The sequence below is a fragment of the Asaia sp. Ae19-3 genome (assembly GCF_059801175.1).
In genome coordinates, this window is sequence record NZ_JBCHWF010000001.1 from 1375611 (window position 1) to 1433281 (window position 57671).

The 57671-nt window shown below is 60.3% G+C and carries 51 protein-coding genes and 1 tRNA gene (2 of these 52 cut by a window edge); 19 read left to right on the forward strand and 33 right to left on the reverse strand.

What is annotated here, in order from left to right; translation table 11 throughout:
• Both AAID99_RS05830 and AAID99_RS05835 read right to left on the reverse strand, forming a co-directional pair.
• On the reverse strand, window positions 1–470 hold the beginning of the coding sequence (locus AAID99_RS05830) for an NAD(P)H-dependent flavin oxidoreductase (RefSeq protein ID WP_498494268.1). It extends 607 nt beyond the left edge of the window; 470 of the gene's 1077 nt are visible here — the first part of the coding sequence; the start codon lies at window positions 468–470; the stop codon falls past the left edge of the window.
• 2 nt (window positions 471–472) lie between these two features.
• The gene (locus tag AAID99_RS05835; protein WP_188426868.1) at window positions 473–1720 is read right to left on the reverse strand and encodes an aspartate kinase; all 1248 of its coding nucleotides are present in this window, start codon (window positions 1718–1720) and stop codon (window positions 473–475) included.
• Between the two features lie 172 nt (window positions 1721–1892).
• Here AAID99_RS05835 and ubiG point away from each other — a divergent pair, with 172 nt between their 5' ends.
• On the forward strand, window positions 1893–2627 hold the full coding sequence (gene ubiG, locus AAID99_RS05840) for a bifunctional 2-polyprenyl-6-hydroxyphenol methylase/3-demethylubiquinol 3-O-methyltransferase UbiG (protein ID WP_498493404.1): 735 nt from the start codon (window positions 1893–1895) through the stop codon (window positions 2625–2627).
• A gap of 113 nt (window positions 2628–2740) precedes the next feature.
• Here ubiG and AAID99_RS05845 read toward each other — a convergent pair whose 3' ends face one another.
• From AAID99_RS05845 to AAID99_RS05885, 9 genes are all read right to left on the reverse strand, one after another.
• Window positions 2741–4003, reverse strand: coding sequence for a lactonase family protein (locus tag AAID99_RS05845; protein WP_188426870.1), 1263 nt, complete (start codon window positions 4001–4003; stop codon window positions 2741–2743).
• Window positions 4004–4038: 35 nt separating this feature from the next.
• A complete protein-coding gene (locus AAID99_RS05850) occupies window positions 4039–4503 on the reverse strand; it encodes a DUF2147 domain-containing protein (RefSeq protein ID WP_498493405.1) in 465 nt (154 codons plus the stop codon).
• Between the two features lie 22 nt (window positions 4504–4525).
• On the reverse strand, window positions 4526–4951 hold the full coding sequence (locus AAID99_RS05855; protein ID WP_188426872.1) for a DUF1178 family protein: 426 nt from the start codon (window positions 4949–4951) through the stop codon (window positions 4526–4528).
• Window positions 4948–5208, reverse strand: coding sequence for a glutaredoxin 3 (gene grxC / locus AAID99_RS05860; protein WP_188427092.1), 261 nt, complete (start codon window positions 5206–5208; stop codon window positions 4948–4950). The genes AAID99_RS05855 and grxC overlap by 4 nt, the downstream gene beginning before the upstream one ends.
• A gap of 23 nt (window positions 5209–5231) precedes the next feature.
• Window positions 5232–5996 carry a double zinc ribbon domain-containing protein gene (locus AAID99_RS05865; protein ID WP_498493406.1) on the reverse strand — a complete coding sequence of 255 codons (765 nt, stop codon included), beginning with the start codon at window positions 5994–5996 and terminating at the stop codon, window positions 5232–5234.
• A 16-nt stretch (window positions 5997–6012) separates the two neighbouring features.
• A complete protein-coding gene (locus tag AAID99_RS05870) occupies window positions 6013–6189 on the reverse strand; it encodes a DUF3553 domain-containing protein (protein WP_498493407.1) in 177 nt (58 codons plus the stop codon).
• Window positions 6186–7616, reverse strand: a complete 1431-nt coding sequence (locus tag AAID99_RS05875; RefSeq protein WP_498493408.1) for a phosphomannomutase/phosphoglucomutase — start codon at window positions 7614–7616, stop codon at window positions 6186–6188. Before AAID99_RS05875 ends, AAID99_RS05870 begins: the two co-directional genes overlap by 4 nt.
• Window positions 7616–8491 carry a UTP--glucose-1-phosphate uridylyltransferase GalU gene (gene galU / locus AAID99_RS05880; RefSeq protein ID WP_498493409.1) on the reverse strand — a complete coding sequence of 292 codons (876 nt, stop codon included), beginning with the start codon at window positions 8489–8491 and terminating at the stop codon, window positions 7616–7618. Before galU ends, AAID99_RS05875 begins: the two co-directional genes overlap by 1 nt.
• 278 nt (window positions 8492–8769) lie before the next feature.
• Window positions 8770–8855: transfer RNA gene (locus AAID99_RS05885), tRNA-Leu, on the reverse strand.
• Between the two features lie 57 nt (window positions 8856–8912).
• On the opposite strand from AAID99_RS05885, the gene lipB reads away from it, so the two are divergent.
• The gene (gene lipB, locus AAID99_RS05890; protein WP_188426876.1) at window positions 8913–9677 is read left to right on the forward strand and encodes a lipoyl(octanoyl) transferase LipB; all 765 of its coding nucleotides are present in this window, start codon (window positions 8913–8915) and stop codon (window positions 9675–9677) included.
• Here lipB and AAID99_RS05895 read toward each other — a convergent pair.
• Window positions 9581–10171 carry a LolA family protein gene (locus AAID99_RS05895; protein WP_498493411.1) on the reverse strand — a complete coding sequence of 197 codons (591 nt, stop codon included), beginning with the start codon at window positions 10169–10171 and terminating at the stop codon, window positions 9581–9583. The genes lipB and AAID99_RS05895 overlap by 97 nt on opposite strands.
• A complete protein-coding gene (locus tag AAID99_RS05900) occupies window positions 10168–10455 on the reverse strand; it encodes a BolA family protein (RefSeq protein WP_188426878.1) in 288 nt (95 codons plus the stop codon). Before AAID99_RS05900 ends, AAID99_RS05895 begins: the two co-directional genes overlap by 4 nt.
• Before the next feature lie 51 nt (window positions 10456–10506).
• On the opposite strand from AAID99_RS05900, the gene AAID99_RS05905 reads away from it, so the two are divergent.
• The 3 genes from AAID99_RS05905 to AAID99_RS05915 all read left to right on the forward strand — a co-directional run bounded on the left by AAID99_RS05905 (window position 10507) and on the right by AAID99_RS05915 (window position 14099).
• Entirely contained in the window at window positions 10507–11094 is a 588-nt protein-coding gene (locus tag AAID99_RS05905) for a J domain-containing protein (protein ID WP_498493412.1), read from the forward strand.
• 112 nt (window positions 11095–11206) lie between these two features.
• Complete coding sequence (locus AAID99_RS05910; protein ID WP_267310065.1) at window positions 11207–12223, forward strand: AAA family ATPase; 1017 nt, start codon at window positions 11207–11209, stop codon at window positions 12221–12223.
• A 13-nt stretch (window positions 12224–12236) separates the two neighbouring features.
• On the forward strand, window positions 12237–14099 hold the full coding sequence (locus AAID99_RS05915; RefSeq protein WP_498493414.1) for a cobaltochelatase CobT-related protein: 1863 nt from the start codon (window positions 12237–12239) through the stop codon (window positions 14097–14099).
• Window positions 14100–14527: 428 nt separating this feature from the next.
• On the opposite strand, the gene AAID99_RS05920 is transcribed toward AAID99_RS05915, so the two are convergent.
• Complete coding sequence (locus AAID99_RS05920) at window positions 14528–15940, reverse strand: pyridoxal phosphate-dependent decarboxylase family protein (RefSeq protein WP_498493415.1); 1413 nt, start codon at window positions 15938–15940, stop codon at window positions 14528–14530.
• 201 nt (window positions 15941–16141) lie between these two features.
• Here AAID99_RS05920 and AAID99_RS05925 point away from each other — a divergent pair, with 201 nt between their 5' ends.
• Window positions 16142–17053: a hypothetical protein gene (locus AAID99_RS05925; protein ID WP_188426883.1), complete on the forward strand. Its 912-nt coding sequence runs from the start codon at window positions 16142–16144 to the stop codon at window positions 17051–17053.
• A 52-nt stretch (window positions 17054–17105) separates the two neighbouring features.
• On the opposite strand, the gene AAID99_RS05930 is transcribed toward AAID99_RS05925, so the two are convergent.
• Window positions 17106–17900 carry an SDR family NAD(P)-dependent oxidoreductase gene (locus AAID99_RS05930; protein WP_498494269.1) on the reverse strand — a complete coding sequence of 265 codons (795 nt, stop codon included), beginning with the start codon at window positions 17898–17900 and terminating at the stop codon, window positions 17106–17108.
• A gap of 163 nt (window positions 17901–18063) precedes the next feature.
• A complete protein-coding gene (mfd, locus tag AAID99_RS05935) occupies window positions 18064–21519 on the reverse strand; it encodes a transcription-repair coupling factor (protein ID WP_498493416.1) in 3456 nt (1151 codons plus the stop codon).
• Between the two features lie 127 nt (window positions 21520–21646).
• Here mfd and recG point away from each other — a divergent pair, with 127 nt between their 5' ends.
• A complete protein-coding gene (gene recG / locus AAID99_RS05940) occupies window positions 21647–23737 on the forward strand; it encodes an ATP-dependent DNA helicase RecG (protein ID WP_188426885.1) in 2091 nt (696 codons plus the stop codon).
• 141 nt (window positions 23738–23878) lie between these two features.
• Entirely contained in the window at window positions 23879–25480 is a 1602-nt protein-coding gene (locus AAID99_RS05945; RefSeq protein WP_498493417.1) for a putative bifunctional diguanylate cyclase/phosphodiesterase, read from the forward strand.
• A gap of 103 nt (window positions 25481–25583) precedes the next feature.
• On the opposite strand, the gene AAID99_RS05950 is transcribed toward AAID99_RS05945, so the two are convergent.
• Window positions 25584–26618, reverse strand: a complete 1035-nt coding sequence (locus AAID99_RS05950; RefSeq protein ID WP_498493418.1) for a lipid A deacylase LpxR family protein — start codon at window positions 26616–26618, stop codon at window positions 25584–25586.
• 299 nt (window positions 26619–26917) lie between these two features.
• Here AAID99_RS05950 and AAID99_RS05955 point away from each other — a divergent pair, with 299 nt between their 5' ends.
• A complete protein-coding gene (locus AAID99_RS05955) occupies window positions 26918–27595 on the forward strand; it encodes a cold-shock protein (protein ID WP_498493419.1) in 678 nt (225 codons plus the stop codon).
• A gap of 244 nt (window positions 27596–27839) precedes the next feature.
• Here AAID99_RS05955 and smpB read toward each other — a convergent pair whose 3' ends face one another.
• The 4 genes from smpB to AAID99_RS05975 all read right to left on the reverse strand — a co-directional run bounded on the left by smpB (window position 27840) and on the right by AAID99_RS05975 (window position 30884).
• Entirely contained in the window at window positions 27840–28334 is a 495-nt protein-coding gene (smpB, locus tag AAID99_RS05960; RefSeq protein WP_188427095.1) for an SsrA-binding protein SmpB, read from the reverse strand.
• Window positions 28335–29231 carry a 4-hydroxy-tetrahydrodipicolinate synthase gene (dapA, locus tag AAID99_RS05965; RefSeq protein WP_188426889.1) on the reverse strand — a complete coding sequence of 299 codons (897 nt, stop codon included), beginning with the start codon at window positions 29229–29231 and terminating at the stop codon, window positions 28335–28337.
• 85 nt (window positions 29232–29316) lie between these two features.
• Complete coding sequence (locus AAID99_RS05970; RefSeq protein WP_188426890.1) at window positions 29317–30156, reverse strand: prephenate dehydratase; 840 nt, start codon at window positions 30154–30156, stop codon at window positions 29317–29319.
• A complete protein-coding gene (locus AAID99_RS05975; RefSeq protein WP_188427096.1) occupies window positions 30153–30884 on the reverse strand; it encodes a 3-deoxy-manno-octulosonate cytidylyltransferase in 732 nt (243 codons plus the stop codon). The genes AAID99_RS05970 and AAID99_RS05975 overlap by 4 nt, the downstream gene beginning before the upstream one ends.
• A 128-nt stretch (window positions 30885–31012) precedes the next feature.
• Here AAID99_RS05975 and AAID99_RS05980 point away from each other — a divergent pair, with 128 nt between their 5' ends.
• The 3 genes from AAID99_RS05980 to AAID99_RS05990 all read left to right on the forward strand — a co-directional run bounded on the left by AAID99_RS05980 (window position 31013) and on the right by AAID99_RS05990 (window position 34689).
• Window positions 31013–31813, forward strand: coding sequence for an inositol monophosphatase family protein (locus AAID99_RS05980; protein WP_498493421.1), 801 nt, complete (start codon window positions 31013–31015; stop codon window positions 31811–31813).
• A 55-nt stretch (window positions 31814–31868) separates the two neighbouring features.
• The gene (gene serA, locus AAID99_RS05985) at window positions 31869–33119 is read left to right on the forward strand and encodes a phosphoglycerate dehydrogenase (protein WP_188426892.1); all 1251 of its coding nucleotides are present in this window, start codon (window positions 31869–31871) and stop codon (window positions 33117–33119) included.
• Between the two features lie 79 nt (window positions 33120–33198).
• A complete protein-coding gene (locus tag AAID99_RS05990) occupies window positions 33199–34689 on the forward strand; it encodes a YifB family Mg chelatase-like AAA ATPase (protein ID WP_498493422.1) in 1491 nt (496 codons plus the stop codon).
• A gap of 8 nt (window positions 34690–34697) precedes the next feature.
• Here AAID99_RS05990 and metC read toward each other — a convergent pair whose 3' ends face one another.
• Window positions 34698–35921: a cystathionine beta-lyase gene (metC, locus tag AAID99_RS05995; protein WP_188426894.1), complete on the reverse strand. Its 1224-nt coding sequence runs from the start codon at window positions 35919–35921 to the stop codon at window positions 34698–34700.
• Between the two features lie 13 nt (window positions 35922–35934).
• Complete coding sequence (locus AAID99_RS06000) at window positions 35935–36777, reverse strand: sulfurtransferase (protein ID WP_498493423.1); 843 nt, start codon at window positions 36775–36777, stop codon at window positions 35935–35937.
• A 94-nt stretch (window positions 36778–36871) separates the two neighbouring features.
• Here AAID99_RS06000 and AAID99_RS06005 point away from each other — a divergent pair, with 94 nt between their 5' ends.
• Both AAID99_RS06005 and AAID99_RS06010 read left to right on the forward strand, forming a co-directional pair.
• Entirely contained in the window at window positions 36872–37927 is a 1056-nt protein-coding gene (locus AAID99_RS06005) for an AI-2E family transporter (protein WP_188426896.1), read from the forward strand.
• Window positions 37924–38658 (forward strand): endonuclease/exonuclease/phosphatase family protein, encoded by a 735-nt coding sequence (locus AAID99_RS06010; RefSeq protein ID WP_229719844.1) that lies wholly within the window; start codon window positions 37924–37926, stop codon window positions 38656–38658. The genes AAID99_RS06005 and AAID99_RS06010 overlap by 4 nt, the downstream gene beginning before the upstream one ends.
• Here the strand turns inward: AAID99_RS06010 and cls are convergent.
• Window positions 38642–40060, reverse strand: coding sequence for a cardiolipin synthase (gene cls, locus AAID99_RS06015; protein ID WP_498493424.1), 1419 nt, complete (start codon window positions 40058–40060; stop codon window positions 38642–38644). The two genes, AAID99_RS06010 and cls, sit on opposite strands and share 17 nt — an antisense overlap.
• A 78-nt stretch (window positions 40061–40138) precedes the next feature.
• On the opposite strand from cls, the gene AAID99_RS06020 reads away from it, so the two are divergent.
• Window positions 40139–40918: an arginyltransferase gene (locus AAID99_RS06020; RefSeq protein WP_498493425.1), complete on the forward strand. Its 780-nt coding sequence runs from the start codon at window positions 40139–40141 to the stop codon at window positions 40916–40918.
• Between the two features lie 15 nt (window positions 40919–40933).
• Here AAID99_RS06020 and parC read toward each other — a convergent pair whose 3' ends face one another.
• Complete coding sequence (parC, locus tag AAID99_RS06025; RefSeq protein WP_188426899.1) at window positions 40934–43156, reverse strand: DNA topoisomerase IV subunit A; 2223 nt, start codon at window positions 43154–43156, stop codon at window positions 40934–40936.
• 243 nt (window positions 43157–43399) lie between these two features.
• On the opposite strand from parC, the gene AAID99_RS06030 reads away from it, so the two are divergent.
• Together AAID99_RS06030 and AAID99_RS06035 are read left to right on the forward strand one after the other, a co-directional pair.
• Window positions 43400–44110, forward strand: coding sequence for a bacteriorhodopsin (locus AAID99_RS06030; RefSeq protein ID WP_188426900.1), 711 nt, complete (start codon window positions 43400–43402; stop codon window positions 44108–44110).
• A 31-nt stretch (window positions 44111–44141) separates the two neighbouring features.
• Window positions 44142–45041: a Brp/Blh family beta-carotene 15,15'-dioxygenase gene (locus AAID99_RS06035; protein WP_188426901.1), complete on the forward strand. Its 900-nt coding sequence runs from the start codon at window positions 44142–44144 to the stop codon at window positions 45039–45041.
• Here AAID99_RS06035 and recO read toward each other — a convergent pair.
• The 3 genes from recO to rpsB all read right to left on the reverse strand — a co-directional run bounded on the left by recO (window position 45021) and on the right by rpsB (window position 47656).
• Window positions 45021–45830, reverse strand: a complete 810-nt coding sequence (gene recO / locus AAID99_RS06040; protein ID WP_498493426.1) for a DNA repair protein RecO — start codon at window positions 45828–45830, stop codon at window positions 45021–45023. The genes AAID99_RS06035 and recO overlap by 21 nt on opposite strands.
• Window positions 45831–45863: 33 nt before the next feature.
• Window positions 45864–46769 (reverse strand): translation elongation factor Ts, encoded by a 906-nt coding sequence (gene tsf, locus AAID99_RS06045; protein ID WP_188426903.1) that lies wholly within the window; start codon window positions 46767–46769, stop codon window positions 45864–45866.
• Window positions 46770–46873: 104 nt separating this feature from the next.
• Entirely contained in the window at window positions 46874–47656 is a 783-nt protein-coding gene (rpsB, locus tag AAID99_RS06050) for a 30S ribosomal protein S2 (RefSeq protein ID WP_188426904.1), read from the reverse strand.
• 519 nt (window positions 47657–48175) lie between these two features.
• On the opposite strand from rpsB, the gene AAID99_RS06055 reads away from it, so the two are divergent.
• Both AAID99_RS06055 and AAID99_RS06060 read left to right on the forward strand, forming a co-directional pair.
• A complete protein-coding gene (locus AAID99_RS06055) occupies window positions 48176–48847 on the forward strand; it encodes a response regulator transcription factor (RefSeq protein WP_498493427.1) in 672 nt (223 codons plus the stop codon).
• The gene (locus AAID99_RS06060; RefSeq protein WP_188426906.1) at window positions 48848–50221 is read left to right on the forward strand and encodes a sensor histidine kinase; all 1374 of its coding nucleotides are present in this window, start codon (window positions 48848–48850) and stop codon (window positions 50219–50221) included.
• A 497-nt stretch (window positions 50222–50718) separates the two neighbouring features.
• Here the strand turns inward: AAID99_RS06060 and AAID99_RS06065 are convergent, their stop codons facing one another.
• The 5 genes from AAID99_RS06065 to proS form a co-directional block, all read right to left on the reverse strand.
• Window positions 50719–50913: a hypothetical protein gene (locus tag AAID99_RS06065; RefSeq protein WP_188426907.1), complete on the reverse strand. Its 195-nt coding sequence runs from the start codon at window positions 50911–50913 to the stop codon at window positions 50719–50721.
• A 248-nt stretch (window positions 50914–51161) separates the two neighbouring features.
• The gene (dnaE, locus tag AAID99_RS06070; RefSeq protein ID WP_188426908.1) at window positions 51162–54581 is read right to left on the reverse strand and encodes a DNA polymerase III subunit alpha; all 3420 of its coding nucleotides are present in this window, start codon (window positions 54579–54581) and stop codon (window positions 51162–51164) included.
• 44 nt (window positions 54582–54625) lie between these two features.
• Entirely contained in the window at window positions 54626–55309 is a 684-nt protein-coding gene (locus AAID99_RS06075; protein WP_188426910.1) for an ABC transporter ATP-binding protein, read from the reverse strand.
• Window positions 55302–56549: a lipoprotein-releasing ABC transporter permease subunit gene (locus AAID99_RS06080; RefSeq protein ID WP_188426911.1), complete on the reverse strand. Its 1248-nt coding sequence runs from the start codon at window positions 56547–56549 to the stop codon at window positions 55302–55304. Before AAID99_RS06080 ends, AAID99_RS06075 begins: the two co-directional genes overlap by 8 nt.
• Before the next feature lie 2 nt (window positions 56550–56551).
• Window positions 56552–57671, reverse strand: partial view of a proline--tRNA ligase gene (proS, locus tag AAID99_RS06085; protein ID WP_188426913.1) — the 3' portion only. 221 nt of this gene lie beyond the right edge of the window; 1120 of the gene's 1341 nt are visible here — the last part of the coding sequence; its start codon lies off the right edge, out of view — the gene reads right to left on this strand; its stop codon occupies window positions 56552–56554.

Consider the following 57671-nt stretch of genomic DNA (forward strand, 5'->3'; position numbering starts at 1 on the left):
GACCCTTCGATCACAAGGGCTTCAATACCCTGTTTGACCAGACGCTTGCCGAGGGCAAGGGCCGGGGCAAAACCGATGGCACGGGCGCCACCGTCACGCACCTGCTTGATGGTCGCACCGCTCGGTACCCCACCCGCCAGAACGATATGGCCGACCTTGTGCTCGAGGCAGACATCAACCAGACGGTCCAGTTCAGGATGCATGGTGATGAGGTTCACGCCAAACGGCTTGTCCGTCAGCGCCTGCGTTGCTGCAATTTCCTCGGCAAGACGATCGGGCATCATCGCGCCACAGGCGATCACACCAAATCCACCCGCATTGGAGATGGCCGATACGAGGTTGCGCTCACTCACCCAGGACATGGCGCCGCCAAGAATGGCTGTCGGCGTTCCAAGGAAGGCGCAACCGGGCGCCCAGAGACGATCAAGCGTTTCGCGGGCTTTCTGACGGGTCTGATCAGCGATTGTCATGGTCATTCACCATCCAGCCCATAGGCCGTGTGCAGGGCGCGCATGGCGAGTTCCATATATTCAGCATCGATCAGGACGGAGATCTTGATTTCGCTGGTCGAAATGACCTGAACATTGATGCCGCGCTCGGCGAGCGTCTGGAACATCGTGCTGGCCATACCCGAATGCGAGCGCATGCCAATGCCCACAACGCTGATCTTCACCACATCATTGGCCGTATGGATCTCGCCATACTGAATATCACCGCGTGCCGCTTCGAGCGCGGCGAGCGCGCGGGCCTGATCGCCCTTCGGCACGGTGAAGGTCATGTTGGTCGAGCCGTCAGAGCCAACGCTCTGGACGATCATGTCCACATTGACGCGCGCTGCGGTGAGCGGGCTGAAAATGGCGGCAGCGATGCCCGGACGGTCCGGGATACGGCTCACCGAGATCTTTGCCTCGTCCAGGGAATAGGCGATCCCCGTGACCAGTTCCTTTTCCATCATCTCGTCCTCATCCACCACCAGCGACCCGGAGAGTTCCGTCTCGGGCTCAAAACTCGACAACACGCGTACGCGCACTTTTTCTTTCATCGCCAGCCCAACCGAACGGGTCTGGAGTACCTTGGCCCCGACCGAAGCCAGCTCAAGCATCTCCTCGAAGGTGATGCGATCCAGCTTCTTTGCCTTTTTCACGATACGCGGGTCGGTCGTATAGATGCCATCGACATCGGTATAAATGTCGCACCGATCCGCCTTGATGGCAGCCGCCACGGCCACAGCAGACGTATCCGAGCCGCCGCGACCGAGTGTGCTGATGCGCTCACCCGGCGCCACGCCCTGAAAACCTGCGATGACCGGCACCTCACCACGCTCCATGCAGGCAATCAGCGCCGCGCCTTCGACATCGCCGATGCGCGCCTTGCCATGGGCGTCATCCGTACGGAAAGGGATTTGCCAGCCCTGCCACGAGCGTGACGGCACACCAAGCGTCTGAAGTGCAATCGCCGTAAGGCCACTCGTCACCTGCTCGCCACTTGCCACCACGGCATCATATTCGCGGGCATCGGCCATGGGGTCGAGCGCCTGAACGTAGCCCACCATCTGATTGGTGACACCGGCCATGGCCGACACCACCACGGCAACCTGATGCCCCTTGTCGCGCTCAATACGCACGCGCTCGGCGACGGCACGAATGCGGTCCAGATCGGCCACAGAGGTTCCACCGAACTTCATGACGATCCGGGTTGGGCGCTGGTCTGATGACGTCATAATGGTGCACCTGGCTCCGTACGTAGCAGAAAGCGGTCAATCACAGAGCGCCGGGATCGGATTTTCCAGCCTGCGATGTTGCGCAAGGAAAGGCCGGTCACATACTAAGTCCGGATCGCGCCGTCCAGATACTCTGGTAAAACGGACTCATTTCTGTCTTTTTGGAACCACAATGCCAGATCACGCCGCTTCTTCCGTCTCCGATCGCGAGATCGCCCATTTCGACCAACTGGCTGCGACCTGGTGGGACCCCAAAGGGCCGATGAAGCCCCTGCATGACATGAACCCCATGCGCACCGAGTGGGTAAATGGCCATCTCAGGCGTCTGGAAGGCCTGCGTGGCGGCACACTGTCTCTGCTCGACATTGGCTGCGGCGCCGGTCTGGCCAGCGAGGCTTTTGCGCGTATGGGCCATGATGTTCTGGGGCTCGATGCATCACCAGAGGGAATCCGGGCTGCCGAGGCGCATCTCGCCGCGAACCCGCTGCCGGAAAACTCGGGCAGCCTCACTTACCGCAAGGGCAGCGCAGAAGAGCTGGTGCGCGAAGGACAGGGCTTTGACGTGATCTCGGCACTCGAAGTGATCGAACACGTGAACGACCCCCAGGAGTTTCTGGCGCTGCTGCGTTCGCTTACCCGACCCGGCGGACTGATTGCGGTCTCCACCCTCAATCGCACCCTGCGTTCCCTGGCCGTGGCCAAGATCGGTGCCGAGTATATTGCGCGGCTTCTGCCGGTAGGCACGCATGACTGGAAGAAATTCATCAAGCCTGAAGAGCTGCACCGCATGGGGCGCGCTGTCGGGCTGCGAATGATCGATGTCGCCGGAATGAGTTACCGCCCGATGCATTGGCGCATCACACGCGACACAAGCATCAACTACATCACGATGTTCGTGCGCGACTAAAAGCGTTGCCGCTCAGGGAGGAGGCGAAAAAATCGCCTCCTGCGCGACCCTCAATTCGTAACGGTCGCGGTTGAGGAGGAACGGGTAAGCCCGCTCCTCCCCAACGTATTTCCTCAGACTTCCGTATCCATGAACGCGAAAGTCGTCGGGCTGCCGACAGGGGTAAAGTTTTCGGTAAAGCCGAGCTGGCCGCTCGCCTTGTCGATGCGGAACGACGTCACGGCATCGCTGCGCTGATTGGCGCAGAACAGGAAATTACCCGAGGGGTCGAACATCATGGCGCGGCCATAATCGGCATGCATCCATGCTTCGTCCTGCAGGGTAAGGGTACCATCTTCACCAACCTTGAACACGGCAAGCGAATCACCAAGGCGGTTGGAGGCATAGACAAAGCGGTCATCGGCAGAAATCAGGATTTCTGCCGCCAAGGTGCTTCCACGGAAATGCGAGGTAACCGTGCTGACCGATTGAAGATTATTGATGGCACCGGTCTGCGGATCAAAGGCGCTGACAACGATCTTCGAGTCCTGCTCGCAGAGATTGTACATCAGCTTGCCCGAGCGATTGAACTGGAAGTGACGCGGCGCACTGCCAGGCGTCATGTCGTAATAGGGCACCTTGGCTGGCACGAGCTTGCCCGTCTGCAGGTTCAGCGTCCAGACATAGACACGGTCGAGCCCGGCATCATCAGCGATGACAAACTTGCCGCTCGGGTCGCTCTGGATCATATGCGGGTGCGACCCGGAGTGATCGGAAACAGCGAAATTTCCCTGAGGGTTATCGGCGGCACGCTCAGGCTGACGCGGCCCGGTGTTATGCACCACATCCGTTGCGGGGCCGAGCGAGCCGTCGGGACGGATCGGCAGCACGCCGACAGAACCGCCCATATAATTGGCGACTAGCACGTAACGACCCGAATGATGCACGCTCAGATGGGCTGGCACCGCACCGCCGGAGCTGACGGTGTTCAGCTTCTTGAGCGAGCCTGTCTTGCGATCAACGGCGAAGGCCGTGACAGAGCCGTCACCATCCTTGTTGAAATCGTCAATCTCGCTCAGCGCGTAAAGAAAGCGCTTGTCATGCGAGAGCGTGATGAAGGACGGGCTGGCGATATCGGTAAAGGTCGTTACAGGCGTCAGAACGCCGGTTTCACGATCCATCTCGAATACGGCGATCCCTTCGCCGTTACCGGCACCACCCGGAGGAGCATGCTTGGTATAGCCCCCGACGAAACAGATCGTCTTGGATACCGGCTTGGGCGGCGGTGGCGGCACGGCCGGTGTCTTGTCGGTGGCATCCTGCGCGTGCGCCGTGGCGCATCCCAGCAGGCCAAGGGTACCCAACGCGAAGCTGCGGCGGGAAAGGATCGTCTTCATTGTCTAATCTCAAGCTCCTCGGGTGGCGTTCCGGTTCAGGGCAATTTGCACTCAGGCCCGATCGTGCCGTGATAACGGGTCCAGGTCTGCGTCTTGCCGAAAAGGGGAATTCCCAGAATGAAACCGCGCAGCTTCAGCACCTCGGCAGACTCGGCATGGATACGGGCGTCATAGGTACGTCCTGTTTCCGGGTCGAGAATATGCCCCCGCCACACGTTTTCGTCCTTGCTTAATCGGAAATCGGTCAGCATGACCAGCCCACATTGTGAACGCCCCCACACATCCTTAGGAACGGGACCGTCATAAAGCATACCGATCAGGCGCCCGCAGAGCGTATCGCCGCAATGACCGATCTGAAACACACCATCGTGATCCTGTGCGAGCCAGAGTCCCTCTTCGGGTGCGGGCGGATTACCTGCGGTCTGGGCCATCGCCTGCGACACCCCCAGAAGGGCAAGAAGCGGCACGAGCCGTATCAGATGGGCGGCACTTGCAAGCACGCCACGCCCCGTCGTTTGCCCTTCACGACTCCGAGCGGTCGATCCAGGGAATCGGGGTAAAATCGACGCCTTCATCTTCGAGCCTTTCCCTTTCGGAGTCGCTCATCGTGCCATAGATGCCACGCTCGGACCGGCGCTCCCCGTCGTCGCGCGCATCATGACGCTTCAACGCTTCTTCGGCAAATCGGTCGCCCACATTGTCACAGTGCGATTCAACCTCTTTCCTGATCGCTCGCAGCGCCATCAGGACCTGATCAGCTGGCTCGATCGAGGGGGCTTTGGCAGAGCGCGCCAGGGCTGGCGCCATAAGGCTTTTCTCGACAGTACTGACACCGCATTGCGGGCAAACCACAAGACCGCGCGCTTTCTGCGTGTCAAAGGAATCCGCATCGGGAAACCAGCCCTCGAACTCATGCCCGACTGTGCAATGCAGTCTATAACAAATCATTTCTTGCCAAGAATCGTATCAAGCTGACCGCTGGCATCGAGCTGCATCAGGTCTGTGCAGCCGCCAAGCGCCTGCTCGTCGACAAAGATCTGCGGGACGGTACGCCCGCCTCCCGAGCGACGGATCGCGTCCTGACGTTCGGGAGTGCCATGCGGTGCGTTGATCTCTTCAAAAGCAACGTTTTTGGACGCCAGAATCTGCACGGCGCGTACGCAATAGGGGCAACCCGGCTGGGTGTAGATCTCGATTTTCTGCACGGTGAACTCAATCCTTACTGCCATTAAGCGTGAAGCCTGTCGGAGTCATCTGCCAGCTTGACAGTACGCGCTGCCACCAGAAGATCCACACGCTTGGCCCCCGCCTGTCGGAGATGCCTAGCGCAAATGGAGGCGGTCGCCCCCGTGGTCAAGATATCGTCGATCAGAACGATATGTCGGCCGACAAGAAGATCACGCTTCGACGCCGCAACGCTGAAGGCATTTTCCAGCATCTGCGCGCGCTGATCGTGAAACAGGCTGGCAAGATTCTGCGTCGCGCGATGGCGGATCAGGGCGTCGGGTAGAACACGCAGGCCAGGCTGCAAGCGCGCAATATGTCGCGCCAGAAGCACAGCCTGATTATAGCGACGATGCCAGAAACGATGCCGGTGCAGCGGTACAGGAACAAGATAATCTGCATGTGCCAGCATACGACCGGCCGAGGCCATCATACCTTGCGCGAGGAATGAGGCACTTTCCAGCCGATCGCCGTATTTGAAGTGCAGGATCAGGCGACGCGCCGTACCCTCATACAGCCACGCCGCCTGCGCCTCGTCCCAACAGCCGGAGGGAGGGGCGCATTTTGCACAATGGCCGCTTATGTTGAGGTAAGCCTCCGACGCCACCGGCAGGGCGCAATGTCGACATGAGAGAACCACCGGATGCAGATGCTGGAAGCAGTCGAGACAGACCAGTCCTGATTGAGTTGTTTCGCCACCGCAGGAAAGGCAAATAGGGGGAAAAAACAGATCGAGCCCTGCCCTGCCTAGAGCACGCAGCCCCCTCACCTTTCTTGCCCTCGTCTCACTCAATAACAATCAGGTCGATCATCTGGGCGTTGATAAGGACCTTGCCCCTGTTCTCGAAATTGATCGTCACACGGTGGCCTGTCACACTCTGGATCTGCCCTACGCCCCAGTCAGGACAGTCGGGATGCGTCACAAACTGGCCCGGCTCATAGAAAGCGATTTCCGGTCTCATGAACGGGCCTCGTCACGACCAGGGTTGAAACCTTCAATCGACGGCAAGGCGACATTCTCGTCTCGGAGCAGGGCCGAGAGACGGGTGATCATATCATGGCAGGCCTCTTGATCGACGCCTTCGATACGAGCGACGAGCGCAGGCTGGGTGTTGGAGGCCCTCAACAGCCACCATCCGCCAGCCGCCTTCACACGCATGCCATCTGTCAGCACGATGTCATCGCCTTCCGCACGACAGCGAGCGATGATCCTGTCGACTATCCCGAACTTGAGATCATCCTCACAATCGAAACGAATCTCTGGCGTCGACACAAGACGGGGCAGAGCCCCGCAGAGTGCCGAGAGTGATTTTTCCTGCCCGGCCAGAAGATCGATCAATCGCATAGCGGCATAAAGCCCATCATCGAAGCCCGGCCAGCGATCGGCAAAAAAGAAATGCCCCGACATTTCCCCGGCAAAAGCCGCGCCTGATTCGCGCATGGCTGCCTTGACCTCGGAATGACCGCTCGGACACATCCCAACACGCCCGCCGGCAGATTCGACGCCATCGAAAAACACCTGCGACATTTTTACGTCACCCAGTATCATCGCACCAGGCCGTTCCTTGAGAATGGCCTGAGCGAAAAGCAGGCTCAACCGGTCTGCCGGAATGAGGGCACCCTCTTCATCGACGGCACCAACTCGATCCGCATCGCCATCAAAGGCGACGCCAAGATCGGCAGAATTTTCCTGCACGGCAAGCTGCAGCTGCACCATGTTCTCGAGCATTGTCGGGTCAGGATGATGCGCAGGAAACAGTCCATCCACGGTCCCGTTCAGCACGATATGCTCGCCGGGGAGCTGTTTCAGAAGCCGCCCCAGCGCATGAGCCGCCGAGGAATGGCTGTTATCCCAGACGACACGTAGTTGACGCCCATGCTGACGCAGACCTTCCGCCAAGGCTGCCTCATAGCGCCCATCAGCAGAATAATCGCTCGCTTGACCGATCTGACGGCCAGCCTGCACACCCTCGCGCAGGCTCTGCGCAATTTCCTGAAGGGAGGCGCCGAAGAAAGGCTGATTATCGAGCAGGATCTTGAAGCCATTATACCCTATCGGGTTATGGCTTCCCGTCACCATGATCGCGCCTGACGCCTGCTCGCGAAAGGACGCGTGATAAAGCTCTGGCGTGGCGCAGCAACCGAGGCGCCTTACATTCATTCCACCTGTTACGAGCCCAGCAACCAAGGCCTGCTCCAGACGGGGCGAGCTGTCACGACCGTCATGCCCGACGAGAACATAATCAAGACCCCGCTTGCGCAGCACTGACGCAAAAACGACGCCCAGAGCCTGAGCGTCGTTCTCGAAAAGCGTCTTATCAACCAACCCGCGAATATCATATTCCCGCAGGATGGAAGGATGGAACTCATGACGAAGCAGAGTGTCCATCAGGCATCGGCGTATTTCTTGATGAACCCGCGCATGGCGTCGCGCAGGTCCGGGCGCTCGAGTGCGAAGGCGATCTGTGCTTCCAGATAACCGGCCTTGTCGCCGCAATCATAACGGATGCCGTCATAACGCAGACCGTGGAACGGCGCGTGGCCGATCATCTTGGCCATCGCATCTGTCAGCTGCACTTCACCACCTGCGCCACGCTCCAGCTTGGAAAGATAGGTCATGATCTCGGGCAGCAGCACATAGCGACCGATGATGGAGAGATTGGAAGGGGCGTCTTCAGGGTTCGGCTTTTCAACCAGCCCCTTGACCTCAACCAGCTTGCCGTCATCCTTGCCTACATCAAGAATGCCGTAGCGGTTGGTGTGCTCCTTAGGCACTTCGGAAACAGCAACGACGTTACCGCCCGTCTGGTTATATACTTCGACCAGCTGTGCGACGCAGCCCTTCTCGCCCTGCACGATGTCGTCCGGCAGAAGAATGGCAAACGGATCGTCACCGATAAACGAGCGGGCACACCAGATAGCATGACCGAGACCGAGCGGTTCCTGCTGACGAACGGCCGCGAGCGAGCCTGCCTCGATGGAGCTGGGCTGCAGCGTTTCAAGCAAGGAATTCTTGCCGCGCTCCTTGAGGGTTGTTTCGAGCTCGAATGCGACGTCGAAATAGTCGATCAGGCTGTCCTTGCCGCGACCGGTAATCAGGCAGAACTGATCGATACCAGCCTTGCGTGCTTCATCAACGGCATACTGGATCAGAGGGCGGTCAACGACCGGCAGCATCTCTTTCGGCATGGCCTTGGTGGCAGGGAGAAAGCGCGTCCCCATGCCAGCGACGGGGAGTACAGCTTTTCTGAGCGGCTTGATCACGTTTTCCGACCTTTGGATCTCTGTAGAGTATGCAGCGCAATCTTGGGCATCTTGACCAGAACTATACCCGAAGATTGTGCCCCAGATTACACGATGATTGTCTCACATCCAGTATCTGAGGCCAGAACTTCGGCAAAGTGATGGCAGGAACACAAAATTTCACAAACACCATGGCGATAGAAAGCCAATAGGTTAATGAAAGTTCATTCCGCTTGCATTAGATTTTTTGAGAGATTTCCGGTGGACTGGCACCCCCCGAAGGGGGTGCTTCCAGTTCATGGTGCGGTCGAGAAGACTCGAACTTCCACGGGGTTGCCCCCACAAGCACCTCAAGCTTGCGCGTCTACCATTCCGCCACGACCGCATCGTGACAAGCGGCCCGCTCTGGGCGATACCGCTCGTGTGAAGGGGGCTATAGCCGATGACTGATGAGCAGGCAATCGCCGAAAAGGCAATTTTCGACAAAATATCCTGGAAAAGGGAAAAAGAGCTGATTCCCTATGAACTTGCGTTTGAGGCGATGCAGCAACGTGCCGCAGCCATAAGAACTGGCGAGACAGGGGAAATCCTGTGGTTTCTGGAGCACCCGCGTCTCTACACGGCAGGCACCTCGGCAAAACCGGCCGATCTGATCAACCCGGACGGTCTACCCACCTATGATGCCGGGCGCGGCGGGCAATGGACCTATCATGGGCCCGGTCAGCGAATCGTTTATGTCATGCTTGATCTGCAGCGTGACCACGGCCCGACACCGGCGCGCGATCTGCGTGCCTTCGTGCAGAGCCTGGAGAGATGGGTGGTTACGAGCCTTGCCCGGCTTGGAATCAAGGGGCGCACCGAATGCGGACGAATCGGCGTATGGGTCGATGACCCCCTCTCAGGACTGGAAACAAAGATCGCCGCTATCGGCATAAGAGTAAGCCGTTGGGTGTCCTGGCACGGAATCTCGATCAATTTCGATCCGCTTTTGAGCGATTTCGATGGAATCATCCCCTGCGGCATTAGGGAATATGGGGTCACGAGCGTGAAGCGCTTCGATCCGGACCTCACAATGGAAGATCTGGATGAAGCGCTCCTTGCCACATGGCCTCAGTTCTTCGGTGCCACACCCGTTTCCGTGACATCAGAAAGCGACAATACGATTCGGTTGCCACGCGCATCGACGCCGTCGAGCGTGGAAAGCTGAAGCCTTCCCTCGTTCTCGATCAGTTGCAGGGTCAGCAGACCCTGTGACGGGTTATTCGCCTCTGCGAGCGAAATCTGCGCTGCACCCGCACTGGTCCGGATATCCGTCACACGGATCGCACCGGCAAAACGCACCGGCACATGCAGAAGCAGGCCCAGCGGATTGCGCGCCAGACTGATTTTGGTCACAGACCCGGTCTGTGAATCGTCGATCACGAGATGCGCACCGGAAGCACGGAGCGTCATGGCGTGTGGCGATACATAATCCAGAGCGAGCGCGCCGGGGCGATAGGAGAAATGTCCTGCCCCGTCATTCCGCCCGGGACCGACCTGAACGAAATACCCTTCAAGCGTTGCAGGACGATTGAGTGCCGCCTCGACGCGATGCGCCTCACGCTGCTGCGTGGCCGACAGCCCTTCCATGCCGTTCACGGCGCAACCTGCCAATGCCCCTGAGAGCGCCAGAGCCGAGAGAAGACGCGTTACGGCTTTCATAGCTCAGCCGGTGCGGAAAGCTTGAGCGAGAGCGCGTGAAGCCCGGTTTCAAATTCCGGCTTGAGCAACTCATTGACCAGCCTGTGCCGCGCCACCCGATTCATGCCGCCGAAGCGCTCGCTGACAATGGTCATGGTGAAGTGGGTCTCGTCACCCTCGATCCCGTTGCGCCCCGCATGATGTGCATGACGCTTGCTGTCGTCTCGTATTGTCATCTCTACAGGCTGCAACGCGACATCGAGCGCAGCCTTCATGCGCGCTGCGCGTTCCTTGAGGTCACTCATGAGCACTCCCTTCTTGCATCGGCGTCTCTTACAACGCACATAAACCCGATCATGCAGCGCAAATCTACCAAACACAGGGCCTTCGACCCTGATCCCGATGCACCGGAGCGCTGTTGCGACATGCCCGGCTGCACGGAGCATGCGGGATATCGTGCGCCCAAGGACCGCACGCAATTGAGGCAGTATTTCTGGTTCTGCCTGGAGCATGTCCGTCAATACAATGCACGCTGGGATTTCTATAAAGGCATGACGCCCGGCCAGATCGAATCCCAGCTCCGTGCCGATATTTCGTGGCAGCGCCCTTCATGGAAACTTGGCACACGCGGCGGGCAGCATTTCGATGAGGAAGAGGTTCTCGACCCGCTCGACATCCTTTCATCCACGCGAGCCAAACGGGCACAGGCAGCAAAACAGCGCCACCAGAAGGCCCGCGACGCGGCCCCGCCCGCCCTGCGTGAACACCTGCGCGCACTCGCCCTCGACTGGCCGGTAACGGTCGACGCGCTCAAGCTGCGCTACAAGGAACTGGCCCGCAAGCATCACCCCGATACCAATGCAGGAGATCCTGCTGCTGAAGACCGTTTCAAGGTCGTCAGTGTCGCCTATAGTGCGATTCGCGCGCATCTGGTCGGTCTTTGACCCGGTTTATTGCGCGTTTCCCTCTGGCCATCGGGGGAAACATGACCATATCCTTGCCGAGAACCTGACAAGACAAACTGTCGCCAGACAGAGTGAAAGACGGATTGAACCCATGAGCGATCTCGCCTCCATCGACGCACCAGAAACGGTTGTCACCGCAGAACAGAACGCGGTCCCAACCCATGTCCTTGGCGCGCCCGATCGGATCGTCAGCGCCCGTGACGTCTTTGGCATCGATTGTGACATGGAGGTGCCGGCCTTCTCGATCCGCACCGAGCATGTGCCCGATATCGACCCGAGCTATCAGTTCGACTGCGACACCACCCGCGCCATTCTGGCTGGCTTTGCGAATAATCGTCGCGTCATGGTGCAGGGCTTTCATGGCACCGGCAAGTCGTCGCATATCGAGCAGATTGCTGCGCGCCTCAACTGGCCGACCGTGCGAATCAACCTCGACAGCCATATCTCGCGCATCGATCTGATCGGCAAGGATGCCATCGTCCTGCGTGACGGCAAGCAGATTACGGAATTCCGTGAAGGCCTGCTGCCCTGGTGTCTGCAGCACCCCGTCGCGCTGATTTTCGACGAATACGATGCCGGTCGCCCCGACGTCATGTTCGTGATCCAGCGCGTGCTCGAGGCAGAAGGCCATCTGACGCTTCTCGACCAGAATCGCGTGATCCGTCCTCATTCCGGCTTCCGCCTTTTCGCCACGGCTAACACGGTCGGCCTCGGCGATACGACCGGGCTCTATCATGGCACGCAGCAGATCAATCAGGGCCAGATGGACCGTTGGAACATCGTTGCCTCGCTCAATTATCTGCCGCTGGATCAGGAAGTCGGCATAGTCCGCGCCAAGCTGGCTCTGGGCAACGAGCCTGCCATCACCAAACGTCTTGAAAGCATGGTCGCGCTGGCCAACCTGACTCGCGCAGGCTTCATGGCGGGAGACATCTCGACCGTCATGTCACCGCGCGCTGTCATCACCTGGGCGGAAAACGAGCGTATCTTCGGCGATCTGGCTTTTGCATTCCGCCTAACCTTCCTCAATAAATGCGACGAAGCCGAGCGCGGGATCGTGGCTGAATATTATCAGCGCTGTTTCAACCAGTCTCCGTTGAATGGCTGAAGGGGACAGACCCATGGCTTCCCCCAAGCCAAAGACGCCAGACCGTTCGGCAACCGATCTCGCCCTGCCCGGCAGTGAACGCACGGACGCGTTTCGTCGTGCAACGACCGCGGCCCTGCGCGCCATTTCGGGCGAGGCCGAGACCGAGATCAGCTTTGCTGCTTCGGCCACAGCCAAGCAGGCCAAGGGTATTCAACTCCCTTATGTGTCACGTGCGCTCACCCCACAGGAAATCCAGCGCGTGCGCGGCGCAGCCGACGCCGCGGCCCTGCGGCTCAGGCATCATGACGATACCCTCGCGCCACTGCCCCAGAACAGCGACACCCCTGAAACCCGGCCGCTCTACGATACGCTGGAGCAGGTGCGTTGCGAGGTTTTCGGCGCGCGACACATGGCCGGTGTTCAGGCCAATCTGCGTGAAAAACTCGCGCTGGACTGCCATGACAGCGGCTATGGTCGCATGGCCACGCGCGATGACATGCCCGCCACTGTGGCGCTGCCGCTTCTGGTGCGAGAGGCCCTGTCCGGCGAGACCTCGCCGTCGCAGGCTGGCCCTGCCCTGAAAGCCTGGCGTGAGACACTCTCACCTGACGCTGAACGCGCCCTGAAGAAGCTTGCGTCGTCACAGATGGATCAGCAGCGCTTCGCAGAAGCGTGTTCGGGATTGTTCAAGGCTTTCGATCTGACCGAAGAGCGAGAGCCCAATGACGAGAGTCAGGCGGACGACCCGGATCAGGACGACGACAGCCAGACAGAGTCTGACCAGCCTGATGACGAGCCCTCGCCACAGGATCAGGACGACAGCGACACACACGGCTTTCAGCCCGAGCCCACCGAGCAGCCCGACAGTCGCGAGGCGAGCGATTCGGACTTGCAGGACGAGGGCGCCGAGCAGCCCGCGGGAACGCTTGAAGATGATGAGGGCAAGGAGAGCGAAGCGAGCAGCGCCCCGCCAGCCTACAAGATCTTCACCACGGCTTTCGACGAAGAGGCCGATGCTGCCGAACTCTGCGACCCGGACGAACTTGCTCGACTGCGCCAGCAGCTCGATCAGCAACTGAGCAGTCTGCAGGGGGTGGTCTCACGCCTCGCGCACCGCCTGCAGCGAAAGCTCATGGCGCAGCAGCAGCGCTCCTGGGCGTTCGATCAGGAGGAAGGCATTCTCGACGCCGCCCGTCTGGCCCGCGTCGTTGCCAACCCGACTCTCTCTCTTTCCTACAAGACCGAGCGTCAGGCAGAATTTCGCGACACGGTCGTGACCCTGCTGATCGACAATTCCGGCTCGATGCGCGGGCGCCCCATTTCGGTGGCCGCCATGTGTGGCGATATTCTGGCCCGCACACTCGAACGCTGTGGCGTCAAAACCGAGGTGCTCGGCTTTACCACGCGCGCCTGGAAAGGCGGTCAGAGCCGCGAACGCTGGGTAGCCGCCGGGCGCCCGCCAGATCCGGGCCGACTGAACGATCTGCGTCATATCATCTACAAGGATGCGGATACGCCCCTGCGTCGCGCCCGCAACAACCTTGGCCTCATGCTGCGCGAAGGGCTGCTCAAGGAAAACATCGACGGCGAAGCTCTGCTCTGGGCATGGAAGCGCCTGCGTCGCAGGCCGGAACATCGCCGTATCCTGATGGTCATTTCCGATGGGGCGCCGGTCGATGACAGCACGTTCTCGACCAATCCGAGTTCCTATCTCGAAGATCATCTGCGTTCGGTCATCGCCCGCATCGAATCATCACCCGAGACCGAGCTTCTGGCCATCGGTATCGGCCATGACGTGACGCGCTATTATCGCAATTCGGTCACGCTCAGTAACGCCGAAGAACTTGGTGGTACGATGATCAAACAACTCTCGGACCTTTTCGTCGCCCGATAAAGGCTATCTGCTTTCCGGGCGGGCGTGTCGGCTCGACGGCGCGGGGCGAATACAAGGTCCTGACGCAGGTTCATTGCGCGCAAGAACCGCTGTCCCGGCGGTCTACAGAGAAGGCTGAAGTCTGGGCGCATACGCTCCTCTGAAGGCTTCCGGTTTGAAGCTTTCCCGTGGCCGCCGCCCACACCGTCTCACCGTTGCCCTTTTTGGCAATCTGTCGAGGACGTATCACCACAAGGCGGTTAGGCCGAGAGATGTAAACGCCCTCCCCAATAAGCCGGGACCAGCGTCAGACACCTCCGGCTTTCCTGGACGGGAATAAATCTTCATCTCCGCAGCGTCACACGCAGGGCAAAGGCCCCCTCAGTACGCCGGGGCTTTGTCGACAAGGGCGGCGTGTGGCCATGCAACCGCCCGTCACCTCATCTCCTCTACTGCGCGTATTTTTCCCCGAGCAGGGCGATTTGTTCGAGCATGGCGTCGATCGTCGCGCGTGTCGTGCGATGGTTCACAATCGCCGCACGGATCACCAGCCGTCCTTCGATACGCGTTGTCGAAGGGGCCGCAACACCGCTCTCATGCAGATCTTTTACCAGTTCATCGATGGCTTCGTCCCCGAAATCAACGAGCGTGAAACAGACGATATTGAGGACAACAGGCGCCATGAGCAGATAGCGCTCGTCACCTTCGACGCGCTCGGCCAGATAGCGGGCGACGTCGCAGCATTCTGCCACCATCTCGCCCATGCGGGATGCCCCGTAATGGGCGAGCGTCATCCAGACCTTGAGCGCGCGGAACCCTCGTGACAGATCAGGCCCGAAATCACAGGGCCAGGGCGCGTTACCCGCGAGCCCGCGATCAGCGCGCGTCAGATAGCTCAATGACTGGGCAAAAGCCTGCGCGTGAGCTGCCCGGTCACGCACAAGCACGCAACCGGCATCATAGGGCACCTGCCCCCATTTATGAAAATCGAGTGCGAGACTATCGGCTCTTTCAATGCCATCGAGCATGATCGCGTGTTCGGGCGATAGCCTGGCAAAAGCCCCAAACGCACCGTCGACATGAAACCAGCATTTCTCTGCCTGGGCGATATCGGCCAGAGCCTCCAGCGGATCGACCGCACCGCAATCGACACTGCCCGCCGTACCGATGATGATAAACGGATGAAACCCGGCCGCACGATCTTCGCGAATACGTGCCGCAAGAGCCTGATCGTCCATGCGATAGAGCTCGTCCACCGGGATGAGACGCAGGGCATCGCTGCCGAGCCCGGCCAGATCGAACGCACGGCTGACGCAGCCATGGGCCGTTTCAGCCGCATAGCCCACAAGCCTGCGCCCTGACACGCCATGTTGGCGCATGGACGGATCGACCGCACGGCTCGCCGTGATAATGCCGATGAAATTCGCCAGGGAAGACCCGGTGACAAGACAGCCAGATGAGTCTGCGGGCATTCCAACCATCTCTGACGCCCAGCGGATCACCTGACGCTCTACCTCGATCGCCGCGTGGTCGCGCCCGCCGCAATTATCGTTCAGGCTGGCAGCGAGCAGTTCAGCCAGAATGCCGACAGGGGTTCCGGCGCCCTGCACCCACCCCATGAACCCCGGATGTGGGTTACCATTGGAATAGGGGCGTATCTGCTCCAGAAATTGCCCGTAAAGCGCCTCTGCCGTCTGGCCCTGCTGCGGCAGATCCTGCCTGAATGCCTGGCGCGCGTCTTCAGGCATGGCTTGCCAGACCGGCCCCTCACCCATGCGCTCGGCACGATCAAAGACATCATCGAGCATGCGATGGGCAAGCGCCCTCAGCGGTGCGAAATCTTCGGGGTCCAGTCCACTCATCGCTTGCACTCCTCGCATCACACCGCATCCCGCCAGTCGGTCGGTGACCGTATTCCTCTTATCGAGTCCCGATCCTGCCTCATCAAGGGGGTATGAGCAGCTAGGCTCCCATCATGGGCGGTACCTGAGTCATCGGGGGGCCTTGATCAGCATGAGACAAGGTGCCGCACTCCTGCCGCAAAATTCCGGTTGTCTGCTCTGATGAACAGCCCCATCGTGATGCCCATGAAATACGCAACCGCTTCCATCCTGACGCTACTCGCCCTGGGTGCCCTGCCCCATTCCGCCAGGGCCGATGCCGTTCCCGCCGCCTGTATGAGCGCCGATTCGGCCTCACGCACGATGGGCTCGGCCTCTCTCACCATGACGGGCTATGCCGCCCAGCTCACCGGGGCGGAAACGAAGGTTCATGTGCAGCAGGTTACGGTGAGAGACCGACAGGGGCATCTGACCCTTCCCAATCTGCGTGATGCCAACAGCCTCGTGTCCCTGGGGCTTCTGAAGCTCGTCCATAACGCCTCGCCCGCAAGCTGCCGTGGCGTCGACGGCCGTCCGGCCCTGCGCACTCTTCGTGAGTCCCTGCATCAGGGCGCAGTGGCGGAGATGATCTGGAACAAGGTCGCCCTGTCAGATGGCAGCACGCATTATTCAGCCGAACAGATCACCGTCACGATGCGCGCCAGTCAGACATCCGGCGGCATCGACATCGTTGTCTCTTCATCGGGACTTTCGGCGCCTGGCGGCTCGGCTCTGCCCGGCAACGTCAACACCACACTGACCATACCGGAGCAGATGCTCGAGAACACGAGTACGCCCACGGGCAGGATCACCATTTCATCGCTTGAGGCCCTCTGGGCGAAAGGGCGACTGGATGGTTCGGGCTGGGTCACGCCTGGCCGCAATGCCGCCACCAGCACCGGCGCGCTTCACATCGCCATCACGGATCTGAACGATCTGCTCGCCACCATCCGCCCTGTCGTGCCGACCGGGGTTACGACTGCCCTGTCGGTCGCGCAGTTCATGGGCCATCGCAACGGCAATCAGGTGCTTTGGGATCTGACTCTCGATGGGGGCATTCTCAAGGTCAATTCGATCCCCATTCCCGTCAACTAACCCGACCAGACGGGGCGTCATGATACGCCCCGTCCCTGATCGACCGCGCCGCTCAGCCCGGATGACGAAGCAGGCCACCCTCAACGCGCAAGGCCGCGCCTGACGTGGCCGAGGCGAGCGGTGAACAGACATAAGCAACCATATTTGCCACCTCTTCCGGCTCTTCCAGCCTTTGCAGCAACGACGTCGGGCGATTATCTTTCAGGAAGCTTGCCTCGGTTTCCTCTGATGTTCGGCCTGTCTTTTCCGCCGCTTTCTGTATCATCGTCATCACGCCCTCGGTGCGGGTCGGCCCCGGGAGCACGCTGTTTACCGTCACGCCGCTACCGGCCACGCTCTCGGCAAGACCGCGCGCAATCGCGATCTGTGCGGCTTTGCTGAATCCGTAATGGATCATCTCGGCCGGAATATTCAGTCCTGACTCACTTGAGATGAAGACGATACGCCCGCGCTTCCTTTCCACCATGCCCGGCAGATAGGCACGCGACAGACGAACACCACTCATCACGTTGATGTCGAAAAAACGCTGCCAGTCCTCGTCGGAAATCTCGGCAAAGGGCGTCTCTTCAAAAATGCCGAGATTATTGACCAGGATATCCAGTTCGGGATGGGTGTCCTGCAGCTTCGCGATGATCTCAGGCTGCGCCACATCCCCTGCAAAGCCTGTCACCTGCGCCTTGGGCAGCTTTTTGCGTACAGCCTCGATTGCAGAACGCGTCCGCTCTTCACCGCGCCCGTTGACGATTACATGGGCGCCCGCCTGAGCCAGACGCTCGGCAATCGCCAGACCGATCCCGCCGGTCGAGCCGGTGACAAGAGCCTCCTGGCCTGAAAGATCGAGTGTCAGCATAAGTCTCTCCATTCATTCGATATCAATCGAACAAATGGAGAGGGGATAAGTTGCGTCTATCGGTCCCTGCCCCGGCTTCCGCCAAGGGGCAACTCAGCCTTGAATCCCGACCTCCGGGAAAAGGAAGCAAAGACACGGGGCGCCCCTTATTCCTCGCGACTCAGCTATCCGCCTTCTCCGCCAGTTTCTTCAGGGCGCCCATGACCTTGCGCGCCATGGTAATGCGCTGGGCGTTGGTCATTTCACGCACCACAGCGAGTTTCTGGTCAGTGCGCAGTTTCACCCCCTGATCCTTGTGGCGCTCAACCCATTTGAGAAGCCCCATAGGATTGCGGAACTTGCGGTTACGGAACTGAATGACCATTCCTTTCGGCCCAGCCTCCAGACGGTCGACCCCGGCCGCGCTGCAGAGCCGCTTGATGATCACGACATCGAGCAGGTTTTCGACTTCCTGCGGCAAGGAGCCGAAGCGATCGACCATCTCGGCGCGCATGGCATCGAGTTCAGCCTCCCCCTCGAGCCCTGCAATACGCCTGTAAAGGCCCAGACGCACCGGCAGATCGCGGACATAGGTCTCGGGAATCAGGACCGGCAGCCCGAGAATGATATTGGGTGTCCAATCCTTGTCTTCCGCACGCTTCTGGTCGCGCTGCAGACGCATGGTGGTAACGGCATCCTCGAGCATCTGCTGATAGAGCTCGATACCGACCTCCTTGATATGACCGGATTGCTCGTCACCGAGCAGGTTACCCGCACCACGCAGATCGAGATCGTGCGATGCAAGCGTAAAGCCGGCGCCCAGCGTATCGAGGGTCTGCATGATCTCGAGCCGCTTTTCGGAAGCGACAGACAGACGATGGCTCTGGGGCCAGGTCAGATAGGCATAGCCACGCTGCTTGCCTCGCCCGACACGGCCGCGAAGCTGATAGAGCTGGCCGAGACCGAACATATCGGCGCGATGGATGATGAGCGTATTCACCGCAGGCATATCGAGCCCGCTTTCGACGATATTGGTCGAGAGCAGAACATCGTAGCGCCCGTCGGAGAACTCGGTCATGACTCGTTCGAGTTCGGCGGGGGTGAGACGCCCATGGGCCTGGACGGTCTTGGCGTCAGGCACAATGTCACGCAGGCGCTCGGCCATACGATCCATGTCCTCGATACGAGGTACGACGCAGAAGACCTGCCCGCCACGAAAACGCTCGCGCTGGATGGCCTCACGTATCATCACGCTATCGAATGGCGTGATGAAGGTGCGCACAGCCAGCCTGTCGGTGGGCGGTGTCGCGATCAGACTCATCTCGCGCACCCCGCTCAGGGAGAGCTGAAGCGTGCGGGGAAGCGGCGTGGCTGACAGCGTCAGCACATGCACATCTTCACGCAGCGATTTGAGACGCTCCTTATGGGCAACACCGAAATGCTGCTCTTCGTCGATGATCAGCAGGCCAAGATTGCCGAAGGCGACCGATTTGGCGATCAGCGCATGGGTACCGACCACAATATCGACTTCCCCCGCCTCCAGGGCGCGACGGGTCTCGGCGGCCTCTTTTGCCGTTACCAGACGCGACAGTTGGGCAACACGAACAGGGAAGCCCTCGAACCGCGTCGAGAAGCTACGGAAATGCTGACGCGCCAGAAGGGTGGTCGGCACAACCACCGCCACCTGAACGCCTGAAAGCGCCGCGACAAAGGCGGCGCGAAGCGCCACTTCGGTCTTGCCGAACCCGACATCACCGCAGACCAGGCGATCCATCGGACGGCCAGAGGTGAGATCTTCGAGCACATCCGCAATGGCGCGCGACTGGTCCTCTGTTTCGACAAAAGGAAAGCGCGCGCAGAATTCGTCCCATAATCCTTCGGCCGGGATCAGCGATGGCGCCTCTTTCATGGCACGACCGGCGGCTGTGCGAATCAGCTCACCCGCCATGTCGCGGATGCGCTCCTTCATCTTGGCCTTGCGCGCCTGCCAGGCCTGACCACCCAGCTTGTCGAGCGCAACACCCCCCTGATCGGAGCCGAAGCGACTCAGCAACTCGATGTTTTCAACCGGCAGGAACAGCTTCTGCGCGCCGTCATAAAGCAGTCTCAGACAATCATGAGGCGCCACGCCATCGCTGACCGTCTCGAGCCCCTCGTAACGACCGATGCCGTAATCGGCGTGAACAACCAGATCACCCTCGGCAATTTCAGACGCTTCGGTGATGAACTGCTCGGCGCGGCGCTTGCGACGGGGCGGACGGGCGATGCGTTCGCCCAGCAGATCCTGCTCCGAGATAAACGCCATGCGGTCGCCCACAAAGCCTCGCTCGAGCCCGAGCACAACAAGCCCCACGATGCCGGGCGCGATACCGGCAGCCGACGCCCAGCTGTCATGCAATTCGACGGTGAAGCGATGCTCCCTCAGCAAGGAGGCGATTCGCTCGCGCGAACCTTTGGTCCAGGCCGTCACGTAGCATCGCCGCCCGGCCTTTTCCCACGCCTCAATCTGGGTGCGGAATGCCTCGAAAGCCCCCTCGCGCGTGCCATCCTTGCCCCGCACGAAAATCGGGCCAGGGCGCCCTCCGGCATCCAGCCCCTCAGTCGCGTCGGGTTTCGCGAAAGGATTGAGCGCGATGCAGGGCACACGGGCCAGCATCGCGTCCCAGCCGGTTCGGTTGAGATAGAGCAGATGAGATGGCAGGGCGCGATAAATGGCCTCGCCCTCGCGTGCCGGCGCTTTTCTGGCCTCGAAGTGATCAGCGATCATTTCGAGCCGCGCCTTGAGAATATCAGGCACCTGATGATCGATACTGACCGATGCCTCGGGCAGATAATCGATCAGCGTGTCCATATGCTCGTGAAAGAGCGGAATATAGTGCTCCAGTCCGGGGAAGCGACGCCCCTCGCTGACATGCTCGTAAACGACATCGGAAGCAGAGGACGGACCGAACAGATCGCGCCAGGACGAGCGAAAACGGCTGATAGCATCGGGGCTCAGCGCATATTCCGACACGGGGCGCAGTTTGAACGCGTCGAGCGTCTCTGTCGAACGCTGGCTGGCAACGTCGAAACGGCGGATATTATCCACCTCATCGCCAAACAGATCGAGACGGATCGGCTCGCTCTCCCCTGCCGGGAAAAGGTCGAAAATACCGCCTCGCGTGGCGAACTCGCCGGCCTCCATGACTGTATCGGTGCGCGTGTAGCCGCTTGCGATCAGCAATTCGATGAGCATCGCCTGATCGAGCGCTTCGCCTTTTTTCACCGCAATGGCCTGATTGCGGAAGGCGTCGCAGGGTGGCACGCGCTGCACCAGCGCGTGGACCGTCGTCAAGACGATGCGACGCGTCTTTCCCGCCGGTTCGAGCAGGCGCGTCAATGTGGCGGCGCGCTCTGCCGTTATGGCCGGATTGGGTGAGACGCGGTCATAGGGCAGGCAATCCCAGGCAGGGAAGCGCAGCACGGTTACATCCGGCTCAACATAGGCCAGCATATCGGCAAGGGCCGCCACGGCGGCGTCATCACGAGCGACATGAACAAGCGGCCCATCATGTTCGCCCAGGCGGCGACGCAGGAGGAACGCGGTATAGGCTTCCGGCACGCCCCAGAGGATCGGCCAGTTGGGGGTATCGGTCATTCAGAAATCCAAAGCACGCGCACCACGATGCAGGCAGACTGCCAGACGATGGTTTCGTTTTGTTCCATGACAGTTCTATCCTATAGCCTGTGCGTTTCCTGCTGTCAGCCCATGTTCCGCGAAGGCCATGCACCCAGAGTCGTCAAGCATTTCGCCCCTGCTCGCCCCGCTGGCCACATTGCCCGGCATCGGCCCTCGTTACGCCGATCTGCTACGCAAGGTTGCCTGCGGCCCGCGTATCATCGACCTCCTTTTCACCCTTCCGACAAGCTATACCGACCGAAGAACCGTACTGACCCTGCGCGAGGCCCGCGAGCAGCTGATGCCCGGCGCCACGCTTACCGCAAGGCTGCGCGTGCTCGATATCGCGACACCCTCGCGCCCGCGGCAGCCTTTCCGTATTCGCGCCTGTGATGACACGGATGAAATCGAGATCCTGTTCTTTCATCAGTCATTCGTCCGGTCCGTCGCGGTGGGCGACGAACTTGCTGTCTCCGGGCGGCTCGAACGCTATGGCCTCTCCCTCACCATGCCCCATCCCGACTACATGCTGGGCTGGGCGCGCCGCGAGACGATCCCGCCTATCGACCCGGTCTGGCCGCTCACCGCGGGTCTTTTCCCCTCGGTCATGAGACGGGCAGTACACAAGGCGCTCGATCTGATGCCGCCTTTGCCCGAATGGATCGCTGCCGACCGCCTCGCACGCCATGACTGGCCGGGTTTTACCCAGGCGCTGGAGACGCTGCACCGGCCCTCAACCGATGGAGATCAGAACTGGTCGAGCCTTGCCCTGCCGGCACGCGAGCGACTGGCCTATGACGAGTGCCTCGCCGATCAGCTCTCCATCGCCATGGCGCGGCGCGAAGCGCGCGCCCAGACAGGTCGCGTCATTCGTGGTGATGATAGCCTGCGCGCCGAAACCCTGACCCGCTTCGGGCATCGACCGACGGGCGCCCAGATCAGGGCGCTGGCAGAAATCGACGCTGATCTCGCAGCCCCTGCACCGATGATGCGTCTGCTTCAGGGAGATGTGGGTGCAGGCAAGACACTGGTTGCGCTTCTTGCCATGCTGCGCGCGGTCGAATCAGGCGCTCAGGCAGCCCTGATGGCGCCAACCGAAATCCTTGCAAGCCAGCATTTTGAGACGCTCTCTCGCCTGACAAGCGTCTCTTGCGTCTATCTTTCCGGCAGTGTGAAAGGCAAGGCACGTCGATTGGCGCTTGACGCCATAGCAGACGGGTCGGCGAGGATCGTAATCGGCACCCATGCCCTGTTTCAGGAAAAAGTGGTATTTCAGGATCTCGCTCTGGCCGTTATTGACGAGCAGCATCGCTTCGGCGTGCAACAGAGATCAATGCTGGGTGCCAAGGGTGAGCAGACCGATATTCTGGTCATGACCGCGACCCCCATACCCCGAACCTTGCTCCTGACCCAATGGGGCGATCTGAGCGTCAGCCGGCTCGACGAAAAACCGCCCGGGCGGAAACCGATCCAGACTTCGCTGCACCCGCTTTCAACGCTCGATGAGGTGATCGGCGGCATCACGCGGATCCTGAATCGCGGAGCCCAGATCTTCTGGGTCTGCCCCCTTGTTGAGGAAAGCGAGGTCCTTGATGTGGCGGCGGCCGAAGCGCGCTGGGGCGATCTCTCGCTCCGCCTTTCCGTGCCCGTCGGCCTTGCCCATGGCAGGCAGGAAATTGCCCAGAGGCAGGCAGAGCTGGACCGGTTCCGACAGGGCGAGACGCGGCTTCTGGTCGCCACCACGGTCATTGAGGTCGGGGTCGATATCCCCAATGCATCGGTGATGGTCATCGAACATGCCGAGCGTTTCGGCCTCGCCCAGCTTCACCAGCTACGTGGCCGCGTAGGTCGTGGGGCCGCGACATCGTACTGTCTGCTGATCTATGACGATGCGACCGGCGCAACGGGAAAGGAGCGCCTCGCCCTGCTGCGCGAGACCGAAGACGGATTTGTGATTGCCGAAAGGGATTTCAGACTGCGTGGCGGCGGTGACATGGCCGGAAATCGTCAGTCCGGCCTGCCCTTTTTTCGTCTAACCGAAGGAGTAGATGCTGAGTCTCTACTGCATGAAGCGCATCGCGACGCAGTTATTATTTCAGAAAAAACCGCAACAATGAACGAAATTGCGAAAGAATTTCAAATGCAACTCAAAATATTTGACCGAGATGACATGAAACGTATCAATCGTTCGGGATAAGCCCATGAATACCAAAGGATTTTATACTTATTTAAATCTTTGAAATAATGTGCCATATGGCCTTTTGACTAAAGATTGTGCATACTTGCCCAAGCCTGCGTTGTCTTACATAAGCGGGTTTCCCCGTGAGAGAGATGCGTTATGTCACTGAATAAACAGCTTTTGCCGCAAACAGCGATACTCGAAATCGCGCGCCGGCTGTTGAGTGCCTCGGCGATCTGCATCTGCGGCTATGACAGTGAGGACGATCTCATAGAGATCGCCAGTGACTGGGACCAGGAAAAAAAGATCACGCCGGCCTGCGTCAGAACCGTCTGCGCCAGCCCTGATCAGCTTTATCTGAACAAGACCGGAAGCGGTTACGAACTCGGCCTCGCACTCGACACAGACCTCACGTTCCTTGCTCACATCCCTCTCAGTGTCGAAGAATCCGAGTTGCGTGAACTCGCGCCCTATCTAGCGGTCTGTGCCCGGACGATCCTGCGCAATCAGACCTTGCAGACGCGGCGCCCCGATCTGCCCGACCGAAGCCTCTGCGCTGCGCATATCGAACAGCTGATCGCCACCACCACGAGCGAATCCCGCAAGAGCAGTTTTGCGGTCATGGCGATCGACCTCGACCATCTGAACACGCTCAATCTGCGCTACGGATGGGAAACATCCAATCGCATCATTGATGAGGCTATCGGACGCGTTAAGGCAATCCTGCCCCAGCATGCTTTTCTGAGCTATGCTGGCGGCGGCAGTATTCTGGTCGTATCACCACCAGGGCTGTCTCTGGTGACGTCACGCACCCTCATCTCCTATATCCGACAGGCACTTGCTCCTTCCATCCGCGTCGAAGACAGCGAAATCCAGGCTTCGTTCTCGATCGGCTGGGCGCTTTTCCCTGAAGACGGCGCGAATGCGGCCTCTCTTCTTCAGGCAGTCGATGCCGCAATGGCGGAAGTTCGCCTTCATGGCGGCGCTCATGAAAGACGCGCAAGCTTGACCAGCATCGCTGCGCTGGTCGGCACATCCGGCCTCGAACGCGACCTGATCAACGCCAGCGAGCGCGGCGAGTTTTCGCTTAACTGGATGCCCATCATCGCATCAGGTACCCAGACAGTTGTTGCCCTGGAGGCTTTGCTGCGTTGGGAGCGGCCCGGCACGGGTCAGGTGCCCCCCGAAGTCTTCATACAATGCGCAGAAAACGGCGGATTGATCGAAAAGCTCGATCAATGGAGCCTCGAAACGGCCTGCAAGACCGCCGTGTCATGGAGTCATCCGCTCCGTGTCTGCGTCAATATCTCTCCGACCTGGCTCGCCAAACGCCGCTTGTCGGCCATGGTCGAAACCGTTCTGCGTGAGACGGGCCTCGCCCCTGAACGGCTTCAGATCGAGCTTTCCGAAAAGCGCTCTTTCGGGCCTCGAGATATCGCCTATCAGGAACTCTCCCGCCTGCGCGCCCTGGGCGTGCATGTTGCGCTCGACGATTTTGGCGCTGGCTATTCCTCGCTCGAGCGTCTGGCCAATTTTCCGGTCGACCAGATCAAGTTTGACCGTTCCTTCATGCAGCGCCTGAATGACGACCGTCGCGTGAATGAAGTGATGGGCCAGACCATACAGATGGCCCGTCGCCTCGGCATTTCCTGCTGCGCCAAGGGCGTCGAAACCGAAAGGCAGATGGCCTTTCTCGACTCCTATGGCTGTGAAGAAGTCCAGGGCTATCTGCTTGGTATCCCCACCACCGATTATCTCTGACCGTCACGTCTGGCGCCCACAGGGCATAAAAAAGGCCATGACACCGCGAGGTGCCATGGCCTTTTTTTTCGGCCGGGCTGACCCGGCCGCATTTGCGCCCGGATCAGAACTTGACCGAGAGCTTGAGCGATCCGTAGTTGAACAGACCGGATTTGGCAGTCTTGAACTGGGCTGTCTGCCAGTTCTGGCTGTAGGACAGGCGCACGCCGTGCCACATGACCGCGAGACCGGCATGGATCATGCCAACATCCCAGGTCTTGCTGACATGCGGCGAGTTATCACGAAGCGTGTTGCCCTGCAGGGTCGAGTCATAGGCCACAGCCTGCCCCTCAACCCCGCCATAGAGATACCAGGCAACCGGACGGGTTGCGACGAAAGCATCTGTACCATCAAGGCCCGGCCCGATCGTTGCATTGCCAAAATCGCTGTCCAGCCCCTGTCCGATACGGAAGGTACCAGCAGCGTCGGCATAGGTGCGATAATCGCCAGCAGCGCCGGAGATGGCGGGCAGCACATCGGCGCTGATACCGTACAGATTGACGACAGGCAGGCGCCAGATGCGGCCGGCCTGAATCTGGAAGATCGGCTGGTTCTGCAGCTGCGTGTGCCAGCCCCGGTTTTTCGTGTCGCCAATCGCGCCATGAAAGCCGTTCTGAAGCTGACGGCCCAGACCCGCAGGCCCCATCACACCGAACTGGATGCCAGCAACGCTGCGCGAAAGATCGGTATCGTTGATGAAGTTGACCGTACCGAGCAGAAGGCTGGAGTAAGGCCGGTCGCCGGAAGCAGGCTGCGCAGCCTGCGTGTCGCGCGGCGTGTAGATAAGCTGCTGCACGCCTAGGCTGACACGCTGCACACCGTTGCCGAGCAGAAAGCGGTTCACATCAGCGAAAGGCTTGGGCAGGTTGTCTGTGCCCGACGTCCAGTTGAAGCGCAGACCAGAGGTGTAATACTGGTCCGACGTTCCCTTGAAGGTCGAGACAGCGTCATTCTCGCCCTGGAGAGTCCAGGTGCCGTAGGGGTCCTGCTTGGGTGTAGCTTGGGCCGCGGAAGCACCGGCCAGCACGAGACCAAGAGCCGAGAGCGATCCTGTCGTGACCTGCCTGGCTTTCGGCCAGCGCGACTTTGAACAGCGCAAATCCATCCCTTTCTGAAATAGTAAGTTACTACCTTATCTCATTCTACGTATCAGGAAACAGTGGCAGACAGGAACGAAAAGACGATCTGCTCATAAAAACGCGATATAAAGAAAATCGTGGTAATCGAGCCACGTTTTCCAGTGGCATAGTTTGAAAAAACCGTGTTAGGGTTCCCTCGAAACCCCTGTGGACATCGCCCGTTGCACTCACCTCGGCAGGCTCGTGCACAGCGTTTCGACTTACAACACTGGTGATTCTCACGACGATGGATCACCGCTCAGATCTCGGGATTAGACCGTTGAGAAGCAACCGTACCGACCGCAGCCCACGTTCCCCGCGCCGCGGCGGATTCGATGACGATTTTATGGCCCCCCCCTCCTTCGGCGGTGACCGTGGTGGGATGCAAAATCGTCGTCCCCCTTCGGGCGGCCCCCAGGTTCTGGCGTCAGGCCCGGAAGTAGGCGCCAGCGTCAAGTGGTTCAACAGCGAAAAGGGTTTCGGCTTTGTCGAACTCGCTGATGGATCGGGCGACGTTTTCCTCCATGCAAACGCGCTGTCCAGCGCTGGTCATTCCAGCGTCAATCCGGGCACCACGCTGAACGTCCGCATCGGCCAGGGCCCCAAGGGTCGACAGGTTGCTGAAGTTCTCACAGTTGACACCAGCACCGAAGAAGTGCCGCGCCCCCGCGCTGCCTTCAACCCGGCTGGTCCGCGCCCGTCCTTCGGCGGCGGTCGTCCGGCTCGTCCGGCACCTGATCTGTCGCAGGCTCAGGAGCTGCGCGGCATCGTCAAGTGGTACAACGCCACGAAGGGCTTCGGCTTCATCACGCCGGAAAACGGCGGCAAGGACATCTTCATTCACGCTTCCGCTCTGGAGCGTTCGGGCCTGTCGAGCCTTAATGAAGGCCAGGCTGTCGATGTGAAGGTCGTTCAGGGCCAGAAGGGTCCTGAGGCAGCTGACATCAACATCGCCTGATCGGCTTTGTCTTCCAGAAAAACCCGGCCTCAGTGCCGGGTTTTTTTTGTGCCTGTGATCTGCAACTTATAGTCAACGAACGACTGTTTCTTACTTCGGAACTACCAGGTTAACTCATCATGCAGGCAGTATAGAGTCGCCATCTGCGTACGAAAAAAGCCACACCGAAACCTGATGTGGCTTTTTACAAGACGCTGCCTGCTCATGACCCGCTTTGTGGCGACCTACGACGACAGAAGCTCCCTCAGTAATCCTTGCCCTTGCTTCGCAGAAGACGAGCCTTGTCACGCTGCCAGTCGCGCTCGGCAATAGCGTGACGTTTGTCTTCCTTCTTTCGCCCCTGACCCAGCCCCAATGTCAGCTTGGCAACGCCGCGCGCATTGAAGTGAATATCAAGCGGCACAAGCGAGGCCCCGGATCGTGAGACGGCACCGAGCAGATGATCGACCTGCTTCTTGTGCAACAGAAGCTTGCGCGGTGCGCGCGTATCGAAGCGCGACAGCACACCTCCCTGATACTCAGGGATATAGGAGTTCAGCAGCCAGATTTCGCCATTGCGCTCACCGGCATAGGCCTCGTTGATCGTCGCCCGCCCCATGCGCAGGCTCTTGACCTCCGGGCCCTTGAGGACGATCCCCGCTTCGACGGTTTCGAGAATGGTATAATTGAACCGGCCCTTTCTGTTCTGCGAGGCGATGCCATGCGAGATCAGACCGGATTTCTTCTTTTCAGCCACAATTCATCCTGACAGGCCCGTCTTCTTGAGGGCCTCTTCGATGACAGCGCAAGACGCGGCGCCGGGTTCACAAAGAGGCAGGCGAACGGTCGGTGTGCACAGACCGAGCTTCGAGGCCGCATACTTCACCGGGCCAGGATTGCTCTCGCAGAACATGGCGTCATGAAGCGGCGTCAGACGCTGCTGGATTTCCATTGCCCGCGCCACATCGCCTGCCTGCCAGGCTTCATGCATATCTGCGCAAAGCCGGGGGGCGATATTGGCGGTTACACTGATACAGCCCGCGCCACCTGCAGCGAGGAACGATACCGCCGTCCCGTCATCGCCGGTCAACAGGGTGAAAGGCTTGTCACCCAGAAGGTGGCGAAGCTGCAGCGGCCTAGAGAGATTGGCAGTTGCGTCCTTCGTGCCGACAATGTTCGGATGCTCTGCCAGACGGGCCATCGTTTCAGGCAGAACTTCAACAACAGAACGGCCGGGCACGTTATAGACGTAAAGCGGCAGATCGGTTGCATCGGCCACCAGCATGAAATGCTGATACAGCCCTTCCTGCGTCGGCTTGTTGTAATAGGGGGCGACAACCAGCAGGGCGTCGGCACCGACGGCTTTCGCATGGCGCGCCATGCCGATCGCCTCGTGGGTGCTGTTCGAGCCTGCACCAGCCATAACCGGCACGCGACCGCCGGATATTTTGACCGTATGCGCCACAACCAGGGCGTGCTCGTCATGGGTGAGCGTCGGGCTTTCGCCCGTCGTTCCGGCCGGAATAAGTCCAGACGTGCCCTGATCGATCTGCCAGTCGATGAAACGACCAAGTGCCGCGAGATCGACAGTGCCGTCGTCGCGGAAAGGCGTCAGCAGCGCGGTCAGAGACCCCTTGAAATCCTTGTTCCGTGCCATGAGCCCTCACCTGCCGCGTTAAACAAACCTGCTGCTAAATAGAACTCTAAACGGCGCTGTCAAATGGATATCGCCCTGACAGCCCCTATTCAGGATAGCGTGATGGGCTTGCCGGATAGACGCCGAGTATCGCGATATTCTCGCTGCATTCACGCAACACCGAGAGTGCCTGTTTCAACGAATCCTGTTCCGGATGCCCCTCGACATCCAACAGGAAGCCTGTCGCCGTCAGGGTGCCAGGGCTCATATAGCTTTCAAGACGGGTCATGTTCACCCCGTTCTCTGCAAAACCACCCAAGGCCTGATAAAGCGCGCCGGGGCGATTGAGCACACGAAAAACCAGTGTCGTCATGACACGCTCTGCCTCGGCGGAAGGCCATACCGCTTCACGCGCGACCAGATAGAAACGCGTGGTATTATGGGCCGCATCCTCGACATTGGCACGCAGAATCTCGAGGCCATTCAGTTCTGCTGCCAGTGAAGACGCAATCGCCCCGTCCTCGCGTGATTGCCACTGAACAACCATCTCCGCAGCGCCCGCCGTGTCAAAGGCCGAGCATGCCTCGACACCCAGCTCGCGAATCAGGTCGCGTATCTGCCCGAGAGCCACCGGATGGGTATGGATACGGCGCAGATCCTCGATACGCGTGCCTGGCAGACCGAGCAGGCAGTGCTCGACGCGCTGGAAATGCTCACCGATGATCGGTAACCCGGCCTCCGGCAGGAGAGCATGAATCTCCGGCACCCGCCCGGCCAGGGAATTCTCGCAGGCCAGCATGCCCAGCGTCGCCCGTCCTTCGCGCACAGCATCGATCGCAGCCTGAAAGCTGGGGCAAGGCAGGGTTTCCCAGCCAGGCCGCGCGGTGCGACAGGCCAGGTCGGAATAGGCGCCGGGGCGCCCCTGAAAAGCAATGATCTGGGTCATGAGCGCAGCGCCTGACGAACACGAATAAGGTCTTCAGGCGTATCCACGCCAAGCGGCGCCTCGTCAATTGCCACGCAGCCAATGCTCATACCGGCTTCAAGCGCGCGAAGTTGCTCCAGCGATTCCCGCTTCTCGAGCCCCGATGGTGGCAGGGAAACGAAACGAGCCAGAGCGTCGCGGCGCCAGGCATAGACGCCTACATGATGCCAGAGAGGCCCCGCTCCCCACGGAATGGCGCGACGCGAGAAGTAGAGCGCCCTTGCGATTGCTCGCCCTTCCCCGAAAGCACAGGCGGCTTTGACCACTGAATCGCGGGTAGCCTCTTCCTCGGTCTCGACGGCTGCCACAAGCGTACCGATATCGAAACCGCCCTGAGCCACGGGAAGCAGAGCGGAGGCTAGGCAGGACGGATCGATCAGTGGGAGGTCGCCCTGCAGATTGATCACGACATCATGATGCCGCTCAGGATCATGGCTTTGCAGGGCCGCGTGAACCCGGTCTGACCCGCTCGGCAGCTTCGGATCGGTCAACACGCCCTCGATGCCGTGACCGGCCAGAACATCGAGAATGGCCGCATCTCCGGAAGCCACGAGCACCGGACCGATCCCGGCAGCCAGCGCACGAAGCGCCACCTGCAGGATCATGGGCTTGCCATCGATCTCGGCGAGAGGCTTGTTAGGCAGGCGCGTCGACGCCAGACGCGATGGGATGACTATGATCGGTTTCATGGGGTAGAAGCAGGCTTTCCGCTTGTCTTGTGAGGGCTGCAGCGCATGGCCAGACATGCCGCACCCCCCTTGATGCGTCAATCGTCCGCTCTGCACCCGCCCCTCCTGCCCCCCCCCGGATTGCCGCCATGCCTCTCACCTCCGATCTCGCCGCCTGCCTCGATACCGCCCTTCTTTGCGCCGATCGCGCACGGGCGGCTGTCACGCCTTATTTCCGGGCCGGGCTCACCGTCGATGACAAGAGCGATGAGAGCCCGGTCACCCGCGCCGATCGCGAAGCAGAAACCACCATGCGGGGGCTGATTGCCGAGCGTCACCCCGACCATGCGATACTGGGCGAGGAATTCGGCTTTTCGGGCGTGACGGGTGACTGGGTCTGGGTGCTCGACCCGATCGACGGCACAAGGGCCTTCATCACCGGCCGCCCGAGCTTCGCAACGCTCATCGCACTGTTTTACAAAGGGCGGCCGGTTCTCGGCATTATCGACCAGCCCTTCACACAGGAGCGCTGGATCGGCGTCGATGGGGCAGAGACCCGTTTCGACTCCGCCACCATGCCGGGGCAGATCGACGTACGGACCTGCGCGGGTCTTGCTGAGGCCGAACTCTCCTGCACCTCACCGGACATGCTCATCTCCCCCTATGACACCCGTTTTGCGGGGCTCAAGGCGGCTACAAGACGCACGAGCTGGGGCGGCGACGCCTATGGCTATGGCCTGCTCGCCCTCGGTCAGATCGATGTGATTGCCGAGTGCACCATGAAGCCCTGGGACTGGGGGGCGCTGGTCCCTGTAGTCACGGGCGCCGGTGGTGTCATGACAGACTGGCAGGGCGCCCCGCTCACACTGGAAAGTGACGGCACTGTTCTGGCCTGTGGCGACAAGACCCTGCTGCAGGACGCGGTTGCGCGCCTTCGCCCTTCCCCCTGACAGCACTATAGGTTAGCACCGCTCTTCGGATTTGCGCCGCTGACAGGAGCCAGACATGGAAGCCTCGTTTTCTCTCCCCAAAGACCGCATTCGCATTCTTCTTCTTGAAGGGATTCACGAGAGCGCCGCGCAGCATCTTGCTGCACAGGGATACAGGCAGGTCACCTGCCTCAAGACCGCGCTCGAGGGAGAGGCCCTGACCGAGGCCCTCAAGGGCGTGCATATGGTGGGTATACGCTCACGCACCCAACTTACCGCGCCGGTGATCGAGGCCGCTGACCGTCTCATGGCCATCGGCTGCTTCTGCATCGGGACCAATCAGGTCGATCTCAACGCGGCACGCATGGCAGGCATTCCGGTTTTCAACGCTCCTTTCAGCAACACACGCTCGGTCGCCGAACTCGTCATGGGCGAGATCGTCATGCTGTTGCGCCGCATTCCGTCACGCTCGGAACAGTGCCATGCAGGCGGCTGGGACAAATCGGCCATCAATGCCTGGGAAGTGCGCGGCAAGACGCTGGGCATTGTCGGCTATGGCTCGATCGGCTCGCAGCTTTCCGTTCTGGCTGAGGCTTTCGGTCTGCGCGTGATCTTCTACGATACGGTCGACAAACTGCCGCATGGCAATGCGACCCCGGTGGCAACCCTGCAGGAACTGCTCGCCCAGTCGGATATCGTAAGCCTGCACGTGCCGCAGACCGAACAGACCAAGGACATGATCGGCGAGGCCGAAATCCGCGCCATGAAGCCGAATTCGATCCTGCTGAACAATGCACGCGGCACAGTTGTCGATATCGACGCCCTTGCCGCCGCCCTGCGTGACGGCCATCTGATGGGTGCGGGCGTGGATGTGTTCCCCAAGGAACCCAAAGGTGCTGGCGAGAGCTTCGTCTCTCCCCTTCAGGGTCTGCCCAATGTCATCCTGACGCCGCATATCGGCGGCTCGACTATGGAAGCTCAGGAACGCATCGGCGTCGAGGTTGCCCGTCGCTTTGTCGAATACTCCGATGTCGGTTCGACGCTTGGTGCCGTCAACTTCCCGCCGGTGCAGCTGCCCGAGCGCCCGCGCGGCACGCGCTTCATGCATGTGCATGAAAACCGACCTGGCATCCTGCGCCAGATCAACGAGATCTTCTCGAGCGAGGAATGCAATATTGTCGCGCAATATCTGCAGACCGACGGCGAGGTCGGATATGTGGTGGTCGAAATCGATGCAAGCCCTGACAGCGAACTCGACACGCGTCTGCTCGCCCGACTGCGCGATCTCAAGGGCACGATGCGCGCCCGACTGATCTACCAGCGCTGAATAATTATTAATGAAATATTGACGCGGCATGCGTAATCGTTAGGAACAGAGAGATCTGTTCCTGACAATAGTAGGTGCCGTGTCCTCTTCTTCATCGATTGCCCGCATCCAGAGCTTCGCTTTTGCGGGAATCGATGCGATACCGGTCACAGTCGAGATCCAGATCTCATCGGGCCTGCCCGCCTTCATTATCGTAGGCCTGCCTGACAAGACTGTCGGCGAAGCCCGCGAGCGCGTTCGAGCCGCTCTGGCAGCCCTTGGTCTTGCGCTTCCGCCCAAACGCATTCTGATCAACCTCGTGCCTGCCGACCTGCCAAAGGAAGGCTCCCATTTCGACCTCCCCATCGCTCTTGCGATCATGACCGCCATGGGAATTCTGTCTCATGAGGCCGTAAGCGCCTATGCGGCCATAGGCGAACTTTCTCTCGATGGTCGTCTGCAAGCAACCGGCGGCGTGCTTTCGGCCGCACTTGAGGCGGTCAGAGCGCGTCATGGTCTGATCTGCCCCAAACCGCAGGCGCAGGAGGCACGCTGGGCCAGCGATACGCTCGACATCCTCGCCCCGGAGACGCTGCGCGCCCTTCTGGCCCATTTCAACGGCGATCATATCCTCTCGCCGCCTGAGCTCGAACGGGTCGACATGCCGCCCCCTCTGGCCGATCTGGCAGAAATCAGAGGCCTCGATCTCGGAAGGCGGGCGCTCGAGATCGCTGCATGCGGCGGCCATTCCCTGCTCATGACCGGGCCTCCGGGAGCGGGGAAATCCATGCTGGCCCAGTGCCTGCCCTCCATCCTCCCGGATCTGACCCATGAGCAGATCCTCGAATGCAGCCGCATTCACAGTCTCGGCGGTCAGGCGAGCGGCAGCCTGCTGGTCACGCAGCCACCATTTCGCGCCCCCCATCACTCGACCACCCTGCCCGCGCTTATAGGCGGCGGCGCCCGGTCACGGCCGGGCGAAGTCAGCCTGGCCCATAACGGAGTGCTGTTTCTGGATGAACTGCCAGAGTTCTCGCGCGCCTGCCTCGAATCCCTGCGTCAACCACTCGAGACCGGCACGATTACCGTGGCACGAGCCAAACAGACCGTGCTCTACCCGTCTCGCTTCCAGTTCATCGCTGCCATGAACCCCTGCCGCTGCGGCTATCTGGGCGATGCCAGCAGGGCTTGCAGAAAAGCGCCCCAATGCGGCGAGGATTATTTGTCGCGGCTATCGGGCCCGATGCTGGATCGTATGGATCTCTCGCTCTTCATCACCCCGGTATCGCCAATCGACATGATCACTGCGCCACCGGGAGAATGCAGCGCCCTTGTTCGCGCCCGTGTCTGCGCGGCGCGCGCCAGACAGATCTCACGTCAGGGCGTACCCAACGCGCAAGCGAACGCAACGACAATTGCCCTGAGCGAGGAAGCACGCAGCCTTGTGACCGAGGCTGACGAGAAACTGCGCCTGTCAGCCCGCGGTCTGACACGGCTTCTTCGCGTCAGCCGCAGCATTGCCGATCTGGCTGCATCTGACGTCGTTGGCGCCCCGCATATCCGCGAGGCGCTCGGTTTCAGAGTGCGTTAGACGCTCGCCTATCCGGCTACAGAGGCGCGCAACACCTCCAGCCCGCCTTCGAGATCGGCAATCAGATCATTGGGGTCTTCAAGCCCGATATGAAGTCTGAAGCTTGGCCCCTCGGGCATGGCATCGGGCAGGGAACGCCGCACCCCTCCTGTTGTAGGCAGAACCAGGCTTTCATAGCCGCCCCATGAGGCGCCGATACCAAACAGGGCAAGCGCGTCGATCATGTCGCGCATGCCGGCAACCGAAAGATCGGCCCGCAACTCCACCCCGAAGAGTGAACTCGCCCCTTCGAAATCACGCCGCCAGAACTCGTGGCCGGGGCATTCCTCGAATGCCGGATGCAGCACGCGCGCCACTTCAGGTCGGCCACGCAGCCACTGGGCCACGAGCAGAGCCGATTGGGCCTGACGCTCCAGACGCACCGCCATGGTGCGCAGACCGCGCAGGGTCAGCCAGCATTCATCCGGCCCGGCAAGCTGGCCGATCTGGATGGCGGCATCACGCAGATCTTTCCAGAGCGCGCCATCGGCCACGGTGATTGCCCCTGCAATGACATCCGAGTGACCGGCCGGATATTTGGTCAGCGCCTGGATAGAGACATCCACCCCGTGGCGGAAAGGCTGGAAAATGCCGATCCCCCACGTATTATCGAGCATAAGCAGGGCGTTACGCTCATGCGCCACCCGCGCCAGCATCGGCACATCCTGCACCTCGAAGGTGTGACTACCGGGGCTTTCGGCAAAGACCACGCGCGTATTCTCGCGCATCATCCCGACAATCGTCGCTTCATCGGCGAGCGGCGCATAATAGCTGGTCTCGATGCCCAGGCGCGCAAGCATCGTACCCGCAAAACGCCGTGTCGGTCCGTAAACGGAATCCGGCAGAAGCAGATGATCACCCGCGTTGAGAAACGCCAGAAGGGGCAGAGTACAGGCTGCCAGCCCCGATGAGACCACCTGGCTGTGCGTGCCCCCTTCGATCAGCGCGATCAGCTTCTCAAGCTCGTGCTGGATCGGCGAGCCCATAGCGCCATAGATCAGCTCGTGCTCATGACTGCGCAGACCCTGTTCCTTCATGGCGGCGAGGGATGGAAACAGGACGGTAGAACCGCGTGTCACAGGCGCGTTGACGAAGCTTCCCTCTTCGGGCGTTGGCTCGGGGCGACCACCCTGCACCAGAAGGGAAGACAGGCGCTTCCAGCCGGAAGTGACCTGCTTTGCGGTGTTTTCCACTCTCTCTTGTCTCCTAAGACGCTTCTATCGGGGTCGCGGGGTCGCTCCCCCACTCTGCCCATGACCCATCGTAAATCCGCCCCGGCGCAAGACCGGCCACGCGCAGCGCCATGGTCACTGTTGCCGCTGTCAGCCCCGAACCGCAGCTGGTGATGACGCGGCGCTGCCCGGCACCGAGGCTCTGCAAACGCGCCAGAAGTACGTCAGGCTGCACAAAGCAGCCCTGCTCGTCGATCAGATCGCTGTAAGGCAGGCTGGACGCGCCCGGCATATGGCCACCACGGGTGTTCGGTCTTGGCTCCGGCACCTCCGCGTGAAACCGCGCATGGCTACGGGCATCAAGAATCACCACATCCGGATCATCCAGCGCGTCAAGCACGTCACCCTTGCCAGCAAGCAGCGCATAGCGTGTGCGTGTCAGATAAGGTTCCTGAGCTTTTGGAGCCGGCTCCGGTATCTCTTGGGGATTCAGCCCGGTGCGGGTGACGGCAGCCAATCCGCCATCAAGCACATGAACGGCATCATGTCCGAAAAGCGAGGCCATCCAGTGGGCGCGACACGCGCCTATGCTGCCTTTCTGGTCGTAAAAAACGATACCGGTCTCGCGGGTAATACCCAGTGCCGTCATGAACGACGCGAACACAGCCGCACCCGGCACCATATGCGGCAGGCTGTCCGCCTTCTCGCATATCTCGTTGATGCGGAAACGATCGGCCTGCGGAAACGCTAGTTCATGAAACGCGGCCTCGAAATCTCCTTCCTGCCCGGGCAGAAGGATCGAGGCGTCAAGATAGCGGTAACGGCGCACGGGAAGCGCCATCAGGGTTTGCACATCGATGAGGGGTGCCAGCGTCATGAACGGACCTTGCGAGAACCAGTTGAGGACCGCACGATAGCAGCCAGAAGCACGATCTGGTCAACTGGCGCGGCTGAGGGCCACGGGAGATTTTGTGACGACTGAACGCATCATGCTGGGATTGCTGCTTGTCGGTGTGGCCTATGGCTGCGGCGTCGTTCTGTGGCCCTTCCTCTCGGCCATTCTCTGGGGCGCCATTCTCACTTTCACGACATGGCCGCTCTTCAAGCGCCTGCGTAGGCACATGCGTCCCTCCCTTGCTGCCGTGACCATGATGGTCTGCAGCGCCATTGCCATCGTCATGCCTCTGGCGCTTCTCACCTCCACCGGCATCGCTGACCTGCCCCTCATCATCGAAGGGATCAATTCAGAAATCGAGGCGCTGAGCCGTACCCACCCCGCACCGAACTGGCTGGCCTCCCTCCCCGCAATCGGCCCGCAATTATCGACCGCCTATCTGCACTGGAACCACGATGTCAGAGGTATTGGTGAAGCCCTGCATCCTTATGCCGGGCAGATAGCGCATTATGCCCTCAAGGCCCTGATGCAGATGGCAAGCGGTCTGGCCGAGCTGGTCATGGCGCTGTTCATCGCCCTGTTTTTCTGGATCAGCGGAGACTCGCTGGGGCGCGTCATTCATGCCGTCCTTACCCGCATCACGGGCAATTATGCCGACCGTCTCATCACGATCATCGGCGGGGTAATCCGTGGCACGGTTTACGGCATTCTCGGCACCGCCATCGTTCAGGGCGTGCTGACGGCCATCGGCCTGTTCATTTCCGGTGTGCCCGCCCCTGTGCTTCTGGGTGGCGTGGCCGCTTTCGTTGCCGTGTTCCCCGTGGGCGCCCCTCTTGTCTGGGCGCCCGCCGCCATCTGGCTTGCCCTGCATCATCATCTCGGCTGGGGGCTTTTTCTGGCCGGTTACGGCATTATCTTCATTTCAGGCGCCGATCATATCATCCGTCCCGCCTTCATCGCGCGCGGTGCGCAGTTGCCCTATCTGCTGACTGTGCTTGGCGTTCTGGGTGGTGTGGTCACATTGGGTGGACTGGGCATTTTCCTTGGTCCAGTATTGCTCGGAGTCGGCTATACATTGACGACCGAATTCGCTCGCGGCGCCTATCAGACCGAAAAGAAAATGCTGCAATGAGCCAATCTTTACTTCAGACAGAGCCAGACTCTTCCATCGCGGAGGCCGAGGCCCCGCGAATCGGTCAGAGTTTTACCATACTCAGCTGGAATCTTCTGCGCGCTGTAGGCGCCCCTCTTGACGAGGTCGTTGCCGTTGCGCGCAGCGTGAAGCCGGATATCTTTCTGATGCAGGAGGCTATCGGCACGTTTGACCGTCTTCCCCAGATATTGGGGGGGCATTACGCGCGTATCCCCCTGCCCGACCGTATTCATGGTACGGCATGCTGGAGCCGCTTTCCTTTCGCCCGTCCCCCTGTCTCCTGTGCCCTGCCTTCGGGAGTGATGGTGAAGCGCACCGCGCAGCTGATCGATTTCGGCTCGTTTTCCATCGCCAATGTTCATTTGTCGCACGGGCAGATCCTCAACCGGCGCCAGCTGCGACGCATCGCTCCCATGCTGCGACACAATGCGCTCGTCATGGGCGATTTCAATCTCATCGGCCCTACCCTGATGCCCGGCTTTCGGGATGTCGGCCCCAGAGAAGCGACGCATCGTATGGCGGATGTGCTGCCCATTCGCATTGATCGATGCATGGTGCGCGGCATGACGCCTCTCGAGACGGCGGTTCTGCCCAATCAGAGCTCCGACCATCATCCTATCCGCGTGACATTGCGCCTCGACGCACCGGACAGGCACCGGAGCTTCTTTCAGCGGCTCAAGGACAGGCAGCAGCTCAAAGATAAGGGCTGAAAAGCCTGACCGAGGCGTTACGGACCTTGCGAACGCTGCTCATGCTGTCGAGCGCATGATGGGTCAGGCGTCTCGTGCGATGGCGCTCCATGAACGCATTGAGTTCCTGCGCAACTGACTCGCTGTAGATTTCAAGGTTGATCTCGAAATTGAGCCTCAGGCTTCGGGCATCGATATTACTGCTCCCCACAAACGACCAGGCCCCATCAACCACCATCAGCTTGGCGTGATTGAAGGGCGGGCGGCTCATCCAGATACGGCACCCTGCTGTCAGGAACGGGGCCAGACTGGCATCGCGGGCATAATCGATCAGCCGGTGATTGCTGCGCTTTGGCAGGATGATATCAATCTCGACCCCGCGCAGGGCAGCGAGACAAAGCTCTGAAACGAGACGCTCATTGGGCAGAAAATAGGGTGTCATGAGGCGCACGGAGCGTCGTGAAAGCGCGATGGCCTGAAGCATCGAGAATTCGATCTTTTCCAGATCGTTATCCGGCCCCGACGTCACGACACGCATCGGTATGTCGCCCTGAAGTTCCAGCTCGGGAAAATAGACTTCGCCATCGAGCTGCTCACCGCAGGTAAATGACCAGTCCCGCGCAAAAGCCTCTGACAGCTGATGCACTACCGGCCCTTCGAGACGAAAATGCGTATCAGCAACAGGATGCTTCGTACGCAGGCGACGCAGATTCTCCTCGCCAATGTTGAGGCCACCCATGAAGCCAATCCGTCCATCGATGATCAGCATCTTGCGATGGTTGCGCAGATTGATGAACGGCATCTTCCAGGGCAGGAGCGAATGCATGAAGCGATGACAGGGAATGCCTCTGGCATGCAGCGCTCTGGCAATACCCGAAAAGAAATACCCGCCCCCGATACCATCCACCAGAACGTGCACCGCAACGCCCCGGGCATGGGCGAGCGCCAGCGCCTCGACAAACTGGTCGCCAATACGGTCGGCTCTGAAAATATAGGAGCAGAGGAGAATCGACACGCGGGCAGACGCAATATCCTCGAGCATGCGCGGATAGATATTGTCGCCGTCATGCAGGCAGGTAATCGCGTTACCGCCGAGAAGGGGGCGCTCGGTCAGCTTGCCCACCATACGTGCCAGTGGCTCGAAATCACCCTTCAGACGATAACGGGCATGATAGGCCAGCCCCCGGTCGCGCCAGTGATGATCGCTTACCAGCCGCCGGGCAAGACGCCTGACGCGATTGATGCCGAACATGAGATAAAGCAGGGCCCCGCAGACCGGCATGAGCCAGCTGACGCCTATCCAGCCGGCACAGGCCGCCGTGTTCTGTTTCGTTCTCAGAACATGCAGCGTGACCGCCACGGCAAGACAGACCCGCAGGACGATCATGAAATAGTCAAAAAGCGTGATAGGCCAGCTCATCACTCATTACGTTAGCGTATTCGGCCGAAATTCAAAGGCTACCATCTTGCAACGATAAAATTCATCGTAAAATATGCGAGGATGGAGGAGCATCACTCAAAGACACCGGATAACGCAGGGGAGGAAGAAAGGGTGGTTATGTCGGCACATCGTCCACAGCTTTTCTACACGACCCAACCCTCCCCCTGCCCTTATCTGCCAGGGCGCATCGAGCGAAAGGTCATGACCGAGCTCACCGGGATCGATGCCGATCTGCTGCATGACCGGCTGTCGCGCGCCGGTTTCAGACGCAGCCATGGCATTGTCTATGCGCCGGTTTGCCATAACTGCCAGTCCTGCATTCCCATCCGGCTGCCCGTTTTCGAGTTCGAACCTGACCGCACCATGCGGCGGATCAGACGGGGTCTCACCGATCTGACCGTAGTGGAACGGCCCATCGTCGCCACCATCGAGCAGTATGACCTGTTTCGCGCCTATCAGGAGCAGCGCCACATCGATGGTGACATGGCGCTCATGGGGCTCGATGATTATCAGGCCATGATCGAGACCAGCCCGATCGAGACGAGTATCTTCGAATTCCGCACAAGAGAAGGCAGACTTGTCTGCGTTTCTCTCGTCGACATGCTCTCCGACGGTCTGTCGGCGGTCTATACCTTCTATTGCGTCGATGACCCTCAACGCTCTTACGGCACGGCCTCGATCCTCTGGCTGATCGAAGAAACCGCCCGACGCGGCAAGTCCTATCTCTATCTCGGCTACTGGGTGCCTGGCAGCGCCAAGATGGGGTATAAATCGCGCTTTCGCCCGGCAGAAATCCTCAAATCCGGGCAGTGGCAGCGTCTTGCCATTCAGGAAGACTGAACGGCGAGGCTCGTGTCAGCCACGCGATGCGGGTTTGCGCGTCATCCACTGAGGGGCAGCCTTGCCCTGATCGGCGCGCTTGCCTGTAATCGAGGCGAGATCTGCTTCACTGCGCGGCTTTTGCCCCTCATGCCAGACCAGCCCCTCAGTGCTCGAGAACACACGCAGATCGACCAGACGCTGACCCGGCGGGAGTTTCTGAATGGTGACGCCCATGCCCTTGGTCATCTCCGGCAAGGCAGAGACCGCAAATGACAGGGCCTTGCGATTGCTACCCATGGTCACAATCTGTTCGCCTGTCACAGCCACGCAGAACGAGGCGCGGTCACCGTCACGCAGGGTCAGTACCTGCTTGCCCGTACGCTTTTCTGCCGCCATGTCGACATCGCGCACCACCATCCCTCGCCCGCTCTCGCTCGCAAGAATATGGCGGCCGTTCTCGTCGAGAACAAAGAAGGTGACGATCTCTTCTTCCTGCGGCAGGTCGGCCAGAACACGGATCGGCTGGCCAAAGCCACGTCCACGCGGCAGATCGGCTGCCTTGAGCGTGAAGACACGCCCCCCGCTCACCAGAAGACATAGTCGCTCGGTGCTCTGGCATTCGAGCGAGAGGCCGAAGGCGTCGCCTTCCTTGAATTTATGGCTTTCTGGGTCGATACCGTGCCCCTTGATCGCCCGCACCCAGCCTTCACGCGACAACAGAACGGTCAGCGGTTCGCGATCGAGCTGGATGGCTGCGCTCAGATCGATCGGCGCAGGGGGCGCTGCAATCTGCGTACGGCGAGCGCCAAGCGCGCCATCGCCAAAGCGCGCTGCGGTCGCCTCAAGCTCCTTGCCGATACGGTTCCAGCGCTTGCGCTCACTGCCAAGCAGCCCTTCAAGGCCTGCCTTCTCCTTGAGCAGAGCATCGCGCTCCTTGCGGATCTCGATTTCCTCGAGCCTGCGCAGCGAACGCAGACGCATGTTCAGCACATATTCGGCCTGCAGCTCTGTCAGGCTGAAGGCCAGCATCAGCTCGGGCTTGGGCTCATCGCCTTCGCGAATGATGCGGATGACCTCATCCAGATTGAGATAGACCGCCAGAAATCCTTCGAGAATTTCAAGGCGACGTTCCACCGCGCTGAGACGGTGATTCGAACGACGAACGAGCACGATTTCACGGTGATCGAGCCATGACTGGATGACCTCCCGCAGCCCCATGACACGTGGCACACGGTTGGCATCCAGCACGTTCATGTTCAGGCTGAAGCGGCTCTCAAGCGCCGTGACGCGAAAAAGCGTCTCCATCAGCACTTCAGGCTCGATACCCTTGGTCTTCGGCTCAAGAACAAGGCGAATATCGGTCGTGCTCTCATCCCGGATATCGGCGAGCAGCGGCAGCTTCTTCTGCTCCATCAGCTCGGCAATCTGCTCGATCAGGCGCGATTTCTGCACCTGATAGGGGATTTCGGTCACGATAACGGTCCAGGTACCGAAACGCCCCTGTTCGACGTCCCAACGCGCCCGCGTCCGGAAGCTGCCACGCCCGGTCTCATAGGCGGCGCGCATGCTCTGCGCTTCCTCGATCAGCACGCCACCTGTTGGGAAGTCCGGCCCAGGCATATACTGCATCAGCGTTTCGACGGGCGCCTGCGGGTCGTCAATCAGATGACGCGCGGCACGGCAGATTTCGGCAGCATTATGGGGCGGTATGCTGGTCGCCATGCCAACCGCAATACCGGCAGCCCCATTGGCCAGCAGATTGGGGAAAGCGCCCGGAAGCACAACCGGCTCGGCGTCTTCATTGTCATAGGTCGGGCGGAAATCGACGGCGTCGTCCTCGATGCCCTCCAGCAGCGCCTTGGCGACTTCGGTCAGACGGGATTCGGTGTAACGCATGGCTGCCGCGTTATCGCCGTCGATCGAGCCAAAATTGCCCTGGCCCTCGACAAGCGGATAGCGCACGGCAAAATCCTGCGCCAGACGCACCAGCGCCTCATAGACGGCGGCATCGCCATGGGGGTGGAACTTACCGATGACGTCACCCACCACGCGGGCGCATTTCTTGAAGCCGGAGCTCGGGTCCAGCTTCAGCTGCTGCATGGCGTAAAGGATGCGGCGATGGACCGGCTTCATCCCGTCACGCACGTCCGGCAGGGAGCGTGCCATGATGGTCGACATCGCATAGGCGATATACCGCTCGCTCAGCGCATCGGCGAGCTTCGTATCCTCGATATGTCCTGCCAGATCCTGACTCATGCCACGCCCTTTCGTTTCAAGGCAGATAAGGCGGCGCGAGGGGCGCTGTCCAGAGCAAATACCCCGTTTTTGTTCCCATCTTCATTGCACCGGGCCAGGGTCATGATTTGCCCGTCCTGCCCCTCGATCGCGCAGCTTTTCGCGCAACGGCCAGAGAAAAGTATCATGTCAAGTTAAGAGATTTACAACTTTATGTGTCAGGCGCCGTTCATCGCTCTCCTCTTCCTGTGAAAGACAGCGATTATGACCCTGACGGTTCTCTGGCTAACTGCCCTGATCATGTTTGCCGGTGGGACGGCCCTGCTTGTGCTCGGCAAGCGCCGCGCGGAAACCGAAGGGGTAATGAGCCTTGCCCATGGTATCGTGCCCATCATCGCTGGATGCCTCTACGTCGCCATGGCGACCGGACAGGGCGCCATGCTTCTCCCGACGGATGCCACTCTGGCGGGCGCCGCCAGCACGACCCGCATCTTCTGGTTCGGTCGCTATATCGACTGGGTCTTCACCACGCCGCTTCTTCTGGTTGGCTTGGGGTTTCTGGGCATGTTCCGCGGCCGCAAGCGGGGCGATCTGCTGCTGGGGGCGGTCTCGGCAGATGTGATCATGGTGATCACGGCCTTCGCGTTCAGCGCATCGGAAAACATCGCCAGCCGCTGGATCTGGTTCCTGCTGTCCTGCATCGCCTTTCTGGGCGTGTATTACGTTATCTGGGTCTCTCAGCTCGAGGCGAACCGTCTCGAACACCCTGAAGTCCAGAGCGCCTATATCCGAAGCGCTACGATCCTGTCGGTATTGTGGATGGTCTACCCGATCATTCTGGCTCTCTCGCCCGACGGGCTGGGCATTGTCTCGGACTCCGCCAGTGTCCTGGTGATTGCGGTTACCGATGTCCTTGCGAAGGTCGGGTTCGGCTTCATCAGCCTGTCGGATGACCGGAAGCTGGCGAGCGTCTGACCGTGTCTCGCCCGGGGCGCGCCCTGTGATCATGACAGGACGCCACGACCCTTTTCTACGCCTCTACTGGGGCTGCGCCGTGATACTTGCCGCAGCCTCGATCCTGACCAGCAGCACATTACTGGCCCTCGCGGCGATCATTCTTTTCGGGCTGCCCCATGGCGCCCTCGATGGTGAAATGGCGCGTCAGATCCTACGCCCCCGGTGCGGAGCGGCATGGTTCATTCTCTTTGCGCTCCCTTATCTCGCCCTGCTCGCCCTCGTGCTCGTTCTGTGGCGCCTCTATCCGCTTGCAACGCTGACCGGCTTCCTTGCCCTCTCCCTCTGGCATTTCGGAAGTGAGACAAGCGAGAGCAGCGCATCGATACTCAGCGCGCTGATATATGGCGGCGCGCCACTCATCCTGCCGTGCGTTTTTCACCCGGCGGCAACAGCCTCCCTGCTAAGCGCGATGGCGCCACCAACGCATCTTACCTCCCCGCCCTTCTGGCTGGTCTGGCTTTTCCCGTTCTGGGTCATGGCAGCGAGTGCCTGGCTTGGCGTAACCCCTCGCGAGAAACGTTTGGAGAAACTGGGATTGCTCTGCGGGCTGACTGCGGTGTTCGCCGTGCTGCCGCCTTTGCAGGCATTCATGATCTATTTCATTTTCCAGCACGCGCCGGCCCATGTCGCGACGCTTGTCGAAGACAGGCGATGGAAACGCCTGGTCTCGGCGCAAGCGGCGTTACGCTACAGCCTGAGTCTGACGGCAGCGACGCTGATTATCGGCGCCTTGCTGATCCCGTTTTATACTGGCCCCATGGTCGAGCGGCTGCTTTCCCTTACCTTCCAGCTTCTGGCGGCGTTGACGCTGCCTCATATGGTATTCGACTTCCTGACAGGCCAAATAAAAGAAGAAACGCAGCTCTGGTCAGCCACCCGCCCCGTCTGACGGCGATAGCGAACGATCCTCCTGCTCGCCCTCTTCGTCAGCTTTCGGCATAGCCAGCGCTCTGACGCGCATTTCCAGTCGCTCCCGTGCGCCAGGAACAGGCCGATGGCGTGCGCCAAACAAATGGCGAGCGAGAAAATGCCCTGTCAGAGCAAGGCCCTGTGCCCAAAGTATCGGGTCATCAGCGCCCTCATCGCCACCATCCGGACGGAGATAGGCAGGAAGTGGCAGAAGGCGGTCGGTCCAGATTCCTGCCCCTTCCGCACTCACAGCGCGACCGGTTTTCGGGGAGACATAGCGCAGCCCATCCTGCACGCCAGTCACTGCGCAGGAATCGAGCGTCAGACCATAACCGAGCGTGGCAAGAAGCGCCGTCTCCCAACGGACGTAATCGATTAGCGGCGCCGGGTCGGCCAGCACGCAGAAGGCGGTCAGGTCGCGTATCGTCCGCAGAAAGAAATCAGGATGGGGTTCGCGATCCGGCAAGGCGGAATCGGTCAGTTCGGCAGCGGCCTGAACGAGGGCAAGCTGCAAGGGGCGGTCAAGAAGCCTGACGGCTGTTTCCTGCACCATTTCGCCAGTCAACTGACCAAGCTGGTCAGACAGGCGTGAGGCATAACGGGCCAGAATGAGATTGCCCGGTTGCCAGAGCGCGGCCTGACGCCGTGACGAACCGCCACGCACCAGACCGGCAATGCGGCCATACTCTTCGGTGAAGAGATGGACCACCGCCCCGCCCTCGCCGTAGCGGCGGGCAGAGAGGACGATCGCGGCGCATTCGAAATTCATGCGCCGCGCCCGATTTGAGGCCTGATCAGACGATCAGACGCCAGCAGCAGCGGCCACTTCAGCGGCGAAGTCGCTGGTTTCCTTCTCGATGCCTTCACCGAGCTGGAAGCGCTCGAAAGCAACGAGCTTGGCACCGGCCTTCTCGACAACCTTGGCAACGCGCGTCTCGCCGTCATGCACCCAGACCTGCTCCAGAAGAACGACTTCTTCATAGAACTTGCGAATGCGGCCTTCGATCATCTTCTCGATGATGGCTTCCGGCTTGCCGGATTCACGAGCCTGCTCGATCAGAACCTGGCGCTCACGCTCCAGAGCTTCCGGATCGACGCTGGCCACTTCGAGAGCTGCCGGACGGGTTGCCGCGACATGCATGCCGATCTGACGACCCAGCGTCAGCAGGGCTTCGGATTCCGACGGTGCTTCGACAGCTGCCAGAACGCCGATCTTGCCAACGCCCGGACGCAGCGCGCTGTGGACGTAGGAAGCGACGATGCCCGAAGGAACGGTCAGCACCTTGGCGCGACGCAGCGACATGTTCTCACCGATCGTGGCGATCAGGTGGGTCAGCTCTTCTGCGACCGTGCGGCCAGTGGCCAGCTTTGCCTGCGAAAGGGTGTCGAGATCGTCACCGGCTTCGAGCGCAGCATGAGCCACGGCCTCGACAAATGCCTGGAACGCTTCGTTGCGGCCCACGAAATCGGTCTCGGCATTGACTTCGACCATAGCGGCCTTGTTCTTGCCGGAAGCGACGGCCACGAGGCCTTCTGCCGTCGTGCGGCCAGACTTCTTTGCAGCCTGCGACAGCCCCTTGGCGCGCAGCCAGTCGATGGCGGCATCCATGTCGCCAGCAGCTTCGGTGAGGGCCTTCTTGCAGTCCATCATGCCGGCGCCGGTCTTTTCGCGCAGGTCACGAACGAGGGCAGCAGTGATTTCCGCCATGTTCCATACTCCTTCAGGAATGAAACGGCGCGCCGCAGCCTTTCAGCCGGGCACGCCCAAAATAGTCAGATGCCGGGAGAGCCCGAAAGCTCTCCACAGGCAGATCAGGCTTCAGCCGGAGCTTCTGCCGTCGTTTCCTCAACAACCGTCTCGACCGGCAGTTCTTCAGAAGCGCCGAAATCAACGCCCGAAGCAGCCATTTCAGCCGAGATGCCGTCCAGAACCGACTGCGCCACGAGGTCGCAATAGGTGGTGATGGCGCGGATAGCGTCGTCATTGCCCGGGATCGGGTAGGTCACGCCAGCCGGGTTGGAGTTGCTGTCGAGAACAGCAATGACCGGAATGCCGAGCTTGTTGGCTTCTTCAACAGCCAGCTTTTCCTTGTTCGTGTCGATCACGAACAGGATGTCGGGCAGGCCGCCCATTTCCTTGATGCCGCCGAGCGAACGCTCGAGCTTCTCGCGGTCACGGGTGATGTCGAGAATTTCCTTCTTCGTCAGACCATGCGTGTCGCCGGAGAGCATCTCGTCGATCTGGCGCAGACGCTTGATCGAACCGGTGATGGTCTTCCAGTTGGTCAGCATGCCGCCGAGCCAGCGATGGTTGACGTAGTACTGGCCGCAACGGGTTGCTGCTTCAGCAACGTGCTCGGCTGCAGCGCGCTTCGTGCCGACGAACAGCACGCGACCGCCACCGGCAACCGTGTTGCGAACGGCCTGGAGGGCGCGGTCGAGCAGGGGAACGGTCTGCTGCAGGTCGATGATGTGAACCTGGTTGCGGACACCGAAGAGATAGGGTGCCATCGCCGGGTTCCAGCGACGCGTGTGGTGACCAAAGTGAACGCCGGCTTCGAGCAGCTGACGCATGGTGAATTCGGGCATCGCCATGATGCAAATTCCTGTTCTTCTGGTTGTGCCTCCGTATGACTTCGCCAGCCTTGCAGGCCGACACCAGATAGTCTGTCGTCATACGTGCGAATTGCCCTTCTCCCCGACAGCGGAGCCGCCAGAGAAGTTAGACGGGCGCGGTATCGCCTTTTTTGCCCCAAAAGGCAAGGACGAAGCACCCAATCGCAGAGGAAACATGCATCCCGCCCTGGAACGATGTCAGAGAGCGACGCTATTTGCGCGCCGCAGCGCATCGCCGGATGCTTTGACTGGCGCCCTCCCTTGCCTGGACCGTGAGCCCCAAGCGCGCGCATCAGGCCGCAGCCTTTTGCAAAAGTGAACCGGACCCGCTGATTCGATGCAATTTCGAAAGAAAAATCCTGTGCGTGCACACCGGACGTGTCATGTTCACGCAATGTTGCCCTGCTAAGCGCTCCGCCGCGCACAGGGTCCCTCACACCCGCGCCATACCTTTTGACCTGGGTGGCCCCGGCGGCACCCATTTTCGGAATTACGTCGATGCGGATCCTGTTGATTGAAGACGAACTGGATATGGCGGTGCTGATTACCAGAAGCGTCCAGGACGCAGGATTCGCGATCGATTCCGCGCGCACGCTCGCCGATGCACGGGAAATGGCGGCCCTCGCCTCCTATGCGCTCATCATCCTTGACCGCCGGCTCCCCGATGGGGACGGCCTCAGCCTTATCCGGAGTTTACGCACTGCGCAGCCCGGTGCGCCCATCATCGTCCTCTCCGCACTGGACGCCGTGCCGGACAGGGTTCAGGGCTTGAATGAAGGAGCGGATGACTATCTCGCCAAACCATTTGACATGGCGGAGCTTCTTGCGCGGGCAAGGGCCGCGCTGCGTCGCCCCGGCGCTGAAGACACGCCGCCCATGATCTGCGGCCGTCTTGGTTTCCACCCCTCGACGCGAGAAGTCACGATCGATGGAACCCCGGTGCTGTTCAAACGGCGCGAGCTTGCTGTCCTCGAGACACTGATACGGCGCGCCGGCAGGGTCGTCAGGCGCGAGACTCTGATCGAGGAAGTCTATGGATTCGACGATGAGATCCAGTCCAACACGCTGGATGCGCATATCTCACGTCTGCGCGTCCGACTTACCGCTTTCAAGGCGGGTATTGTAATTCATCCGATCCGCGGGGTCGGCTATCTTCTGGACCAGTGCTGAATGTGGATTCCCCGTTTCACCTCTTTGCGGATACGCATGACGGCCCTGCTGCTCGGCATTCAGCTCGTCTGTGTGCTCTTCGTGGTCTTTCTGCACCCGTTTCTTATACCAGATACGAGCTATACCGACATCGCGGATATCACGACCCAAGACCTTATCGAGGACTCGCTCACCGCTGACGCCTCGGGTGCGCTGGTCATCGCCCCCACACCGGCCCTGCGCCGATATGCCGCCACCCGGCCTGAACTGATCTACGCAATTGCAGGCGCTGACGGGCAGATCGCCCGTGGCTCGAACAAATATCTCAGCGACCTGCTGAAGCAAATTGCCCCCGTGCGACTGGAAGACTCCGAAGGCTTTGATACGAGGCGGCCCGGCAAGGGGCCGATCTATTTCGACACGCTCGAAACCCGTTTCGGCAAGCTCTTTATTGCAGTGACAGGAGAGGCGTTCGGGATCGCGGACATCCCAAGCTTTTTCGAGTTATTCAAGCCTCTCGTTCTTGTTTACAGCCCGCTGATGATCGGGGTCTTCATCTCACTTCCCCTTCTGATCATCTGGGCTCTGCGCCCGCTCAGCCTTGTCAAACGCGCTGCGGCCTCGATCGATCTTCATAATATCGATCATCCGCTTCCGACAGACGGATTGCCCAATGAGCTTCGTCCCGCCGTCGAGGCAATCAATGCTGCTCTCGCGCGTATTGCTGTCGGCTGGCAGCAGCAGCATTTCTTCATGGCCAATGCCGCTCATGAACTGCGTACTCCCGTTGCCATACTCCAGGCACGCATCGACCAGATCAGGCTCGATAGCGAGAGCCGGATGAGTCTGGGGCGCGATGTGCATCGGCTGCGCCGTCTGGTCGATCAGCTCCTGATCATCGCCCGTCTGGACCGGCAACAGACGACCTCTTTCACGCCCCTCGACATCGTGGACCTCTTACAGGGCGTGCTGGCGGATTGCGCACCTTATGTTCTGCGCAGCCGCCGATCGATCGACCTGCAGTGCAGTGTTCCGAAATGTGAGATCACTGGTGATCGGCAGGCGCTTGGTAGCCTTCTGACGAATCTGATCGACAACGCGACGAAGGCCGAACCCGAGGGAGGGACGATCTTTGTGAAGCTGGACGCTGCACCTACGCATATCACCATCGCGGTTTCCGATCATGGGGCGGGGATTGCCGAGGAAGATCGTCAGCATGTGTTCGAGCCGTTCTGGCGAAAGGACCATCACGAGCCAGGGACTGGTCTGGGCCTCGCTGCTGCGAGGGACATCGTGACGCTTCATGGCGGTAGCATACAGATCGACCAGACACCGGGGGGTGGCGCAAGTTTCAAAGTGGTCCTTCCCGTAGACCCGTCCATTTCGCCCAGATGATGATATGACATGGGAGGAAGAAAATCCCTTCTATAAGGTCTCGCCGTCAGACTCCTGCAATGTCCAGAAACTAGGTTCCTCAGAGCCGGTCATCCTGACGACGCAATTGTCGTCAGCCCCGGCCACGAGGCAAGACTGCGATGATGCAAGTAAGCATAATTCCGCCGCACCGCATGGTTCTGAAAACGACAGGCACTTGCCACCTCTCCTCCCAGCAGCGTCTGGCGCTCTCTGTTCCCTCGCCTTCTGAAGCCATGTTCCATGAGCGAAAACGGATACCTCTTCTCTCGGCTTCTCCAAACGCCATCATGGTAACGTCTGGAGCCGAGTACGGGCTGGTAGCCACATGGTGCGCCACCGCAAACGAGACATTCGGACGCGCTGTGCTCAGGGCCGTCGCCCTCCTGCGCAATGTTCGAGAAAACTGAGCAGATCTGCTGCTCACCCAAGGGATTCCACTCCGCATGATACCGACACGATCACGCCCGACCTTCCCATCATCGCCTCGCTCCCGGCAACCCATAACTCGATGGCTTGACGTCAAACCGCTCTACCCAGAATTCCGTATAGGGATGCGCGAGAATCGGCCCGCTGCGCGCGATGGTCTCAGCAGCCCGGTCCTCTCCTACGATGCACGAAAAAACGAGTTGGCCGATACGCGACCCGACGCCATGAAGCGTGCCTTCTGGCATACGCTGATATCGAGACGCGTCACGGGGCGCGCCGTGCAGATACTTAAGCTTGCCTCGGTGATGATCACAGAGGCAGCACTGTTACGTCCCATCTCGGCGGCGCTGATATTCGGGCTTCAGATTCGTCTTCTGAAACTTGCGCGTAAACGGGGCCTCGCGGCGAAACGCGGGGGATGAGCTAGTGCCTGAATGCAAAGAGCTCGGCGTAATGGTCCGAAACGCCGACACAGCGAGGCGGTGCGACGAGGTCAGAGATGATCGATGCGTGACACCCCCTGAATCGTCCGCAATTGCTCGCCAAGACGCGGCGTTACCGGGAAATGACCGCTGAGCGTCACTTCGACGGCCTTGGTGTCGTCGACGGCCGGTACCAGAATAATCTTGCCGCGTCCCCTGCCCTTGCTGCCCAGGAGATCGCGCACTTTCGTCACGGCTGAGGTCTCGCTTATCCAGACGCGCATTTCAGAGCTTTCCTGAGCCGCCGCCTTTTCCAGATCTGTCACGTCGGTCGCCGTGATGCGCAGCGCGTCACCTTCCAGTTTGAGATCAGCGGTTACCATTACGGCCTGACCCGCCACGAGCAGATCGCGGCAGCGCGACAGCACTTCAGAGAAGAGCGTGACCTCGCAGCCGCCCGTCGCATCAGAAAGGCGCACCCAGGCCATCTTGCTGCCGCTCTTGGTCGGACGTTCCTTCTTGTCGACGACGCATCCCGCAATACGCACGCGATAAGACCCGTTCTCGGCAGCCGTCATGAGGTTCTGCGACGTCAGCACATTGGCGCGCTTGAGAACCGAACGATAGGCGTCGAGCGGATGAGCCGACATGTGAAAGCCGATCGCTTCTGCCTCAGCCGCCAGACGCTCGAATTCGGGCCAGTAGGGCGCATCGGCAAGGCGAAGCTCTTCCGGTTCGGCTGCTGCGCCAAACAGACCGATCTGGCCCGAAGCGGCCTCCTGCGCTTCCGATTGCGCGCGGCGCATGATGATTTCCGAGCTGGCAAAAACGATATGACGCGGCTTGTCGAGTGAGTCGAATGCCCCCGCCTTGGCCAGATTTTCGATCTGTATCTTGTTGAGCTGTTTCGCGTCGCAACGCGAGGCCAGATCGGCGAGGCTGATGAACGGCTTGTCGCCACGTGCCTCGACGATCGCCTGCATGGCCGAGAAGCCAACGCGCTTGACCGCTGCCAGTGCATAGCGAATGGCCCAGCTGCCATCCTCCTGCTTTTCGAGCGAGAAATCGGCTTTCGAGCGGTTGATATCGACAGGCAGCACCTTGATTTTCATCCGGCGCGCTTCCTGACAAAGCGAAGCCAGCTTGTCAGTCTTTTCTCGCGCCAGCGACATACACCCGGCGAGGAAAGCCACCGGATGGTTCGCCTTCATCCAGGCCGTCTGATACGACACGAGAGCATAGGCGGCTGCGTGGGATTTGTTGAACCCGTAATCGGCGAAGCGGGCCATGAGGTCGAACACTTCAGCCGCTTTTTCCGGCGTGATCCCGCGTCCGGTTGCGCCCTTGACGAAAATCTCGCGCTGCGTGTCCATCTCGGCGCGGATCTTCTTGCCCATGGCACGACGCAGCAGATCGGCGCCGCCGAGGCTATACCCGGCCATCTTCTGCGCGATCTGCATGACCTGCTCCTGATAGACCATGATGCCATAGGTCTCAGACAGGATATCGCGGATCTCTTCGTGAGGCGGCTCCCACTCCGCGCCATGCTTGCGGGCGCAGTAATCGGGAATATTGGCCATCGGCCCCGGACGATAGAGCGCCACCGCCGCAATCAGATCCTCAAGCCGCGTCGGGCGCATCTGCTTGAGCACGTCGCGCATACCTGCGCCTTCGAACTGGAACACGCCGCCAGCATCGCCACGGGCCAGCATGTCATAGGTGGGCGCGTCGTCCAGCGGCAGGGTGGCCAGATCGACCTCAATGCCCTGCTGCGCGATGAAATTGATGCCGCGCTTGAGAATGGTGAGCGTGGTGAGGCCAAGGAAGTCGAACTTCACCAGCCCGGCCTGCTCGACAAATTTCATGTTGTACTGCGTGACCAGCATATCGCTCTTGGGGTCGCGATAGAGCGGCACAAGCTCGACCAGTTCACGATCGCCGATCACCACACCTGCCGCGTGAGTTGACGCGTGGCGATAGAGCCCTTCGAGCTGCAACGCGATTTCCATCAGGCGGCGCAGCGCCTCGTCGTTCTCGCGCATTTCCTGCAGGCGCGGCTCGCCATCGATCGCCTGTTTGAGCGTGACAGGCTTGGCCGGGTTATTCGGGATCAGTTCCGCCACGCGGTTGACCATGCCGAAAGGCAGGCCGAGCACACGCCCGACATCGCGCACCGCCGCACGCGCCTGAAGCTTACCGAAGGTGATAATTTGCGCCACGCGCTCGCCACCATATTCGGTGCGCACGTATCGGATCACCTCATCGCGCCGGTCCTGACAGAAATCGATATCGAAGTCAGGCATCGAGACGCGTTCCGGGTTCAGGAAGCGCTCGAACAGCAGATTGAAGGGCAGCGGGTCGATATCGGTAATGGTCAATGCCCAGGCCACAAGCGAGCCTGCACCCGATCCACGCCCCGGCCCTACCGGGATATCATGCTCCTTGGCCCACTGGATGAAATCCGCAACGATCAGGAAGTAACCGGGGAAGCCCATACGGGCGATGATGCCGAGCTCCATTTCGAGACGCGCCTCATAGCGCGCGCGTGTCGCCTCATCGGCGTCCATACGTTCGAGGCGCAGTCTCAACCCGTCCTGAGACATGCTCCGAAGCGTCTCTTCTTCCGTCGAGCCTTCATTGACCTTGGGGCAGACGGGCAGAAGCGGCGGGCGTGTCGAGACCTTCACCGCACATCGTTGTGCGATCATGAGCGTATTGTCGCAGGCCTCTGGCAGATCGGCGAAAAGAGCCTGCATAGCGTCGGGCGATTTGAACCAGTGCTCGGGCGTAACACGCCAGCGTTCCTGCTCGGCCATGGTGCGGCCTTGTGCAATACAGAGCAGGGCATCATGGGCTTCATGCATGGAAGGCTTGGCGAAAAAGCACTCATTGGTGGCAACAAGTGGCAGGCCCAGACGATCTGCGGCCGCGATCATCCCGGGCTCGACGGCTTTTTCTTCTGGCAGACCATGCCGGTGCAGCTCGACGGCCATGTGCTCGCCAAAGCCTTCCTGCAAACGACGCAGCAACGCCATTGCCTGATCTTCCTGCCCTTCGGCCAGCAGCCGGAACAGCGGGCCGCGCGTGCCACCTGTCAAAAGGAACAAGCCGTCAGAATGGGCGCAAAGCGTCTCGAGCAGAATGGCCGGGTCCGACGGATCGCCTTTGAGAAACCCTTCAGAGGACAGGAACTGCAGGTTGGCAAGACCGACCTCGTTGCGCGCCAGCGCCACCATGGGCTCTGACGGCGCGCCTGGCTTGTCGCTGCGTGATGGGAGGGCGAGCTGACAGCCGACGATTGGCTGCACCCCTTTGGCCGTGCAGTACTGGGAAAATTCCAGCGCACCGAACAGATTGCCCGTATCGGTCAGTCCCACCGCAGGCATGGCCGATTCGGCTGCCAGCGCCACCAGATCGGGGATGCGTATCGCCCCCTGGCTTAGCGAATAGGCGGAGTGATTACGAAGATGAACAAAGCGGGCATGGGACATGAGGCAGGATGTATCAGACCCGCCTCATGGCTTCATCCCTTTCTTTATTTCGCGACGATCTGGCCGTCCCGCAGGGTGACGACACGGTCCATGCGCGAAGCGAGCTCCTCGTTATGGGTCGCGATCAGGGCGCCCACATTCTCGCTACGCACGGCATGAAGCAACTCGTCAAACACGGCGTCAGACGTATGCACGTCAAGATTGCCGGTTGGCTCATCTGCCAGAAGCAGTCTGGGGCGATTGGCCAGAGCGCGGGCGATCGCCACGCGCTGCTTTTCACCACCCGAGAGCTTGCCGGGCAGATTTTGCAGACGATGGGCCAGACCAAAACGGGTCAGCAAATCGGTCGCCCGTGCCTTTGCCTCACGAGGGGCCACGCCTGCGACATGCTGGGGCAGCACCACATTTTCCAGCGATGAAAACTCGGCCAGAAGATGATGGAATTGATAGACGAAGCCGATCTCGTCCCGGCGTATCTGCGTCCGCAGAGTATCGCTGAGCGTGCGTGTCTCACGCCCAGCGACACGGACTGCGCCCTCCTGAGGGGATTCGAGCAGGCCCGCAATGTGGAGAAGCGTCGATTTGCCTGTGCCACTCGGCGCGACCAGCGCCACGATCTCACCGGGATAGAGATCGAAGCTCGCTCCCTTGAGAATCTCGAGTGTTTCGTCGCCCGACCGAAAGCGCCTCGTAACGCCCTCAAGGCTGAGGACCGGTGTTTCACTCATGGCGCAGCGCCTCGATAGGGTCGGTTTTGGCCGCGCGCCATGACGGATACAGCGTGGCAAGGAAGGAGAGCGCCAGCGCCATGACCATCACCTCGATAACCTGAGACCAGATCAGCTTCGCAGGCAGATGCTCGAGATAGTAGAACTCGGGATTGAACAGGCTTGTATGGGTGAGATGCTCCACACCATGCTGGATACGCTCGATATTGAGGCAGAACACCACACCGATGCCAAAGCCGATCAGCGTGCCTGATACGCCCACGGAGGCACCGCACATCAGAAAGATGCGCATGATCGCCCCACGGCTCGCCCCCAGCGTTCGCAGCACGGCGATATCGCGTGTCTTGTCCTTGACCATCATGATCATGGACGAAATCACGTTGAACGCTGCCACAAGAATAATGAGCGTAAGAATGAGGAACATCACGTTCTGCTGCACGGTCAGTGCGCCCAGAAAGGCATTGTTGCTCTGTGTCCAGTCCATGACCCGCAGTCTCGGGTCATCCAGTCGCTCGGCAATGGCACGCGTGACCGGTGTCACCTCCAGCGCATCTTTTGTCGCCACCTGAATGAGCGACACGGCACCGGGCATCATGAGAAAACGCTGTGCTGAATCGAGCGGCATGAGAATGACGCTCGTATCGTAATCATTGACGCCAGCGTCGAATACCATCGCCACATGATAGGCGCGTATGCGCGGCATGGTGCCAAAAGGCGTCGCCCGCCCATTGGGCGAAAGCAGCGTGACCTTGCTGCCAACGCTCAGCCCGGCCCGCGCTGCCAGTGTCGCGCCAACGGCAATGGCATCGTCACCCTGGAAATCGGCCAGCTTGCCCTCAACCACGGTATCGCTCAGCGCATGAAGATCACGCAGATCATCCGGCGCAATGCCGCGCACGACACCCCCTGTCGAGTAGTTGCCAGCATCGATCAGCACCGTGCCTTCCGCCATCGGGGTCACACGGGTGACGTTCTTCACGCCTTTGATGGCGACGACATCATCCTGATAATTGCTGATACTGTGACCGGCGCTGAAGATGTTCAGATCGCCATTAAGCCCGAGCACGCGCCCCATCAGATCAGCGCGAAAACCATTCATCACCGCCATGACAATAATCAGGGTTGCGACACCGAGCGCGATACCGATAAGCGAAAAAATGGCGATGATGGAAACGAAACGTTCCCCGCGACGGGCGCGCAGATAGCGCCCCGCCACCACGCGCTCGAAGCGATTGAACATGATCAGGCAGCGCCCTTGCCGGAAGCGTCAGTGCCCAGCACCTTGGCCAGCGCCTCGTCGACAGAAAGCTCGAAACGCTCGCCCGTGGCGCGGCGCTTGAGTTCGACCTTGCCTTCTTTCGCGCCGCGCGGGCCAACGATCATCTGCCAGGGGTGGCCCATCAGATCGGCATCGTTGAATTTCACACCGGCACGCTCGCCACGGTCATCATAAAGGAACGCATCGGGAGCCGCCGCATACAGCTTCTCGCACAGCGCATCCACCGCTTCGTCACCCGGCTTGAGGCTGAGAATGGCCGCAAGGAAAGGCGCCACCGAGTCAGGCCAGATGATACCGGCCTCATCATGGCTGGCTTCGATAATCGCGCCAACGAGGCGGGACACGCCAATGCCGTAAGAACCCATTTCCGGGAAGAACTGGTTGCCGTCGGCGCCGCTCACAGAAATCCCCATGGATTCCGTATATTTCGTGCCGAAATAGAAGATATGTCCGACCTCGATACCACGCCCCTCGCGACGACGATCAGCCGGCACGTCTTCCCAGGCCTTTTCGTCATGCATTTCGTCGGTTGCGGCATAGAATTTCGTCACGCCGCTGAAGAAGGCCTCGAGGCTCTTGTGATCGGCGATATCCACCGCCTCGTGCAGCCAGTCCTGCTCCTCGAGCGCTGCATCGAAGAACACGCCGCTCTCGCCCGTGGGGGCCAGCACCAGGAATTCGTGGCTCAGATCGCCACCGATCGGGCCCGTGTCGGCCTTCATCGGCACAGCGCGAACGCCGAGACGCTGGAAGGTGCGCAGATAGGCCAGCATCATGCGACGATAGGCCGCAACGGCATCGTCATAAGACGCATCGAAGGAATAGGCGTCCTTCATGAAGAATTCGCGACCACGCATCACGCCAAAGCGCGGGCGCAGTTCGTCGCGGAATTTCCACTGCACATGGTAGAGCGCCTGGGGCAACTCACGATAGGATTTAATCACCTGGCCGAAAAGATCGGTGATCATTTCCTCATTGGTCGGCCCATAAAGCAGTTCACGATCCTGACGATCGCGAATGCGCAGCATCTCCGGCCCATAGGCATCATAACGGCCTGAACGCTTCCACAACTCGGAAGACTGC

Bases quoted from the DNA above. Each gene is read 5' to 3' on its own strand.
- AAID99_RS05835 (WP_188426868.1), bottom strand. From the start codon at position 1,720: ATGACGTCATCAGACCAGCGCCCAACCCGGATCGTCATGAAGTTCGGT.
- ubiG (WP_498493404.1), top strand. From the start codon at position 1,893: ATGCCAGATCACGCCGCTTCTTCCGTCTCCGATCGCGAGATCGCCCAT.
- AAID99_RS05845 (WP_188426870.1), bottom strand. From the start codon at position 4,003: ATGAAGACGATCCTTTCCCGCCGCAGCTTCGCGTTGGGTACCCTTGGC.
- AAID99_RS05855 (WP_188426872.1), bottom strand. From the start codon at position 4,951: ATGATTTGTTATAGACTGCATTGCACAGTCGGGCATGAGTTCGAGGGC.
- AAID99_RS05870 (WP_498493407.1), bottom strand. From the start codon at position 6,189: ATGAGACCGGAAATCGCTTTCTATGAGCCGGGCCAGTTTGTGACGCAT.
- AAID99_RS05875 (WP_498493408.1), bottom strand. From the start codon at position 7,616: ATGGACACTCTGCTTCGTCATGAGTTCCATCCTTCCATCCTGCGGGAA.
- lipB (WP_188426876.1), top strand. From the start codon at position 8,913: ATGACTGATGAGCAGGCAATCGCCGAAAAGGCAATTTTCGACAAAATA.
- AAID99_RS05895 (WP_498493411.1), bottom strand. From the start codon at position 10,171: ATGAAAGCCGTAACGCGTCTTCTCTCGGCTCTGGCGCTCTCAGGGGCA.
- AAID99_RS05900 (WP_188426878.1), bottom strand. From the start codon at position 10,455: ATGAGTGACCTCAAGGAACGCGCAGCGCGCATGAAGGCTGCGCTCGAT.
- AAID99_RS05905 (WP_498493412.1), top strand. From the start codon at position 10,507: ATGCAGCGCAAATCTACCAAACACAGGGCCTTCGACCCTGATCCCGAT.
- AAID99_RS05910 (WP_267310065.1), top strand. From the start codon at position 11,207: ATGAGCGATCTCGCCTCCATCGACGCACCAGAAACGGTTGTCACCGCA.
- AAID99_RS05915 (WP_498493414.1), top strand. From the start codon at position 12,237: ATGGCTTCCCCCAAGCCAAAGACGCCAGACCGTTCGGCAACCGATCTC.
- AAID99_RS05920 (WP_498493415.1), bottom strand. From the start codon at position 15,940: ATGAGTGGACTGGACCCCGAAGATTTCGCACCGCTGAGGGCGCTTGCC.
- AAID99_RS05925 (WP_188426883.1), top strand. From the start codon at position 16,142: ATGAACAGCCCCATCGTGATGCCCATGAAATACGCAACCGCTTCCATC.
- mfd (WP_498493416.1), bottom strand. From the start codon at position 21,519: ATGACCGATACCCCCAACTGGCCGATCCTCTGGGGCGTGCCGGAAGCC.
- recG (WP_188426885.1), top strand. From the start codon at position 21,647: ATGCACCCAGAGTCGTCAAGCATTTCGCCCCTGCTCGCCCCGCTGGCC.
- AAID99_RS05945 (WP_498493417.1), top strand. From the start codon at position 23,879: ATGTCACTGAATAAACAGCTTTTGCCGCAAACAGCGATACTCGAAATC.
- dapA (WP_188426889.1), bottom strand. From the start codon at position 29,231: ATGGCACGGAACAAGGATTTCAAGGGGTCTCTGACCGCGCTGCTGACG.
- AAID99_RS05970 (WP_188426890.1), bottom strand. From the start codon at position 30,156: ATGACCCAGATCATTGCTTTTCAGGGGCGCCCCGGCGCCTATTCCGAC.
- AAID99_RS05975 (WP_188427096.1), bottom strand. From the start codon at position 30,884: ATGAAACCGATCATAGTCATCCCATCGCGTCTGGCGTCGACGCGCCTG.
- AAID99_RS05980 (WP_498493421.1), top strand. From the start codon at position 31,013: ATGCCTCTCACCTCCGATCTCGCCGCCTGCCTCGATACCGCCCTTCTT.
- serA (WP_188426892.1), top strand. From the start codon at position 31,869: ATGGAAGCCTCGTTTTCTCTCCCCAAAGACCGCATTCGCATTCTTCTT.
- AAID99_RS06000 (WP_498493423.1), bottom strand. From the start codon at position 36,777: ATGACGCTGGCACCCCTCATCGATGTGCAAACCCTGATGGCGCTTCCC.
- AAID99_RS06010 (WP_229719844.1), top strand. From the start codon at position 37,924: ATGAGCCAATCTTTACTTCAGACAGAGCCAGACTCTTCCATCGCGGAG.
- AAID99_RS06020 (WP_498493425.1), top strand. From the start codon at position 40,139: ATGGAGGAGCATCACTCAAAGACACCGGATAACGCAGGGGAGGAAGAA.
- parC (WP_188426899.1), bottom strand. From the start codon at position 43,156: ATGAGTCAGGATCTGGCAGGACATATCGAGGATACGAAGCTCGCCGAT.
- AAID99_RS06030 (WP_188426900.1), top strand. From the start codon at position 43,400: ATGACCCTGACGGTTCTCTGGCTAACTGCCCTGATCATGTTTGCCGGT.
- AAID99_RS06035 (WP_188426901.1), top strand. From the start codon at position 44,142: ATGACAGGACGCCACGACCCTTTTCTACGCCTCTACTGGGGCTGCGCC.
- recO (WP_498493426.1), bottom strand. From the start codon at position 45,830: ATGAATTTCGAATGCGCCGCGATCGTCCTCTCTGCCCGCCGCTACGGC.
- tsf (WP_188426903.1), bottom strand. From the start codon at position 46,769: ATGGCGGAAATCACTGCTGCCCTCGTTCGTGACCTGCGCGAAAAGACC.
- rpsB (WP_188426904.1), bottom strand. From the start codon at position 47,656: ATGGCGATGCCCGAATTCACCATGCGTCAGCTGCTCGAAGCCGGCGTT.
- AAID99_RS06055 (WP_498493427.1), top strand. From the start codon at position 48,176: ATGCGGATCCTGTTGATTGAAGACGAACTGGATATGGCGGTGCTGATT.
- AAID99_RS06060 (WP_188426906.1), top strand. From the start codon at position 48,848: ATGTGGATTCCCCGTTTCACCTCTTTGCGGATACGCATGACGGCCCTG.
- AAID99_RS06065 (WP_188426907.1), bottom strand. From the start codon at position 50,913: ATGCCAGAAGGCACGCTTCATGGCGTCGGGTCGCGTATCGGCCAACTC.
- dnaE (WP_188426908.1), bottom strand. From the start codon at position 54,581: ATGTCCCATGCCCGCTTTGTTCATCTTCGTAATCACTCCGCCTATTCG.
- AAID99_RS06075 (WP_188426910.1), bottom strand. From the start codon at position 55,309: ATGAGTGAAACACCGGTCCTCAGCCTTGAGGGCGTTACGAGGCGCTTT.
- AAID99_RS06080 (WP_188426911.1), bottom strand. From the start codon at position 56,549: ATGTTCAATCGCTTCGAGCGCGTGGTGGCGGGGCGCTATCTGCGCGCC.